This is a genomic window from Geodermatophilus sp. SYSU D00758 (assembly GCF_054049955.1).
Genome location: NZ_JBJGYK010000018.1, coordinates 55,840 through 112,838, shown reverse-complemented (window position 1 = coordinate 112,838; position 56,999 = coordinate 55,840). Strand labels below are relative to the sequence as shown.

The 56,999-nt window shown below is 75.4% G+C and carries 50 protein-coding genes (1 of these 50 running past the window's edge); 23 read left to right on the top strand and 27 right to left on the bottom strand.

What is annotated here, in order from left to right:
• From ACI8AC_RS15125 to ACI8AC_RS15105, 5 genes are all read right to left on the bottom strand, one after another.
• Positions 1-1,275, bottom strand: partial view of a glycoside hydrolase family 15 protein gene (locus ACI8AC_RS15125; RefSeq protein WP_456898618.1) — the 5' portion only. 687 nt of this gene lie to the left of the window's left edge; the window shows 1,275 of its 1,962 coding nt (coding positions 1-1,275); it begins with the start codon at positions 1,273-1,275; the stop codon falls past the left edge of the window.
• A 122-nt stretch (positions 1,276-1,397) separates the two neighbouring features.
• Positions 1,398-1,973: a potassium channel family protein gene (locus ACI8AC_RS15120; RefSeq protein WP_456898617.1), complete on the bottom strand. Its 576-nt coding sequence runs from the start codon at positions 1,971-1,973 to the stop codon at positions 1,398-1,400.
• Positions 1,974-2,032: 59 nt separating this feature from the next.
• The gene (locus ACI8AC_RS15115) at positions 2,033-2,524 is read right to left on the bottom strand and encodes a hypothetical protein (RefSeq protein WP_456898616.1); all 492 of its coding nucleotides are present in this window, start codon (positions 2,522-2,524) and stop codon (positions 2,033-2,035) included.
• Between the two features lie 10 nt (positions 2,525-2,534).
• A complete protein-coding gene (locus ACI8AC_RS15110) occupies positions 2,535-3,929 on the bottom strand; it encodes a DUF2252 domain-containing protein (RefSeq protein ID WP_456898615.1) in 1,395 nt (464 codons plus the stop codon).
• The gene (locus ACI8AC_RS15105; protein WP_456898614.1) at positions 3,923-4,420 is read right to left on the bottom strand and encodes a hypothetical protein; all 498 of its coding nucleotides are present in this window, start codon (positions 4,418-4,420) and stop codon (positions 3,923-3,925) included. The genes ACI8AC_RS15110 and ACI8AC_RS15105 overlap by 7 nt, the downstream gene beginning before the upstream one ends.
• A 116-nt stretch (positions 4,421-4,536) precedes the next feature.
• Here ACI8AC_RS15105 and ACI8AC_RS15100 point away from each other — a divergent pair, with 116 nt between their 5' ends.
• The 5 genes from ACI8AC_RS15100 to ACI8AC_RS15080 are packed head-to-tail and all read left to right on the top strand — an operon-like array spanning position 4,537 to position 8,039.
• Positions 4,537-5,109: an HdeD family acid-resistance protein gene (locus tag ACI8AC_RS15100; protein WP_456898613.1), complete on the top strand. Its 573-nt coding sequence runs from the start codon at positions 4,537-4,539 to the stop codon at positions 5,107-5,109.
• Positions 5,110-5,121: 12 nt separating this feature from the next.
• On the top strand, positions 5,122-6,690 hold the full coding sequence (locus ACI8AC_RS15095) for an MFS transporter (protein ID WP_456898612.1): 1,569 nt from the start codon (positions 5,122-5,124) through the stop codon (positions 6,688-6,690).
• Positions 6,687-7,148: a DUF6325 family protein gene (locus tag ACI8AC_RS15090; RefSeq protein WP_456898611.1), complete on the top strand. Its 462-nt coding sequence runs from the start codon at positions 6,687-6,689 to the stop codon at positions 7,146-7,148. The genes ACI8AC_RS15095 and ACI8AC_RS15090 overlap by 4 nt, the downstream gene beginning before the upstream one ends.
• Before the next feature lie 44 nt (positions 7,149-7,192).
• Positions 7,193-7,516 carry an SHOCT domain-containing protein gene (locus tag ACI8AC_RS15085; protein WP_456898610.1) on the top strand — a complete coding sequence of 108 codons (324 nt, stop codon included), beginning with the start codon at positions 7,193-7,195 and terminating at the stop codon, positions 7,514-7,516.
• Positions 7,517-7,556: 40 nt separating this feature from the next.
• Positions 7,557-8,039 carry a DUF1269 domain-containing protein gene (locus tag ACI8AC_RS15080; protein WP_456898609.1) on the top strand — a complete coding sequence of 161 codons (483 nt, stop codon included), beginning with the start codon at positions 7,557-7,559 and terminating at the stop codon, positions 8,037-8,039.
• 77 nt (positions 8,040-8,116) lie between these two features.
• On the opposite strand, the gene ACI8AC_RS15075 is transcribed toward ACI8AC_RS15080, so the two are convergent.
• The 6 genes from ACI8AC_RS15075 to ACI8AC_RS15050 form a co-directional block, all read right to left on the bottom strand.
• Positions 8,117-8,401, bottom strand: coding sequence for an STAS/SEC14 domain-containing protein (locus ACI8AC_RS15075; RefSeq protein ID WP_456898620.1), 285 nt, complete (start codon positions 8,399-8,401; stop codon positions 8,117-8,119).
• 197 nt (positions 8,402-8,598) lie between these two features.
• The gene (locus tag ACI8AC_RS15070) at positions 8,599-8,910 is read right to left on the bottom strand and encodes a three-helix bundle dimerization domain-containing protein (protein WP_456898608.1); all 312 of its coding nucleotides are present in this window, start codon (positions 8,908-8,910) and stop codon (positions 8,599-8,601) included.
• Between the two features lie 108 nt (positions 8,911-9,018).
• On the bottom strand, positions 9,019-10,212 hold the full coding sequence (fahA, locus tag ACI8AC_RS15065) for a fumarylacetoacetase (RefSeq protein ID WP_456898607.1): 1,194 nt from the start codon (positions 10,210-10,212) through the stop codon (positions 9,019-9,021).
• Between the two features lie 55 nt (positions 10,213-10,267).
• Positions 10,268-11,473 (bottom strand): cupin domain-containing protein, encoded by a 1,206-nt coding sequence (locus ACI8AC_RS15060; protein WP_456898606.1) that lies wholly within the window; start codon positions 11,471-11,473, stop codon positions 10,268-10,270.
• Positions 11,474-11,553: 80 nt separating this feature from the next.
• Entirely contained in the window at positions 11,554-13,149 is a 1,596-nt protein-coding gene (locus ACI8AC_RS15055; protein WP_456898605.1) for an FAD-dependent monooxygenase, read from the bottom strand.
• Between the two features lie 3 nt (positions 13,150-13,152).
• Entirely contained in the window at positions 13,153-14,115 is a 963-nt protein-coding gene (locus tag ACI8AC_RS15050) for an MBL fold metallo-hydrolase (protein WP_456898604.1), read from the bottom strand.
• Between the two features lie 691 nt (positions 14,116-14,806).
• Here ACI8AC_RS15050 and ACI8AC_RS15045 point away from each other — a divergent pair.
• The gene (locus ACI8AC_RS15045) at positions 14,807-16,243 is read left to right on the top strand and encodes an aldehyde dehydrogenase family protein (RefSeq protein WP_456898603.1); all 1,437 of its coding nucleotides are present in this window, start codon (positions 14,807-14,809) and stop codon (positions 16,241-16,243) included.
• Between the two features lie 155 nt (positions 16,244-16,398).
• On the opposite strand, the gene ACI8AC_RS15040 is transcribed toward ACI8AC_RS15045, so the two are convergent.
• The 4 genes from ACI8AC_RS15040 to ACI8AC_RS15025 are packed head-to-tail and all read right to left on the bottom strand — an operon-like array spanning position 16,399 to position 21,376.
• On the bottom strand, positions 16,399-17,844 hold the full coding sequence (locus ACI8AC_RS15040; protein ID WP_456898602.1) for a gamma-aminobutyraldehyde dehydrogenase: 1,446 nt from the start codon (positions 17,842-17,844) through the stop codon (positions 16,399-16,401).
• A 40-nt stretch (positions 17,845-17,884) separates the two neighbouring features.
• Positions 17,885-18,259 (bottom strand): hypothetical protein, encoded by a 375-nt coding sequence (locus tag ACI8AC_RS15035; RefSeq protein WP_456898601.1) that lies wholly within the window; start codon positions 18,257-18,259, stop codon positions 17,885-17,887.
• Positions 18,246-19,841: an FAD-binding oxidoreductase gene (locus tag ACI8AC_RS15030; protein WP_456898600.1), complete on the bottom strand. Its 1,596-nt coding sequence runs from the start codon at positions 19,839-19,841 to the stop codon at positions 18,246-18,248. Before ACI8AC_RS15030 ends, ACI8AC_RS15035 begins: the two co-directional genes overlap by 14 nt.
• Positions 19,842-19,843: 2 nt before the next feature.
• Positions 19,844-21,376, bottom strand: coding sequence for a (Fe-S)-binding protein (locus ACI8AC_RS15025; RefSeq protein ID WP_456898599.1), 1,533 nt, complete (start codon positions 21,374-21,376; stop codon positions 19,844-19,846).
• Positions 21,377-21,477: 101 nt separating this feature from the next.
• Here ACI8AC_RS15025 and ACI8AC_RS15020 point away from each other — a divergent pair, with 101 nt between their 5' ends.
• From ACI8AC_RS15020 to ACI8AC_RS15005, 4 genes are all read left to right on the top strand, one after another.
• A complete protein-coding gene (locus tag ACI8AC_RS15020; protein WP_456898598.1) occupies positions 21,478-22,284 on the top strand; it encodes a FadR/GntR family transcriptional regulator in 807 nt (268 codons plus the stop codon).
• Entirely contained in the window at positions 22,281-23,000 is a 720-nt protein-coding gene (locus ACI8AC_RS15015) for a cache domain-containing protein (protein ID WP_456898597.1), read from the top strand. Before ACI8AC_RS15020 ends, ACI8AC_RS15015 begins: the two co-directional genes overlap by 4 nt.
• 158 nt (positions 23,001-23,158) lie before the next feature.
• Complete coding sequence (locus ACI8AC_RS15010; protein WP_456898596.1) at positions 23,159-24,694, top strand: APC family permease; 1,536 nt, start codon at positions 23,159-23,161, stop codon at positions 24,692-24,694.
• On the top strand, positions 24,691-25,734 hold the full coding sequence (locus tag ACI8AC_RS15005; protein WP_456898595.1) for an LLM class flavin-dependent oxidoreductase: 1,044 nt from the start codon (positions 24,691-24,693) through the stop codon (positions 25,732-25,734). Before ACI8AC_RS15010 ends, ACI8AC_RS15005 begins: the two co-directional genes overlap by 4 nt.
• Positions 25,735-25,886: 152 nt before the next feature.
• Here the strand turns inward: ACI8AC_RS15005 and ACI8AC_RS15000 are convergent, their stop codons facing one another.
• Complete coding sequence (locus tag ACI8AC_RS15000) at positions 25,887-27,464, bottom strand: PucR family transcriptional regulator (RefSeq protein ID WP_456898594.1); 1,578 nt, start codon at positions 27,462-27,464, stop codon at positions 25,887-25,889.
• Positions 27,465-27,605: 141 nt separating this feature from the next.
• Between ACI8AC_RS15000 and gabT the strand changes: the two genes are divergently transcribed.
• Complete coding sequence (gene gabT / locus ACI8AC_RS14995) at positions 27,606-28,964, top strand: 4-aminobutyrate--2-oxoglutarate transaminase (RefSeq protein WP_456898593.1); 1,359 nt, start codon at positions 27,606-27,608, stop codon at positions 28,962-28,964.
• Between the two features lie 48 nt (positions 28,965-29,012).
• Here the strand turns inward: gabT and ACI8AC_RS14990 are convergent, their stop codons facing one another.
• Positions 29,013-30,221, bottom strand: coding sequence for a saccharopine dehydrogenase family protein (locus ACI8AC_RS14990; protein ID WP_456898592.1), 1,209 nt, complete (start codon positions 30,219-30,221; stop codon positions 29,013-29,015).
• 108 nt (positions 30,222-30,329) lie between these two features.
• Between ACI8AC_RS14990 and ACI8AC_RS14985 the strand changes: the two genes are divergently transcribed.
• Positions 30,330-31,859: an APC family permease gene (locus ACI8AC_RS14985; RefSeq protein WP_456898591.1), complete on the top strand. Its 1,530-nt coding sequence runs from the start codon at positions 30,330-30,332 to the stop codon at positions 31,857-31,859.
• A 61-nt stretch (positions 31,860-31,920) separates the two neighbouring features.
• On the top strand, positions 31,921-32,340 hold the full coding sequence (locus ACI8AC_RS14980; protein ID WP_456898590.1) for a universal stress protein: 420 nt from the start codon (positions 31,921-31,923) through the stop codon (positions 32,338-32,340).
• 58 nt (positions 32,341-32,398) lie between these two features.
• Here the strand turns inward: ACI8AC_RS14980 and ACI8AC_RS14975 are convergent, their stop codons facing one another.
• The 3 genes from ACI8AC_RS14975 to ACI8AC_RS14965 form a co-directional block, all read right to left on the bottom strand.
• Positions 32,399-33,607 carry an NAD(P)/FAD-dependent oxidoreductase gene (locus ACI8AC_RS14975; protein ID WP_456898589.1) on the bottom strand — a complete coding sequence of 403 codons (1,209 nt, stop codon included), beginning with the start codon at positions 33,605-33,607 and terminating at the stop codon, positions 32,399-32,401.
• 72 nt (positions 33,608-33,679) lie between these two features.
• Complete coding sequence (locus ACI8AC_RS14970) at positions 33,680-35,332, bottom strand: LuxR C-terminal-related transcriptional regulator (protein ID WP_456898588.1); 1,653 nt, start codon at positions 35,330-35,332, stop codon at positions 33,680-33,682.
• Between the two features lie 169 nt (positions 35,333-35,501).
• Positions 35,502-36,893, bottom strand: coding sequence for an aspartate aminotransferase family protein (locus tag ACI8AC_RS14965; RefSeq protein WP_456898587.1), 1,392 nt, complete (start codon positions 36,891-36,893; stop codon positions 35,502-35,504).
• A gap of 105 nt (positions 36,894-36,998) precedes the next feature.
• On the opposite strand from ACI8AC_RS14965, the gene ACI8AC_RS14960 reads away from it, so the two are divergent.
• Entirely contained in the window at positions 36,999-37,490 is a 492-nt protein-coding gene (locus tag ACI8AC_RS14960) for an Lrp/AsnC family transcriptional regulator (protein WP_456898586.1), read from the top strand.
• A 197-nt stretch (positions 37,491-37,687) separates the two neighbouring features.
• On the opposite strand, the gene ACI8AC_RS14955 is transcribed toward ACI8AC_RS14960, so the two are convergent.
• The 4 genes from ACI8AC_RS14955 to ACI8AC_RS14940 form a co-directional block, all read right to left on the bottom strand.
• On the bottom strand, positions 37,688-39,568 hold the full coding sequence (locus ACI8AC_RS14955; protein ID WP_456898585.1) for a primary-amine oxidase: 1,881 nt from the start codon (positions 39,566-39,568) through the stop codon (positions 37,688-37,690).
• On the bottom strand, positions 39,565-40,599 hold the full coding sequence (gene speB, locus ACI8AC_RS14950; RefSeq protein ID WP_456898584.1) for an agmatinase: 1,035 nt from the start codon (positions 40,597-40,599) through the stop codon (positions 39,565-39,567). The genes ACI8AC_RS14955 and speB overlap by 4 nt, the downstream gene beginning before the upstream one ends.
• Positions 40,600-40,835: 236 nt before the next feature.
• Positions 40,836-42,437 carry an acyl-CoA synthetase gene (locus ACI8AC_RS14945; protein WP_456898583.1) on the bottom strand — a complete coding sequence of 534 codons (1,602 nt, stop codon included), beginning with the start codon at positions 42,435-42,437 and terminating at the stop codon, positions 40,836-40,838.
• A 60-nt stretch (positions 42,438-42,497) separates the two neighbouring features.
• Positions 42,498-44,162 carry a SpoIIE family protein phosphatase gene (locus tag ACI8AC_RS14940; RefSeq protein WP_456898582.1) on the bottom strand — a complete coding sequence of 555 codons (1,665 nt, stop codon included), beginning with the start codon at positions 44,160-44,162 and terminating at the stop codon, positions 42,498-42,500.
• 264 nt (positions 44,163-44,426) lie between these two features.
• On the opposite strand from ACI8AC_RS14940, the gene ACI8AC_RS14935 reads away from it, so the two are divergent.
• Positions 44,427-47,801 carry a pyruvate carboxylase gene (locus tag ACI8AC_RS14935; protein ID WP_456898581.1) on the top strand — a complete coding sequence of 1,125 codons (3,375 nt, stop codon included), beginning with the start codon at positions 44,427-44,429 and terminating at the stop codon, positions 47,799-47,801.
• Positions 47,802-47,897: 96 nt separating this feature from the next.
• Here ACI8AC_RS14935 and ACI8AC_RS14930 read toward each other — a convergent pair whose 3' ends face one another.
• Together ACI8AC_RS14930 and ACI8AC_RS14925 are read right to left on the bottom strand one after the other, a co-directional pair.
• Positions 47,898-49,295 carry a hypothetical protein gene (locus ACI8AC_RS14930; protein ID WP_456898580.1) on the bottom strand — a complete coding sequence of 466 codons (1,398 nt, stop codon included), beginning with the start codon at positions 49,293-49,295 and terminating at the stop codon, positions 47,898-47,900.
• A gap of 100 nt (positions 49,296-49,395) precedes the next feature.
• On the bottom strand, positions 49,396-50,217 hold the full coding sequence (locus tag ACI8AC_RS14925; RefSeq protein WP_456898579.1) for a PaaX family transcriptional regulator: 822 nt from the start codon (positions 50,215-50,217) through the stop codon (positions 49,396-49,398).
• Between the two features lie 156 nt (positions 50,218-50,373).
• Here ACI8AC_RS14925 and ACI8AC_RS14920 point away from each other — a divergent pair, with 156 nt between their 5' ends.
• From ACI8AC_RS14920 to ACI8AC_RS14885, 8 genes are all read left to right on the top strand, one after another.
• Positions 50,374-50,751 carry a YidH family protein gene (locus tag ACI8AC_RS14920; protein WP_456898578.1) on the top strand — a complete coding sequence of 126 codons (378 nt, stop codon included), beginning with the start codon at positions 50,374-50,376 and terminating at the stop codon, positions 50,749-50,751.
• Positions 50,748-51,092 (top strand): DUF202 domain-containing protein, encoded by a 345-nt coding sequence (locus ACI8AC_RS14915; protein ID WP_456898577.1) that lies wholly within the window; start codon positions 50,748-50,750, stop codon positions 51,090-51,092. Before ACI8AC_RS14920 ends, ACI8AC_RS14915 begins: the two co-directional genes overlap by 4 nt.
• A 117-nt stretch (positions 51,093-51,209) precedes the next feature.
• The gene (locus tag ACI8AC_RS14910; RefSeq protein ID WP_456898576.1) at positions 51,210-52,229 is read left to right on the top strand and encodes an amidohydrolase family protein; all 1,020 of its coding nucleotides are present in this window, start codon (positions 51,210-51,212) and stop codon (positions 52,227-52,229) included.
• A 5-nt stretch (positions 52,230-52,234) separates the two neighbouring features.
• Complete coding sequence (locus ACI8AC_RS14905; RefSeq protein ID WP_456898575.1) at positions 52,235-52,951, top strand: GntR family transcriptional regulator; 717 nt, start codon at positions 52,235-52,237, stop codon at positions 52,949-52,951.
• Positions 52,948-53,652: a 4-carboxy-4-hydroxy-2-oxoadipate aldolase/oxaloacetate decarboxylase gene (locus tag ACI8AC_RS14900; protein WP_456898574.1), complete on the top strand. Its 705-nt coding sequence runs from the start codon at positions 52,948-52,950 to the stop codon at positions 53,650-53,652. The genes ACI8AC_RS14905 and ACI8AC_RS14900 overlap by 4 nt, the downstream gene beginning before the upstream one ends.
• Positions 53,649-54,740, top strand: coding sequence for a 4-oxalomesaconate tautomerase (locus ACI8AC_RS14895; protein WP_456898573.1), 1,092 nt, complete (start codon positions 53,649-53,651; stop codon positions 54,738-54,740). The genes ACI8AC_RS14900 and ACI8AC_RS14895 overlap by 4 nt, the downstream gene beginning before the upstream one ends.
• 51 nt (positions 54,741-54,791) lie before the next feature.
• Complete coding sequence (locus ACI8AC_RS14890) at positions 54,792-55,739, top strand: VOC family protein (protein ID WP_456898572.1); 948 nt, start codon at positions 54,792-54,794, stop codon at positions 55,737-55,739.
• Between the two features lie 14 nt (positions 55,740-55,753).
• Positions 55,754-56,551, top strand: coding sequence for a DUF1932 domain-containing protein (locus ACI8AC_RS14885; RefSeq protein ID WP_456898571.1), 798 nt, complete (start codon positions 55,754-55,756; stop codon positions 56,549-56,551).
• Positions 56,552-56,608: 57 nt separating this feature from the next.
• On the opposite strand, the gene ACI8AC_RS14880 is transcribed toward ACI8AC_RS14885, so the two are convergent.
• Entirely contained in the window at positions 56,609-56,851 is a 243-nt protein-coding gene (locus ACI8AC_RS14880; protein WP_456898570.1) for a hypothetical protein, read from the bottom strand.
• Between the last annotated feature and the right edge of the window lie 148 nt (positions 56,852-56,999).

Here is a 56,999-nt window from a genome sequence, read left to right as displayed (position 1 = left end):
GAACGGCTGCCGGCCGCCGCGGGTCTCCCAGATGCCCTCCTCGGGCTGGTCCCAGTGGTCGGCCACCCAGTCGAGCACCTCGCACATCGCCGTCCAGCCCTGGTGCGGCACCTCCACCCCGGTCCGGCTCAGCGCGTAGAGGCTGTCCGCCGCCTCGCCGTAGATGTCGAGCTGCAGCTGCTCGGCCGCCCCGTTGCCGATCCGGACCGGCGCCGACCCTCGGTAGCCCGACCAGTGCCCGAGCACGCCCTCCTCGAGGTCGGCGGAGCCGTCGATCCGGTACATGATGTCGAGCGGGCCGCCCTCGCCCCCGGCGTGCTCGCGGACCCGGTCGCCCAGCCACCGGCCGAACTGCGCCGCCTCGGCGCGCATCCCGAGCTTGAGCAGCGCGTGGACCGAGAAGGACGCATCCCGCACCCAGGTGTAGCGGTAGTCCCAGTTGCGCTCGCCCCCGACCTGCTCGGGCAGGGCCGCGGTGGGGGCCGCGACGAGCCCCCCGGTCGGCGCGTAGGTCATCAGCTTGAGGGTGATCGCCGAGCGCTCGACCGTCTCCCGCCACCGGCCGCGGTAGGTCGACCCGGCCAGCCAGGTCCGCCAGTAGTCCTCGGTGCCGTCGAGCAGCTCCTGGATCTCGGCGCGGCGCATCTCGCGCGGCGGGCCGTCGGCGGCCGACTCGAGCACCACGCCGCGGACCTGACCGGCCACCAGGCCCACGGTGACGTGGAGGTCGCCGTCCTCGACGCGCAGCCGGGCCACCCGCTCGTCGTCCGGCTCGCGCACCACGTGCAGGGTGAGCGCCAGGTCGTCGGTCCGGAAGACCGCTCCGCCGGGGCCGATCTCGGTCTCGTGCCGGCGCCGGCCGTAGTCGAAGCGCGGCGCGACCTCCGCCTCGAACGTCATGCGGCCGCGGATGCACTGCAGGAGGCGCACCACCCGGTGGCGGGCGGTCGCCGCGCCGTCGACCGGGGGCATGAAGTCCACCACCTGGCCCAGCCCGTCGGCGGTGAAGTACCGGGTCACCAGGACGGCGGTGTCGGGGAGGTACATCTGCTTGCTGGTCCAGTCGGTGCCCACCGGGCGGATCCGGAACCGCCCGCCGCGGGCGTCGTCGAGCAGGGCCCCGAAGACGCTCGGCGAGTCGAAACGGGGCAGGCACAACCAGTCCACCGACCCGTCGGTGGTCACCAGCGCGGCGGTCTGCAGGTCCCCGATGATCCCGTGGTCGGCGATCGCGGTCTCGGGCATGGCGGTCTCGGGAATGGCGGTCTCGGGCATGGCGTCCTCCGGTGTCCGCAGGTGGCCCGACGGGGCGCGGGCCGGCCCCGCCACCGTGCCCGCGGCCGGGGCGGGGGTGCCTCATCCCCCAGGGGTGAGGGACCCCGCCGGCGTCGCGACCCTCAGGCGGCCGGGCCGTGCCGCCGCGCCCCGAGGCTGCGCTGCACGGCGTCGACCAGCACCTTCACCACGAACCCGAGGACGACGAGGTCGGCGACCATCTGCACGGTCACCAGCACCCGGGCGACCTGGCTCACCGGCGTGATGTCGCCGAACCCGACCGTGGCGAACACGGTCACCGCGAAGTACAGCGCGTCGGTGCGGGTCAGCGGCTCGCTGAAGGCGTCGGGCCGGGACCCGGACAGGACGACGTAGACCGCGGCGAAGAGGACGAGGAACAGGGGCACGGTGAGCGCCAGCGCCTCCAGCCCGCGCAGCGTCGGGAAGGGGGCGCGCAGGATCGCGCGGACCTGCCAGACCACCAGGGGCCCCACCAGCACCAGCCCGACGAGCAGCGCGAGGACGGTGCCCGCCCCGAACCCGCTGGCCAGCGGCAGCAGGAAGTAGCCGGCCGTGACCGCGGTGGCGGTGCCCGCGGTGCGGACCGCGGCCCGGACGAGGGCGCGCCGGTGGGCCCGCAGCGCGGCGGGGGCCGGCCGCGGCGCCTGCCCGGTGCCCGGGACCGGCTCGCCGTCCACCCGCCGGACGCTAGCCCGCGGCCCGTCCGGCCGGGGTCGTCCCGCGCGGGCGAACACGGTCAGTGCACCAGAGCCTTGACCCCGATGACGAGGGCACCGACGAGCGCGACGAGGGTCGCCTGCAGCAGGGCCCGCGGCACGGGGGCGCCGGCGAACCGGGCGGCCCAGTAGCCGTAGAAGCCGATCAGCCCCAGGCCGGTCCACGTGGCGAGGTCGAAGGCGGTGCCAAGGTCGAGCAGCCCGAGCGCAGCGAGGACGAAGAGCACCGCGGGGAACCCGGCGCCGAAGGCCACCGCACCGGCATCGCCGGCCATGTCCCGCAGCTGGGCCCGGGTGACGCGGTGCCGCTGGCTGGTCTCCACGCCCACGACCTCGCTGTAGACCTCGGCCAGCCCCACGGCCACGCCGGAGGCGATGAGCCACGCCGCCATGGCCCCGGCGGCCGGCGGGTGGGCCTCGCCGGCGACGACGAGGGCGAGGCCGATGATGGCCCCGTACACCACCCGGGCGACCCGGCGGGAACCGAGGTGGGCCTCGACGGCGGCGCGCACGGCCGCGGCCTCACACGCCGGTGGTGGCCGTGATGCGCCCGGCGGCCACCGCGTCGGCCAGCGCCCGGTGGTCGCGCTCGGCGGTGTCGGCGTAGGTCTCGGCGTAGGCGAGCAACGCCCGGTCGAACGCCTCCGAGGACCCGAGGTAGCCGGCGATGGCGATGCGGTCCCCGGAGCGGGCGTGCGCCCGGGCCAGGCACCAGGCGCACAGCTCGGCGTAGACCTGCATGCCCTGCGGTCGCAGGTCCTCGGTCGTCACCGACCCCTTCCAGTCCCACAGCTGGCGGACGTAGAAGTCGCGGTGCACCCCGTCGATCCCCTGGGTGCGCCGCCAGCCGAGGAAGAGGTCGCTGGACTGCTGCATGAGGCGCTGGCCGGTCACCACCCGCTGGCCCTCGTTGCTGTACCGGTCGGACCGGAGGAACTCGGCGTGCACCGAGGGCTCGGCCTCCTTGATCTGGAGCAGCAGCGGGTCGGACTCGTCCCGGCCGACGAGGAGCAGCACCCAGCACCGGGTGCCGACGCTGCCGACCCCGACCACCTTGCGGGCCATGTCGACGACGGTGTAGCGGCCCAGCAGCACCCGCCGGTCGGACTGCAGGGTCTCGGCGTACCCGTCGACCAGGTCCCGCAGGCGGCCGGTGAGGTCCCCGCTCTGCTCCGGGGGCATCAGGTCCTCCAGCGGCACCACCAGCGGGGGCTGCGGGCGGATCCGCAGCCGCCCGTCGGCGACGGTGGTCAGCCGGCCGAAGGCCCGCAGGTGGTCGCGGCCGCGGGCCCGCTCCAGCCCCCGTTCCAGCCGGCGGCGGCGTTTGGCGTCCAGCCGCGGGGCCACCTGCGCGCGGAGGAACTCGGTGTCGACGTGGCTGTACCAGACGTCGAGGTCGCGCATCCCGGCGAAGCGGGCCATCGCCGTCCGATAGCGGGTCGCTGCCGCGGCCACGACGGCCTCCCGCTGCTTGCGGGAGAAGCCGTTCTCCCGGCCGGCGATCTCCAGGCTGGCCGCGAACCGCTTGACGTCGTACTCGAAGGGCCCCGGCAGGGTCTCGTCGAAGTCGTTGGCGTCGAACACCAGCCGCCGCTCCGGCGAGGCGAACAGCCCGAAGTTGGCCAGGTGGGCGTCCCCGCAGATCTGGGCGGTCAGGCCCGTGTCCGGCCCGGCGGCGAGGTCGGCCGCCATGACCCGGGCCGCTCCGCGGAAGAACGCGAACGGCGAGGTCACCATCCGGCCGTAGCGGATCGGGACGAGCTCGGGCACCCGCGTCCGTCCCTGCTCCTCGAGCAGCACGAGCGGGTCGGGGCCCTTGCGCAGGACCTCGGCGTGGGCCTCGAGCGGCACGCTGCGCCGGATCGCCCGGCCGCGCGCGCGGCGGGTCGCGGGGTCCCCCGCGGGGCCGCTCAGCACGTCGACCCCATCTCGTCCGCGAGGGCGCCGACGTCGGCGGCCAGCGTGCGCAGCGCCGTACCGACGTCGCCGAGCGTCGCGGCCGAGGGGGCGGACCGGGCGTCGTCGACCGCCGTCCGCAGGGCGTCGAGGTCGGTCTCGAGGCGGTCGGTGTCGTCGTCGTACTGCGAGCGGCCGTCCGCCGCCACGGCTCGTACGTCGGCCTGGATCTGACCGAGCTGGTCCTGCACGGCGTCGAGACCACCGGACTGCAGGTCCACGTCGCGCAGCGCGGAGACCGAGCCCTGCAGGTCCTCGACGGAGCCGCACACGGCCGCCTCGCCGCTCGCCCCACCGCTCGTCGCGGTGCTCGATCCCTCCGTCGCGGTGCTCGGCTCGTCCGTCGCCGTGGAGCCGCCGCCGTCCGAGGAGCCGCAACCGGTGAGCAGGGCACCGGGGATCAGGGCGCCGGCGAGCAGCAGGACGGGGACGGTCCGGGGCCATCGGGTCATGGGACGACGATGGCCCGGCCCGCGCGCCCGGGGATCCTCCGCCGCGGATGAGGCGGGCACCGGGACGTGGCGCGACCGTCGGGTCCGCACTCCTGCCCGCGCACCCGGAGGTAGCCATGTCCGCGCCCGTCTCCGACCGCACCGGCGGGGCCCCACCCGGACGCACGACCCGTGCCGGCCGGACCGCACTGGTGGTGTGCGGGATCGCCGCCGTCGCCGTCGGCGTCGTCCTGCTGTTCAACCCGACCGCCGCCGCCCGGACCCTCGCGCTGCTGGTGGGGCTCGCCCTGGTGCTCGGCGGGCTCCTCGAGGTCTCGGCCGCCCTCGCCGGCGGGCGCAGCGGGTGGGGCGTCCTGCTCGGGCTGGTGCTGGTCGTCGGCGGGGTGATCGCCGCGGTGTGGCCCGGGATCACCCTCTGGTCGCTCGCGGTCATCACCGGCATCGCGCTGCTCGTGCACGGCGTCGCGCGGCTCGCGCTCGCCGTCGCCGTCCGCCGGGAGACGCCCGGCTGGGGGTGGCTGGCGGTCGCGGGCCTGCTCAACGCCGTGGTCGGCGTCCTCGCGCTGGCCTGGCCGGAGGCCACGGTGCTCGTGCTCTCGGTGCTGTTCGGCGCGCAGGTGCTGGTCTTCGGCGGGCTCCTGCTCGTCACCGCGGCCCTGCTGCCCCGCCCGGTGCCGGCCGGTCGCTGAGGAGCGCCCGTCATGACCCCACCCGGGACCCCGGGCCGGACGGCGGCCGCGGCGCGGGGCGCGCTGCTGCCGCTGGCGCTGGCGCAGTTCATCTGCAGCTTCGCCGGCTCGAACATGAACGTGATGATCAACGACATCAGCGCCGACCTGGACACCACCGTCCAGGGCGTGCAGGTGGCGATCACGCTGTTCCTGCTGGTCATGGCCGCCCTCATGATCCCGGGCGGGAAGCTCACCGACCGCTACGGCCGCAAGCGCTGCTTCAACGCCGGCCTCGTCGTCTACGCGGTCGGCGCGCTGCTCAGCGCGGCGGCGCCGGGCCTGGGCGTGCTCATCCTCGGCAACTCGATCCTCGAGGGGATCGGCACGGCGCTGCTCATCCCGCCCGTCTACATCCTCACGACCCTGCTGTTCACCGACGTGGCCTCGCGCGCCAAGGCGTTCGGGGCGATCAGCGCGGCCGGCGGGGTGGGCGCCGCGACCGGTCCGCTCATCGGCGGGCTGATCACCACGGCCATCAGCTGGCGGGCCTCGTTCGTGTTCCAGGCGCTGGTCATCGGCGGCATCGTGTGGCTGGGCCGGCGCATCCAGGACCCGCTGCCGGCCGACCCGGGCCGCCACTTCGACGTCCGGGGGTCGATCCTCTCGGCGGCCGGCCTGGTCCTCCTCGTCGGGGGCGTCATGGCCGCCGACGACAACGCCTGGCTGACGGTCACCCTGCTGGGCGCCGGGGCGCTGTTCCTCGTCGGCTTCTTCGCCTCCATCCGGGCCGACGAGCGGGCCGGCCGCGAGCCGCTGCTGTCGACGTCCCTGTTCCGCAACCGCACGGCCAACCTCGGCATGGTCACCCAGAACGTGCAGTGGCAGGTGCTGCTGGGGACGTCGTTCGTCGTGGCCGCCTACCTGCAGGTCGTCCGCGGGTACAACGCGATCGAGACCGGAGTCATCTTCACCGCGGCCACCGTCGGCCTGCTCCTGTCGTCGCTGGGGGCGGAGCGGTTCGCCAAGCGCCGGGCCCAGCGGACGCTGATCTCGGCGGGCTTCGCGGTCACCCTCGCCGGCGTCGGGGTGCTGCTGGGCCTGGTCGCGTGGACGCCGAGCGTCTGGGCCTTCGCCCCCGGGCTGTTCCTCATCGGGTTCGGGGTCGGCGCGATGCTGACCCCCTCGGTCAACGTCGTGCAGTCGAGCTTCCCGGAGGAGAAGCAGGGCGAGATCTCCGGCCTGTCCCGCAGCGTCTCGAACCTCGGCTCGTCCATCGGCACGGCGGTGGCCGGCACCGTGCTCGTCGCCGGGATCGCGGCCACGCCCGGTCGGTCGTACGCGCTGGCGGTGGTCGTCCTGGCCGGGGTCGGGCTGCTCGGCCTGGTGGCCGCGCTGTTCCTGCCGCGGGACGCCGGCGTGGTCCGGTCCGGGCCGGCGGAGGTCCCGACCCCGCGGCCGGGGGAGCGGGCGGGCCCCGGACCCGCGGCGCACTCGTCCGTGCGGGATGACGCGGGACGCGCGGGCCCGGCCGACGCTGGGCCGCGCAGGAGGCCGCCGGGTTCGCGGACGGCCACGGACCCGCAGGGAGACCACCGATGACCGCTGACCTCGACGCCGCCGCCGTCCTCGACGAGATGGGACCGGTCGACTACCTGGTCGTGGAGTTCCCCGTCGAGGGGTTGCGGGGCGAGATCTTCCCGCTCCTGGTCGATCTCGTCGACCGCGGCACCATCCGCGTCCTCGACCTCGCGTTCGTCCGCAAGGACGAGGACGGGACGGTCAGCACGGTGAGCGTCGTGGACGTCGACGGCATGGCCGCGCTGGATGCCGGCCTCCTCGATGGCGTCCGGTCGGGGCTGCTGGGCCCCGACGACCTCCAGGAGGCGGCCGCGGCCATGGAGCCGGGCCGGGCGGCCGGTGTCCTGCTCTACGAGAACACCTGGGCCGCCCCGTTCGCCTCCGCCTGCCGCCGCGCCGGGGCGCAGCTGGTGGCCAGCGGACGGATCCCGGTCCAGTCGCTGCTCGCGGCGCTGGAGGAGACCGAACGGGCCGGCTGAGCCCGGCCACCCATCACCCGTCCACCGATCGACGAGGAGGTCCCATGCCAGGTCTGCTCAGGGGGGTCGCGCGCACGGCCGTGGTCGCCGGCACCGCGACCGCCGTGTCCAACCGGGTGTCCCGCCGCCAGGCCGGCCGCTGGGCGGCCCGGGACGCCGCCCGGCAGCCGGCCGCCCCACCGCCGGCCTATGCGGAACCGGCCTACCAGCAACCGGCCTACCAGCAGTCGGCGCCCCCGCCCCCGCCCGCGGGGACAGGCACCGACGCCCGGCTCGCCCAGCTCCGCGAGCTGGGGCAGCTGCACGAGGCCGGCGTCCTGACCGACGAGGAGTTCGCCCAGCAGAAGAGCCGGATCCTCGGCTCCTGACCCGCACCGCACCCGCACACCGACACCCCGAGGAGAACCGATGGCGACGATGACCGTGTGGAAGTTCCCGACCGCCGATGGCGCCGAGATGGCCGAGGAGACGCTGAAGGACCTGCAGAAGCAGGGGCTGATCACCGTCCACGACGCCGCCGTCGTCAGCTACCCCGAGGGCGCGAGGAAGCCCAAGACGCGCCAGCTCAACAGCGTGGCCGCCGCCGGGGCCCTGGGCGGGGCCTTCTGGGGGATGCTGTTCGGGCTCATCTTCTTCGTGCCGCTGCTCGGCATGGCCGTCGGCGCGGCGTCGGGGGCGCTCGCCGGCAGCCTCACCGACGTCGGCATCGACGACGAGTTCATCAAGCGCGCCCGCGCGGAGATCAAGCCGGGGACCTCGGCGCTGTTCGTCCTGACCTCCGGCGCGGTGGTCGACCGGGTCCAGGAAGCCTTCGCCGGGCAGCACGTGGTGCTCATGGAGAGCAACCTGAGCCGCGAGCAGGAGGACAAGCTGCGCGAGGTCTTCGCCTGAGGCTCCCGCGTCCCCGCGAGGACGCCAGCGGTGCCCACGCCCCGGCCCGCCGGGACGTGGGCACCGCTGCCGTGCGGTCAGCCCACCGGCGCCGCGCCGGCCGTGGCCTGCTCGTCCGCCGTCTCCTGGTCGGCGGCGATCCAGGCCTTGGCCCGGTCCAGCTCGCGGACGGGGAAGGCGCGCATCCGGCCTGGCAGCAGGACGGAGAGGACCCGCATCGCCGGGCGGAGCCACTCCTCGTCGCTGACCACCGCGACGCGCTCCCACGCGGTCGGGTGCCGCGCGGCGAAGCCGAGCTCGGCACCGGTCGCATCACCCTCGTGCTCGCGGACCTCGGGGCCGAGGACGTACAGCAGCCGGATCCTGCGACCTCGGCCACCTCGCGGCGCAGGACCGGGGCGACCACCGCGTCGAAGTCGTCGTCGTCGACCTCACCCCTGGCGGTGAAGCCGAGCGTGCCCGGTGGCATGTCGTGCAGTCTCCTGAGCATCGCGTCCTCCCGGGGCGCATCGTGTCCTGCCCTGCCCGCCGGCGACCTCCGCCGGGGCGGTCCGCCGGCTCACCGGCTCGCGACCAGCCGTGCGGGCTCCGTGCGGGGGTGCGGCACCGCGGGGGTCCCCGCGGGGGTCCCCGCGGGTGCCGGCGAGGTCTCGCGGGCACGCCGCCGGTAGGCCGCCCGCAGCTCCTTCTCGACCAGGACCGGCACGAAGGTCTGCACGCGGGCCCCGGCGAAGCGCTGCAGCAGCTCCGCGGTCCGGGCCTCGACCTCGGGCCGGGGGACGCCGTACGTCTCGCTGATCCGCTCCACCAGCGGCCCCACGAAGTCGGCCCCGGGTGTTCGGTCCGGATCGCGGGTCGGCCTGTCGCTCACGGTTCCCGCTCCCCTCGCCGGTCGGTCCCGGACGCAGGGTGCCCTGCTCCGGGTCCGCCGGGGATCACCCGCGCCGGATGACCGGCCGGTCTGATCCCCGGCCGTGGCTCACCGGGCCGGCTCGACCCGCCCGGTCACCTCGCCGAGGGCGATCCGGCCGCCGTCCCGGCCGGGTGCGGTGGCGGTGATGGTGACGACGTCGCCGTCCTCGAGGAAGGTGCGGGTGGAGCCGTCGGTGAGGGACAGCGGCTCCTCGCCGCCCCAGGACAGCTCGATGAGGGAGCCGCGCTGGTCGCGCCCGGGGCCGGAGACGGTGCCCGACGCGTAGAGGTCGCCGGTGCGCAGGCCGGCGCCGTTGACGGTCATGTGCGCCAGCTGCTGGGCCGGGGTCCAGTACATGCCGCCGAACGGCGGGCGGGAGACGACCTCCCCGTTGAGGCGCACCTCCAGGGTGAGGTCCAGGCCCCACGGCTCGGCGCCGCTGTCGTCGAGGTAGGGCTGCAGCGGCACGTCGCGGGCCGGCGGTGGCACCCGGGCGGCCTCCAGGGCGGCCAGCGGCACCACCCAGGGGGAGACCGAGGTGAGGAAGGACTTGCCGAGGAAGGGGCCCAGCGGCACGTACTCCCAGGCCTGCAGGTCGCGGGCCGACCAGTCGTTGACCAGGCACACGCCGAAGACGTGGTCGGGGAAGGCGCCGATCGGCACCGGGCTGCCGAGCTCCGAGCCGGTGCCGACGACGAACCCGACCTCGGCCTCGATGTCGAGGCGCTGCGAGGGCCCGACGGTGGGCGCCGCGTCGGCCGGCGCCTTGCGCTGCCCGGAGGGCCGGACGACGGGGGTGCCGGAGACGGCCACGGTGCCCGACCGGCCGTGGTAGCCGATCGGCAGGTGCTTCCAGTTCGGCGTCAGCGGCTCGGAGTCGGGGCGGAACATCCGGCCGAGGTTCTCCGCGTGGTGCTGGGAGGAGTAGAAGTCGACGTAGTCGGCGACCTCGACCGGCAGGTGCATCGTGACCCGGTCCCGGGGGAGCAGGTGCGGCTCGACGCGGGCCCGGTGCGCCTCGTCGGTGAGCCACCCGGTGACCCGGGCCCGCAGGTCGGCCCACGCCCGCGGCCCGCGGGCCAGGAAGGCGTTGAGCGAGCCCGTGCCGTGCAGCGGGTCGCCGGTGACCGCGGCGAGGTCGAGGACGGCGTCCCCGACCGCGACCCCGGTGCGCCGGCGGCCCGAGGCGTCGGAGAAGACGCCGTAGGGCAGGTTGTCGAGGCCGAAGCCGGTGCCGTCGGGCAGGTCGGGCCAGCTCATCTCGGGGCCCCCGCGGAGACGTGGAGCGTCAGCGGGGCGTCTTCGTGGGGTGTCCTCATGCGGCCGGCCCCCGGCCGGACCAGGTCCAGGCGTACCTGCCGTCGTCGGCGGCGGTGCCGGCCTCGCCGAGGTCCAGCGGGCGGAAGGTGTCGACCATGACCGCGGTCTCGTCGAAGTACTCGACGCCGAGGGCGTTCTCGACCGCGCCGGGCTGCGGGCCGTGGGAGTGGCCGCCGGGGTGCAGGCTGATCGAGCCCTTGCCGATCCCCGAGCCCTTGCGGGCCTCGTAGTCGCCGTCGACGTAGAACATGACCTCGTCGGAGTCGACGTTGGAGTGGTAGTAGGGCACCGGCACGGCGAGGGGGTGGTAGTCGACCTTGCGCGGCACGAAGTTGCAGATCACGAAGTTCTGCCCCTCGAAGACCTGGTGCACCGGCGGGGGCTGGTGCACCCGGCCGGTGATCGGCTCGAAGTCGGCGATGTTGAAGGCGTAGGGGTAGAGGTGCCCGTCCCAGCCGACGACGTCGAAGGGGTGCTCGGGGACGACGTGCACCGTGCCGGCCAGCCCGCCGGGCCCGCGGCCGCGGTGCTTCACGTAGACCTCGACGTCCGTCCCCTCCTGCAGCAGCGGCTCGGCGGGGGCGCGCAGGTCCCGCTCGCAGTAGGGGGAGTGCTCGAGGAACTGCCCGTAGCGGGACAGGTAGCGCTTGGGCGGGGCGATGTGGGAGTTGGCCTCGATCGCGTACGTGCGCAGCGGCTCGGTCCCGGTGGGGATCCAGCGGTGCGTGGTGGTGCGCGGCAGGATGACGTAGTCGCCCTGGGCGACCTCCAGCGCGCCGAAGACGGTCTCCACGGTGGCCGACCCGCGCTCGACGTAGACGCACTCGTCGCCGGTGGCGTTGCGGTAGTAGGGCGAGGGCAGGCTGGACACGGCGTAGGAGATGCGGACGTCGGCGTTGCCCAGCACCAGCCGCCGGCCGGTGACCGGGTCGACGGCCTTGTGCTCCTCGCCGGGGAACAGGTCGTGCAGCTTCAGGTGCCGCGGCACCAGTGGGGCGTTGGGGGTCAGCGACTGGTCGGGCAGCTCCCACGGGCGGGCGTCGACGATCGCCGACGGGACGCCCGCGTGGTAGAGCAGCGCGGAGTCCGAGGAGAAGCCCTCCTCGCCGACCAGCTCCTCGTAGTAGAGCCGGCCGTCGGGACGGCGGAACTGGGTGTGCCGCTTCGGCGGGACCTCGCCCACCTGTCGGTAGAACGCCATCGGGCATTACCTCCTTCGGCCCCCGTGCAGGGTCCCGCCGCGAGTTCGCGAGCGGCGGGGGGCACGGGGGTCCTCTTTCTCTAGGCCGGGACGGGGGAGGGGATCGGGCAGGCGAGGGACCGCGCCACCGCGCCGGCCACCGCGGCCGGGTCGGTGAGGACGGCGGCGACGTGGGCGTCGGGGCGCAGCACCCACACCTCGCCGGGGCGGGCGCCGAGCGCCTCGGCGAGCAGCCCGCTGCGGTCGAGGTCGCCGATGCGGTGCACCGCCACCGGTGCCCCGCCGGCGGGCGGCCCGGGCGGCACCGCGTCCGCCGGGACGTCGTCACCGAGCAGGACGGTGACGCCCTCGCGGGCCAGCCGGCGCAACCGGACGACGTCCGGCCGCCCGGCCACCGTCACCGGGCAGTCGGGCACCAGCACCCCGGGGGCGGGCGCCGGGACCTCGCCGCGGGCCGGGCGGCCGGGGAACGGGCGCTGCGGGTCGGGGGTGGTCAGGGGGGAGTCGACGTACCAGAACGGTTCGGCCAGCCGGCCGGAGTCGACCTGGGCCCGCGCGGCCGGGTCCGCCGCCGCCCGCTCGAGCACGTCGAGCCGGTGCGCCGCCTCCTCGGGCGTGCCCGGGACCAGGAAGCGCATGGTGGCCCCGGTGACGTCGAGGTTCTCCAGGGCCGCGGCGTGCCGCTCGGCGTGGTAGCTCTCCAGCAGCTCCTCCGGCGCCCAGCCGCGGCGCACGAAGGCGACCTTCCAGGCGGCGTTCTCGGCGTCCAGGACCCCGGAGTTCAGCCCCCGCGCGCCGAACGGGCTGACCAGGTGGGCGGCGTCGCCGGCGACCAGCACCCGCCCGACCCGCATCCGGTCGACCACCCGGGAGTGGAACCGGTAGACCGACTTCCACACGATCTCGTAGCCGCGGTCGCCGATGACCTGGCGGATCCGCCGGTCCAGCGCCCCGGAGGCCTCCTCGGCGGCCAGGTCGAACTCCGGCGGCACCTGCCAGTCGATCCGGAAGGTGGAGTCGGGGCAGGGGTGGATGAGCACCTGCCGGCCGGGGTTCCACTCCGGGTCGAAGTAGAACCGCCGCTCGGTCTCCCAGCCGGGCAGGTCGGTGCGGATGTCGCAGATGAGGAACTGGTCGCCGAAGGTCTGCCCGTCGAAGCCCAGGCCCAGCATCCGGCGGACGGCGTCCCCCCGGGCCCCGGCGCAGGCCAGCAGGTGGCTGCCGCGGACCTCCGCGCCGTCCGCGCAGGTCACGGTGACCCCGGTGCCGTCCTGCGCGATGCCGACGACCTCCGCGCCCCACCGCACCTCGATGCGGGGCTCGGCGGCGATCCGCTCGTCGAGCAGGTCCTCGGTCTCGCACTGGGAGATGTTGACGAACGGCGGGAAGGGGGAGCGGCCGCGGTCGGCGAAGGCGACGGAGAACAGCTCGCGGTCGCGGTGGAAGGTGCGCGCCGTCGTCCAGGTGACGCCGCGGCGGGCGACCTCGGCGCCGACGCCGACGGCGTCCCACACGTCGAGGACGTCGCGCTGCTGGCAGATCGCCTTGCTGCCGACCGGGTCCCGCTCGGCGCGGGCGTCGAGGACGACGACCGGCAGCCCCCAGCGCGCCAGCAGCAGCGCGGCGGTCTGCCCGACGGGGCCGCAGCCCAGCACGAGGACGGGGACGTCGTCCACGGCTCAGCCCTGCAGCTCGGCCCAGACGGCGCGGTCGCGCTCGGCGGTCCAGATGACGGGGCGCTCGACGCCTGCGAACTCGTCCCACAGCCGGGAGACGTCGAAGGGCAGGCAGTGCTCGAAGATCGGCCAGCTGCCGTACTGCGGGGCCAGCGCGGCGTGGGTGGCCTCGAACGCCTGCTTGAGCGTGCCTCCGGCGCGGTGCACGTCGCCGACGGTGCGCTGCATGGTGAGCAGGAAGTCGCGGGTCTGCTCGATGGCGGCGTCGACCTCGCCGCGGCCGCGGGCGATCTTCCCGCGGCCGCCGACCAGCTGCTCGGCCCCGAGGGCCTTGACCCGGTCGAGGGTGCCCGCGGCCCAGTCGAAGTGGAAGGCGTCGCCGGTGTAGAGCGCGGCCTGGGACTCCACCAGGTCGCCGGCGAAGACGATCTCCTGCCGCGGCAGCCAGGCGACGATGTCGCCCTCGGTGTGGCCGCGGCCGAGGTGCTCGAGCACCAGCTCGCCGCGGTCGCCGCCGAGGTCGATGGTGAGCTTGTCGCGGAAGGTCATCGTCGGCCAGGTCAGGCCGGGGATGGACTCGGGCTCCTCGAACAGCCGCGGCATCCGGCCGTACTCGCTCTCCCAGTCCTGCTGCCCGCGCTCGGCGATCAGCGCCTTCGTCTGCTCGGAGGCCACGATGACCTCGGCGTCGAAGGCGCTGGCGCCCAGCACGCGCACGGCGTGGTAGTGCGACAGCACCAGGTAGCGCACCGGCTTGTCGGTGTGCTCGCGCAGCCTGGCCAGCCAGCGGCGGGCGGCGACCGGGGTGGCCAGGGCCTCGAAGCAGACGAGGAAGTCCTCGCCCTCGATCGCGCCGAGGTTCGGGTCACCCTCGGCGGTCAGCGCGTACACGCCGTCGGCGAGCACCTCGAGGGTCTGCTCCTTGACGCCCAGGTCGGCGGAGGAGGCGAAGGGCTTGGCGGCCATGGGGGCATCTCCCGTGCGCGTTCGATATGCGAGCGATGTATCCGCTTTTCGCGACAACCGTACGTCGGTGTGGGCGCGGGCACAACACCCCCGATGCTGCTCCGCCGGGCCCGTCCGCGCGACGCCCGGGAGCGCCGGGGTCGGGACCGGCGGCGCCGGTCGATCGCCTCGAGGACGGTCGTGCGGCCCTTCCCGAGCTCGCGCTCGGCCCGCTCCGCGCGGTCGAGCTGGGCGTCGCGTCCATCCGCGCGATGCGCTCGCGGGCCTCGGGGGCGGTGAGGTCGAGCAGTCCGGCGGCCGCGCGGGCCTCCTCGGCCGCGTCGGTGTCCGGCACGTGCCGCCCGCCCCCGCCCTCCTTGGCCCGCTCGGTGGCCCGCCGCTCCTCCTCGTCGAGCAGCTGCCACGCCGCGTCGGGCAGGTAGCGCCGGGGCCGGCCGCCCTCGCGGGCCCGGTCGCCGGCCTCGATCCCCTCCTCGAGCCGCTCGCGCAGCTCCGGCTCGGTGTGGTCCCGCGCGCAGTCCTGGGCCGACCTCCCGCTCATGCGGGCGCAGCACCCCGGCGGGCCGCCGGTGACGCCGGGGTGCCGGGACGGCGCGTCGCCCGGTGGCCGGTGGCCGGTCCGGCGCTCCCCGCGGCGGGCCGGCGTCCGCAGACTCGGTCCACCACCCCGCACGTCCGTCGAGGAGGACGCATGACCACCCCGTACTGGGTCGCCGGCCGGCCGGCCACCGGCACCGAGGTCCTGGAGGTCCGGTCGCCGTGGGACGGCGCCGCGGCCGGCCGGACCACCCTGGCCACGCCCGCGGACGTCGAGGCCGCGGTCGCCGCCGCGGTCGCCGCCCGTCCCGCGTGCGCCGCCCTGCCGGCCTCCGCCCGGGCCGCCGCGCTGGACTCGGTCTCCCGGCAGCTGGCCGAGCGGGCCGAGGAGGTCGCCGCGCTCATCACGGCGGAGTCGGGCAAGCCGCGCAAGTGGTCCCGGCTGGAGGTCGCCCGCGCGGTGTCCACCTTCCGCTGGGGTGCCGAGGAGGCCCGCCGCTGGTCGGGCACCCTGCAGCGGCTGGACACCGACCCGGCCGCCACCGGGCGCCTGGCGCTGGTCCGCCGCGCGCCCCGCGGGCCGGTCCTGGGCATCGCACCGTTCAACTTCCCGCTCAACCTGGTCGCCCACAAGGTCGCCCCCGCGATCGCCGCCGGCGCACCGATCGTGCTCAAGCCGGCACCGGCGACCCCGCTGTCGGCGCTGCTGCTGGGCGAGCTGCTGGCCGGGACCGACCTGCCGGCCGGCGCCTGGTCGGTGCTGCCGACGACCAACGAGGTCGCCGCCGAGCTCGTCCGCGACCCGCGGCTGCCGGTCGTCTCCTTCACCGGGTCGGTGCCGGTCGGCTGGTCGATCCGCGAGTCGGCGCCGCGCAAGCACGTCACCCTCGAGCTCGGCGGCAACGCCGCGGTCGTCGTGGGGCCGGACCAGGGCGACGAGAAGTCGCTCGACTGGGCGGCCTCCCGCATCGCGACCTTCGCGATGTACCAGGGCGGGCAGTCCTGCATCTCCGTGCAGCGGGTCTACGCCCACCGCGACGTGGCCGGGGCGCTCACCGAGCGGGTCGTCGCCGCGGTGCGGGTGCTCGGCACCGGCGACCCGGCCGACCCGGCGACCGACGTCGGACCGCTGGTCGACGAGCAGGCCGCCCGCCGGGTGGAGAGCTGGGTGGACGAGGCGGTGGCCGCGGGTGCGACCGTGCTCACCGGCGGCACCCGGGACGGCGCCACCTACGCACCGACCGTGCTCACCGGCGTCCCCGCCGACGTCAGGGTGTCCTGCGAGGAGGTGTTCGGCCCGGTCGTCGTCCTCGACGCGGTCGACTCGCTCGACGAGGCCTTCGAGCGGGTCAACGACAGCCGCTTCGGGCTGCAGGCCGGCGTCTTCACCCGCGACCTGCAGGTGGCCTTCCGGGCCGCGCAGGTGCTCGAGGTGGGCGGCGTGGTGATCGGCGACGTGCCCAGCTTCCGCGCCGACCAGATGCCCTACGGCGGGGTGAAGGACTCCGGCACCGGCCGGGAGGGCGTGCGCGCGGCGATGGAGGACCTCACCGAGGAGCGGGTGCTCGTCCTCACCGGCATCGACCTGTAGCCCCCTCCCTCCGGGCCCCTCCCTCCGTGCCCCCTCTTCCGTGATCATGGGCTTCTTGCAGGCGACACGCTGCGGCACGCCGGGCAGGCCTGCAAGAAGCCCGTGATCGACCCGGGGAGGGGCCGGGGAGGGGTCGGGAGGGGACCCGGGGCGGATCAGCTCTCGATGTTGGCCATCACGTGCTTGACGCGGGTGTAGTCCTCGAACCCGTACATCGAGAGGTCCTTGCCGTAGCCGGAGTGCTTGAACCCGCCGTGCGGCATCTCGGCGACCAGCGGGATGTGGGTGTTGATCCACACGCAGCCGAAGTCCAGCGCCTTGCTCATCCGCATGGCCCGGCCGAAGTCCTTCGTCCAGACGCTGGAGGCCAGCCCGTACTCGACGCCGTTGGCCCAGGCCAGGGCCTGCTCCTCGTCGCTGAACCGCTGCACGGTGATGACCGGGCCGAAGATTTCCCGCTGCACCATCTCGTCGTCCTGGCGCAGGCCGGCGACGACGGTCGGCTCGACGAAGAAGCCGCGGTCACCCTGCCGCCGCCCACCGGTGGTGACCTCGGCGTGGTCCGGCGCCCGGTCGAGGAACCCGGTGACGTGCGCCAGCTGGTTGGCGTTGTTCACCGGCGGGACCAGCGCGTCCTCGTCCCCGGCGCCCCCGTCGAAGGTGGTCTTCGTGCCGCGGGCCTGCTCGGTGAGCGCGGCGACGAAGTCGTCGTGGATCCCCGGCCCGGCCAGCACCCGGGTGGCGGCGGTGCAGTCCTGGCCGGCGTTGAAGTAGCCGGCCACCGCGATGGCCTCCGCCGCGGCCTCGAGGTCGGCGTCGTCGAACACCACGACCGGTGCCTTGCCGCCGAGCTCGAGGTGCACCCGCTTGACGTCGCGGGCCGCGGTCTCGGCCACTTGCATCCCGGCCCGGACCGACCCGGTGATCGAGACCATCTGCGGGGTCCGGTGCTCGACCAGCGCCCGGCCGGTGTCCCGGTCGCCGCAGACCACGTTGAACACGCCCGGGGGCAGGAACTCCGCGGCCAGCTCGGCCATCCGCAGCGTGGTCGCCGGGGTGGTGTCGCTGGGCTTGAGGACGACGGCGTTCCCGGCGGCGATCGCCGGCGCGAACTTCCAGACCGCCATCATCATCGGGTAGTTCCACGGCGTGACCTGGCCGATGACGCCGACCGGCTCGCGGCGGATGAACGAGGTGTGCCCCGCCATGTACTCCGCGGCGGCCTTGCCCTCCAGGTTGCGGGCCGCGCCGGCGAAGAACCGGATCTGGTCGACCATCGGCGGGATCTCCTCCGACGCGGTCAGCCCCAGCGGCTTGCCGGTGTTGCGGCTCTCCAGCGCCACCAGCTCCTCGCCGTGCGCCTCGATGGCGTCGGCGAGGCGGAACAGCGCCAGCGACCGCTCCGAGGGCGTGGCGTCCCGCCACGTCTCGAAGGCGCCCGCGGCCGCCCGGTACGCGCGGTCGACGTCCTCGGGCGAGGACACCGGCGCGGAGGCGAAGACCTCACCGCTCGAGGGGTCCACCAGGTCCGTCCGGCGGCCGTCGGCGCTGTCCACGTGCTCGCCGCCGACGAAGTTGCGCAGTTCGAGCTTCTCGCTCACCGAAGATCCCTCTCGTCCGACTCCACGACTGATCCGGTCGTCATGATCCTGCGGGGCCACCGATCGGTCCAGCCGCGGGGCCCCCGGCCTGCGGATCCGTGGCCCCGACCCCGGCGGACGGCTCCGCCTCGACCTCCGCCAGCAGCTCCGAGCCGGTGACCACCCGGTCGGCGAAGTGCCGGTGCATCCACTCCAGGTGGTCGTGCCGGCTGCGCATGATCCGCAGCGTGTCCCAGTTGGGGAACACCTGCTGCAGCACGTGGGTCTGCATCAGCCGCGGGTCGACCTCGTAGACGTGCTCGAAGGTCGTCTGCGCCACCTCGCTGACCCGCACCGGCGCCGGCGGCGTGTGCTGCTCGGCGAACCGGTAGGGGGCCGTCGGCCCCGGGCCGGGAGGCTGCTCATCGGTTCTCATCGGTGGTGTCCCTCCCGTAGGCCCGGTCGAGCAGGTACTTGCCCGGGTTCATGATGTTGTTCGGGTCCAGCGCGCGCTTGACCTCGAGCATCACGTCGAAGCCCTTGCCGAGCTCCTGCGGCAGGAGGTCGACCTCGCCCTCGCGGCACGAGCCGTGGCAGGCGCTCATCGAGCCGCCGTGCGCGATCGCGACCGCGGCGATGTCGCGCTTGGCCTTGACCCAGGCGTCCCAGGCCGCGTCGTCCAGGCGCTGCTCCCAGATGCCCACGTCGATCTCGGTGAGGTAGTCGACCCCGGTGGCGGCCGAGGTGTAGGCGAACATGCCCCAGTCGTCGAAGACGTCGGTCTTCCGCCGCAGGTCGGCGATGATCTCGTGCCACGCGCGGCTGACCGCGGGGACGGCGGAGTAGTTCACCGCGGCGTCCTCGCAGTGCCAGGACATCGGGATGACCTGGCCGTCCTTGGTCCGCCCGTGCAGCGGGGTGGCGTACCGGTCGTGCCGGGCCGCCCAGTCGCCCTCGCTGATCTCGTCGCCGAGGTAGCGGGCGCGGTGTTCCTTGGCGATGCGGAACAGCCGCCGCCCGCCGGCCCGGACCTCGTCCTCGTACCCGTACATGACCGCGCAGACCAGCGCGCGGACGTCGGTCGGCTGCGGGATGTAGGCCTCGTCGTCCCGGCGCAGGTAGGCGACCTTGTGCTCGTCGAAGAGCACCGCACCGGCGAAGGTGGCCACGCCGGCCCGGGCGAGCGCGCCCACGCAGGCGTGGGCGTCGTCGTAGCTGTCGAACGCCCAGAACGGCGAGAGCTCGGCCTCGGGCTTGGGGAACAGCTTGAGCGTCGCCTTCGTGGCGATGCCGAGCGTGCCCTGGTGGCCCATGAACAGGTGCTTGAGCTGGTACCCGCTCGAGCTCTTGCTGATCTTGCCGCCGATGCCGTCCCCGACGTGCAGGACCTCGCCCGTGGGCAGCACGTGGTCGAAGCTGAGCACCAGGTCGCGGGTGTGCCCGTAGCGCGACCCGATGAGCGACCAGCCGCTGGTGCCGATCCGGCCGCCGACCAGCGAGCACGGGTAGGACGCCGGGTCGTCGGGGTAGAACAACCCGTGCCGGGCCAGGCGTTCGTTGAGCTTGAGCATGTTGATGCCGGTGCCGACGGTGACGGTCCGGTTGACCAGGTCCAGCTCGTGGACCTGGTTCATCCGCTTGACGTCGACGACGATGCCGCGGCGCATCGGCACCGCGCCGTCGGTCAGGCCGGTGCCGCCGTCCCGGGGGACCACCGGGATGCGCAGGTCGTTGGCGATCTTCACGACCTCGGCCACCTGCTCGGTGGAGGTGGGCAGCACGACCGCGTCGGGGACCCGCTCCGACCAGCGGTGCACCGGGAACGGCGCGGGCACCCGGGCGCGGTTGTAGCGGTCGGTCTTGGCCAGCAGGACCTGGTCGTCGGCGAGCACCCGGCGCAGCGCGGTGACCAGGGTGGTCAGCGTCGCGTCGTCCAGCGGCTCCCGGGTGAACGGGGCGGTTCCGATGGGCTGGGTGCCGATCGGCTGGGTGCCCAGGGTCGGTTCGGTCGTCGTCATGGTCAGTGCCCTCCGCACCCGCAGCCGCCGGAACCGTTGCCGCAGCCACCGCCGCAGCCGCCACCGCCGCAGCCGCCGTGCGAGCCGCGGGTCCGCCGCGCCCGCCCGGGGACGCCGGTGCGCTCCTGGGCCAGCCGGCGGTCGCCGACGTCGCCGCGGGAGCCGCCGACGGTGATGCCGAGCGACTGGGCGAACAGCTCGTGCAGGTCCACCACGTCGATGTCCTCGGCGTCGCCGGCCTCCGACAGGGGCCGCTCCGACCACGGGCAGGCGCTGACGAGGGTGTCCACGTCGAGCTCGGCGGCCCGCTCGAGCCGCATCGCGCTGATCTTCCGCGTCAGCTCGGGCTTCTCGATGGGCAGCCCACCGCCGCCGCCGGAGCAGTAGGACCACTGGGTGACCCGGTCGACGTCCTCGAACCGGAGCCCGGGGATGGCGCGCAGCAGCTCGCGGGGCTCGGCCCAGATGCCCTTGCGCTTGTTGAGCCGGCACGGGTCGTGGTAGGTGATCGCGCGGTCCACCGGGACGGTCGGGGTCAGCCGGCCCTCGCGCAGCAGCTGGGCCAGGACCTCGACGACGAGCACGACCTCGATGTCGAACTCCTCGCCGAAGTACTTCGGGTAGTCCTCGGTGAAGCTGATGTAGTCGTGCGGGTCGAGCACGAGGACCCGCTTGGTGCCGGTGGCGCGCCAGTTGTCCAGGTTGTGGCGGGCGAAGCGCTGCGCCTGCTCGGCGTAGCCCATCTCCGCGGCCGGGCCGCCGCAGCACCACTGCTCGCCCATGAGGCCGAACTCGTAGCCGGCCATCTGCAGCATCTGGGCCACCGCGCGGGGCACCGACGTCCGGTAGAAGGCCGCCTCGCAGTCGACGAACAGGACCGTCTCGCCGCCGACCGGGATGTCCAGACCCTCGGCCCAGTCGCGGACCGACTCCTGGCCGACCGGGGTCTCGCCGAGGACCGGCTCGTGGGTGCGCAGGTCGGTGCGCTCGTTCCACGACTTCCAGCCCGGCTGGTGCACGCCGCTCTCGACGGCGAGCGACCGCACCGCCTTGACGACGTCGACCGTGCGCGTGCGGAACCGGTAGAAGTCGCCGGTGAACAGGGTGTTGGGGCAGCGCAGCTCGCAGGCGCCGCACTGCGTGCAGTTGACGTAGTCGGCGGCGATGTCGGCGATGTCGAGCTCGCCGCGCTCCATCGCGATGACGTTGGCGTGGAAGGCGGTCGGCGTCCAGGACTCGTTGCGCTCGACCTGGGTGACCGGGCAGACCTCGCGGCAGAACTTGTGGCCCGACGAGAAGCAGTTGTACGACGTGTTGCGCCACTGCTCGACGAACGCGGCCGTCCGCGGGTCCTGCCGCGGCGGGGGGACGGGGCCGGCGAGCGTCTCCGGGTAGTCCGCCAGCTCCGGCCGGTTGGACGGGGCGCCCGGCGTGAACGGCTCGGACAGGGCGTCGATCTGCGGCGGCGGGGCGCCGTCGCCGGAGGCGGTGTCGGGGGTGGCCCCGGGCGCCCGGTCGGGCTGGACCTGTGTCACTGCGTGCTCCTCGTCACAGGGGGGCTGGGGTGTGCGCCACGCTAACGGGCATAACCTATGGAATCAACGGTTAAGCTGCGGTTGCCGGGGTGTCACACTTCGTGGCAGACCCCTTCCGGGAGGCGACCGTGCAGCTGCTCAGCGGTGACGCCCGGCGCGCCGTCTTCGCCCCGCTGGACGACGGCGCGCTGCGCAGCGAGGCGGTGGTGCGCCGCGTCGGCAGCGCGATCGCGCTCGGGCTGCTGGCCGACGGCGAGCAGCTGCCCACCGAGACCGACCTCGCCACCATGCTGAAGGTCTCCACGGTGACCCTGCGGGAGGCGCTGGCCGAGCTGCGCAAGCTCGGCCTGGTGGAGACCCGCCGCGGGCGCGGCGGCGGCAGCTTCGTGCGGGCGCGCGACGACGTCCTGGCCGAGCTCGCCGAGACGCGCCTGGTCGAGCTGGGCACCACCGACCTGCGCGAGCTCGGTGACGTGCACGCCGCGGTGGCCGCGGCGGCCGCCCGGCTGGCGGCGGTGCGCGCCTCCCGGACCGAGATCGCCCGGCTGCGCGACATCGTCGACCGGCTGGCGTCGGCCGGGTCGGTCACCGGCCAGCGGCGCACCGACGGCCGGTACTACATCGAGCTGGCGGCCTGCGCCCAGTCGGTGCGGCTCACCATGCAGGAGATGGACCTGCACCTGGAGCTGGGCCAGCTGCCCTGGCCGCCGGCGCACTCGCCCGGCCTGCTCGACGTCATCGTCGCCGGCCACCGGGCCGTCATCGACGCGATCGAGCACCGGGACGCCGCCTCGGCGCGGGCCCTCACCGAGGCGCACATCGAGACCCGCACCCTCTGGTCGGTCGAGCTGCGGCTGCAGCGCCTGGGTGGCACCCCCGCCGCGGGCGCCCGCCGGGAGGTCTCGTGACCTCCGGGCGGGCGGGGGAGACCGAGCGGGTGGCGGCCGCGGTCTCCGACCTCGTCGAGCAGGTCTTCGCCACCGTCGGCCGGGTGCACGAGGCGGTGCTGCGCTCGGTCGAGCACTCCGGGCTGCGGGCCGCGCGCTGGGTGCTGCCCGAGGGCGTGCAGCAGCTGCTGCGGGCGCCCGGCCAGCTCGCCGTCGGGCTGGGGCTGGTGGTCGCGCCCCGGGCCGAGGAGGGGCTGCCGCTGCGCCTGGAGTGGTGGCAGGCCGACCCGGACGGCGGCGAGGTGCGCACCCTCGAGCCGGACCTGCGACCCAGCAGCCTGGGCTACTACGACTACACGACCGCCCCGTGGTTCGACGTCCCGCGCCGGACCGGGCGGCGGTACGTCTTCGGCCCCCACGTCGACGTCCACGGGACCGGCCGCTACGTGCTGACGCTGACCGAGCCCGTGGAGGCCGGCTGCGGGTTCGTGGGCGTGGCCGGTGCCGACGTCCCGGTGCGCCGGTTCGAGACCTCCGTGCTGCAGCGGCTCGGTGGGGCGGTGGCGCCGTTCCTGCTGCTCAACGAGGAGGACCGCGTCGTCCTCTCGACCTCGCCGGGGTGGCTGGTCGGGGACCTGCTCGCGCCGGGCACCTTCCCCGGGGGGCCGGTGGCCGGGATCGCCGGCACCCCGTGGCGGCTGGTCCCCGTCGACGAGCGGAGCCGGCTCGACGCCTGACCGCGTCCCGGGCCGCCGGCAACGGCGGGGCAACACGAAGGCAACCGCAGGTGTCTTGTCCTCTGAACTCTGGCTCTATAGGTTTTCCCGGACCGTGTGGCCCGAGGCACACCGGCAACCGTCGGCGGCGCCCGGCCACCCACCTGCGAGGAGAGCCCGTGACCCCACCCGGAGCACACGCCGGCCCGAGCGACGACGACGCCCAGCTCGCCGCCCTCGGGTACTCCGGCGAGTTCCAGCGCAGCATGGGCCTGTGGGCCAACATGGCCCTGGGGTTCACCTACCTGTCACCGCTGGTCGGCGTGTACTCGCTGTTCGCCTACAGCCTCTCCATCGGCGGCCCCCCGGCGATCTGGTGGATCGTCATCGTCGGGGTCGGCCAGCTGCTGGTCTCGCTGGTCTTCGGTGAGGTCGTCTCGCAGTACCCCCTGGCCGGGGGCATCTACCCGTGGACCCGGCGGCTGTGGAACCGCCGCTACGCCTGGATCGTCTCGTGGATCTACATCTGGGCGATCATCGTGACGGTCACCGCCGTCGCGGAGTTCGGCGGTGGCTTCGTGGCCGCGCTCTTCGACATGGAGGCGACGCCGGCCGTCGTCCTCGGCACCGCGGTCGGCCTGCTCCTGGTGGCCTTCGCCGTCAACTACAGCGGCACCCGGACGCTGGCCCGGATCGCCCAGCTGGGCCTGGCCGCCGAGCTCGTCGGCGTCATCGCCCTGGGCCTGTTCCTCCTGCTCTTCCGCCGCGAGCAGCCGTTCTCGGTCTTCTTCGACACCCTCGGCGCCGGCGGCGGGGACGCCTACCTCGGGGTCTTCCTGGCCGCGTCGCTGTCCGGGCTGTTCCTCTTCTACGGCTTCGAGGCCTGCGGCGACGTCGCCGAGGAGGTCGCCGACCCCACCCGCCAGATCCCGCGCGCCATGATCCTGACCATCCTGGTCGGCGGGGTCTCCGGCTTCCTGTCCTACGCCGGCTACGTGCTGGCCGCGCCCGACCTGCAGGCCATCGTGGCCGGGGAGGACGCCGACCCGATCCCGTCGATCCTCGTGAGCTCCCTGGGCACCGCCGGGTCGAAGGTCTTCCTGGTCGTCATCGTGATCGCGTTCCTGTCCTGCGTGCTCTCCCTGCAGGCCGCCGGCAGCCGGCTGCTCTACGCCTTCGCCCGCGACCGCATGCTGCCGGCCAGCGGCTGGCTGGCCCGCGTCTCGCCGCGGCACGCCGTCCCCACCAACGCCCTGCTCGTGGTGTGCGTCGTCCCCGTGCTGATCGCGGTGTTCGTCTACTTCCAGGAGGGCATCCTCGCCCGCGTCACCGCCTTCGCGGTCCTCGGCATCTACGTGTCGTTCCAGGCCGTGGTGCTGGCCGCGCTGCGCCAGCGGCTCCTGGGTTGGCGCCCCGCCGGGCTGTGGAACCTGGGCACGGCGGGCCTGGTCGTCAACGTGCTGGCGCTGGCCTACGGGATCTTCGCGATCATCCTGCTCGTCAAGCCGGCCCCCGGCACCGAGACCTTCCTCGACCGCTGGATCGTGGCGATCGGCCTGGCCGTCGTCGCGGGCAGCGGGCTGCTCTACCTGTTCCTGGCCCGCCCCGACCGGCAGTCCTCGCACGTCCCCGAGGGCGATGCCCGCGAGGTGGCGGCGCGACTCCGGCAGATCCGGCGCGACGGCCGCGCCGTGGTGAGTGAGGAGATCCGATGAGGTTCAGCTACGCCATGCTGCCCGACTACCCCCTCGAGGAGTCGCTCCGGGCGATCACCCTGGCCGACGAGCTCGGCTTCCACGCGGTCTACGCCGCCGACGAGACCTGGCACAAGGACCTGTGGCTGCTGTTCGCGGCGGCCGCCCGGCAGACGTCGCGGGTGCGGATGGGGCCCAGCGTCTCGGCGGTCACCCTGCGCGAGCCGACGCTCATCGCGCAGGCGGCCGCCACGCTCGACGAGCTCTCCGGGGGCCGCGCCGAGGTGGTCCTCTCCAGCGGCAACTTCGGCCTGCTCGCGCAGTACAAGACCGACTGGACGAAGACCAAGCCGCTGTCGCGCGTCGTCGAGGGCGTGCGGGTGATGCGCACCTTCCTCGACGAGGGCGCGATCACCTTCGACGGCGAGTTCTTCTCCTACGACGGGTTGTTCACCTTCGCCCGCCCGGTGCAGGACCACCTGCCGGTCAAGATGGGCGCCATGCGCGGGCCGCGCTCGTTCCAGGCGGCGGCCGAGCACTCCGACGGCTGCCACCACGCCCTCAGCTACACCCGCGAGGCCTACGAGTACGCCGCGGAGAACCTGCGGATCGGCGCCGAGCGGGCCGGCAAGGACTGGACGACGCTGGACTTCGGCGCCTGGGTGGTCGTCTCGGTCGGGCGGGACTCCGCCGCGGCCAAGGACGCCGCCCGCAGCATGGTCGGCATCTACGCCTCCTCGATGCCGGCCGAGCAGCTCGAGCGCAACGGTGTCGACCCGGACAGCCTCAAGCCGATCATCGACGCCATCGCCGGCGGGGACCTCGCCCGCGGCATCGAGCTGACCACCCCGGAGATCGCCGAGAAGCTCTCCTTCTCCGGCACCCCGGAGGAGGTCACCGCGAAGATCAAGGAGATCCAGCCGACCGGGGTCAACCACCTCATCGCGGCCATCACCGACGCCTCGCTGGTCAAGGCCTTCACCGGCCGGGAGCTGGCCGGGGTCGCCACGGTGGAGGAGCAGCTGCGGCTCATCCACGACGAGGTGATGCCCGCCTTCTAGAAGGACCCTCCTGCCCCCCACCCCTCGCCGACGCTCGGGGCGGGCCCCTGCAGGAGGGCCGCTCCTGCCCCCCACCCCTCGCCGACGCTCGGGGCGGGCCCCTGCAGGAGGGCCGCTCCGTCGCGCTCGCGGGATGGGAAGCCATGCCTGCGTCAGGGGTTCTCCGACGGGGGCATGGCTTCCTCTTCCGCGCCTCTGGCTGCGACTGCTCGGTCCGGTGACCCCGGCGGGTGCAGGGCCAGCCACAGCTCGGCCCGGACGCCGGGGGAGTCCAGGTCCCGGGCGGGCCGCTGCTCGGCCCGCCGGATCCGCTTGCGCAGGGTGTGCCGGTGCACCCCGAGGGTGGCCGCGGCCGGCTCCCACTGGCCGTGGGCGGCCAGCCAGGCCCGCAGCGACCCCACCAGGTCGCCGGGGCCGGCGCGGTCGGCGGCCACCAGCGGGGCGAGCACGGCCCCGGCGAAGGCGGCGGTCGCGTCGGGGTCCAGCAGCGCGGCGAGCCCGCGACCGGCCAGGTCGGCGAAGGCGGTCACCGGCCGGCCGGTCGCCCGGCCGTGCTCGGCGGCCTGCCGCGCCTGCCGCACCGCCTCGGCCAGCCCGGCCCACGGTGCCGGTGGCGCGGTCCCGAGGACGGCGCCGGGCACCCTGCCGGGGAGGCCGGACAGCCACCCGGCGGGGTCCGCGCCGGGGCCGGTCAGGAGGACGAGCGCGCCGTCGCACTCGGCGGCGAACACCGGGGCGCCCGCGTGCGCCGCCGCGTCGGCCGCGACGTCGACGGCGGCCGCCCGCTGCTCGGCGCCGCCCAGGACGACGTGCGCGCGCACCGGCGCGGCGGGCAACCGCTCCCCGAGCGCGGCGAGCACCGGGACCACGTCGTCGTGCCCGCCGGCCAGCAGCAGGCGCAGCAGCGCGGCCCGCAGCGCCGCGGTCGCCCCCTCCAGCGCCCGCGACTGCTCCAGCCGGAGGGTGAGCAGCAGCGCGGCGGCGTCCACGACGTGCCGGTCGGCCGCGGGGAAGCGGTCGGGGCGGCCGACGGCGAGGAAGCCCCGGCTGCGCGGCCCGGTGCCCAGCGACTGCAGCAGCACCGTCTCGCCGGGGTCGGTCAGCGCGGCCCCGGCCGGGGGGCGCACCCCGCGCAGCCGCTCCACCGCGGGGGCGAGGTCGGCCGCTCTCCGGCGCGCCTCCCGGGGCGCGGCCTCCAGCGGCGTCCCGGTGGCGTCGACCAGCAGCACCCAGGCGCCCAGGTGCCGGGCGAGCCGCTCGACGACCGCCCGGGCCGCGCCGGCCGTCGCCGCCGCGCGGGTGAGCTCCTGCTGCACCGCCGAGGCCCGGGCCACCGCCGCGTACTCCTCGGCGGCCAGCGCCGCCGACACGGCCCGGGAGATCGCGATGAACGGCGTCCGCCGCGGGACCTCGAGGACGGCGACGCCGCGGGCGTCGGCCGCCGCCACGAGCTCGGCGGGCACCTCCGGCAGGCCGAGCCCGGTGCCCAGGCCCAGCCCGACCACCCCTGCGTCGGCCAGCCGGCCCACGTAGGCCGCCGGGTCCTCCCCCCCGCGGGCCAGCGGCAGCCCGGTGGTGAGCAGCAGCTCGCCGCCCTCCAGGAACGGCGCCGGGTCGGCCAGCTCGCTGACGTGCACCCAGGACACCGGCCGGTCCACCGGGGCGGAGCGCGTGTGCAGGACCAGCCCCAGGGACCGGGTGTCCCGGAGCGAGGCCACGGTGACCGGCACCCGCCCCCCTCTCGACGATGTGGACACCCGGACGTCCACGGCGCGCCGGAGTGGACGGTACCGGGGAACCGGGTAGGGGTCCCAGGCTGGAACCCGCCCCGTCCCCTGGGCGGGGGAACCCGTGCCCCGCGAGGAGAAGCGATGACCGACCTGCTCACCGGCCCCGACACGCTGCCGCAGGAGCGACGCCTGGTGACCGAGGTGCCCGGCCCCCGGTCCCGCGAGCTGGCCGCGCGCCGCGCCGCGACCGTCTCCTCCGCGGTCGGCAGCACCCTGCCCGTCTACGTCGAGCGCGCCGGCGGTGGCGTGCTCGTCGACGTCGACGGCAACTCCTTCATCGACCTCGGCTCCGGCATCGCGGTGACCAACGTCGGCAACGCCGCGCCGGCGGTCGTGGCCGCGGTGCAGGAGCAGGTCGCCGCCTTCACCCACACCTGCTTCATGGTCGGCCCCTACGAGGGCTACGTCGCCGTCTGCGAGGAGCTCGCCCGCCTCACCCCCGGCGACCACGAGAAGCGGTCCGCGCTGTTCAACTCCGGCGCCGAGGCGGTCGAGAACGCGGTGAAGGTGGCCCGGCACGCCACCGGGCGCCAGGCGGTCGTCGTCTTCGACCACGCCTACCACGGCCGGACCAACCTCACGATGGCCCTCACCGCGAAGAACATGCCCTACAAGCACGGTTTCGGGCCCTTCGCCGGGGAGGTGTACCGCGTCCCGATGTCCTACCCCTTCCGCGACCCGGAGGGGATGACCGGCGAGCAGGCCGCGGCCCGCGCGCTGGCCCTGGTCGAGACCCAGGTCGGGGCGGAGAACGTCGCCGCGGTGCTCATCGAGCCGGTCCAGGGCGAGGGCGGCTTCGTCGTCCCGGCCCCGGGCTTCCTGCCGGCGCTCGCCGACTGGTGCCGGCGCTCGGGGGCGGTGTTCGTCGCCGACGAGATCCAGACCGGGTTCTGCCGCACCGGCGACTGGTTCGCCTGCGAGCACGAGCAGGTCGTGCCCGACCTGGTCACCACCGCCAAGGGCATCGCCGGCGGGCTGCCGCTGGCCGGCCTCACCGGTCGGGCCGAGCTCATGGACGCCTGCCACACCGGCGGCCTGGGCGGCACCTACGGCGGCAACCCGGTCGCCTGCGCCGCCGCGCTGGCGACCATCCGGACCATGCGCGAGCAGGAGCTCGCCGGGGCGGCGCGGGCCATCGAGGCCACCATGCTGCCGCGGCTGCGCGCGCTGCAGGAGCGGACCGGTGCCGTCGGCGACGTGCGCGGTCGGGGCGCGATGCTCGCCGTCGAGCTGGTCCGGCCCGGCACGTCGCAGCCCGACGCCGAGCTGACCGCCCGCATCTCGAAGGCCTGCCACGCGCAGGGCGTGGTGACGCTCACCGCCGGCACCTTCGGCAACGTGCTGCGGTTCCTGCCGCCGCTGGTCATCGGCCAGGAGCTGCTCGGCGAGGCGCTCGACGTCCTCGACGCCGCCTTCGACGAGCACGCCCCCGCCCGGTGACGTGGCCGGCCGGCCGGGGCCCCGCGCCCCGGCCGACCGGCGCGGGCGTCAGCCGCCCTCGCGCATCCCCCAGGGGGAGCCGTAGGCGGTCAGCAGGTCGAGGAAGGGCACCGCGTCGAAGGCCTCCGGGCCCAGCACGCCCGACCCGGACCACCGGCCGGTGGCCAGCAGCTCGAGGGCCACGACCGGGTTGACGGCGGTCTGCCAGACCACCGCCTGGGCCCCGTACTCCGCCATCGACCAGGCGTTGTCGACCACGTGGTACAGGTACACCTGCCGGCGGGCGCCGTCCGTGCCGGTGCCGCTGACCCACAGCCCGGCGCAGGTCTTCCCCGTCATCAGCTCGCCGAGCCCGGCCGGGTCGGGCAGCACGGCGGCGACGACGTCGCGCGGGGAGACCTCGAAGCCGCCGACGCGCACCGGCTCGGTGCGGTCCAGCCCGAGCTTGTGCAGCGTCTTGAGGACGTCGATGAACTCCGTGCCGAGGCCGTACTTGAAGGTGACCCGCCGCGCGTCCACCCAGCGCGGCATGAGGAGCACCTCCTCGTGCTCCACGTTCACGCACTCGACCGGCCCGATCCCCTCCGGGAAGTCGAAGACCTCCGGCTCGCTGAACGGCGGGGTGGTGAACCAGCCCCGGTCGCGCTCCCACACCACCGGCGGGTTGAGGCACTCCTCGATGGTCGTCCAGATGCTGAAGGACGGCGCGAAGTCGTGGCCGCGGACGGTGAGGTCCGCCCCGTCCCGGACGCCGAGCTCGTCGATCTCGGTGAACAGGTGGTCGGCGGCGTAGCGGGCGAACACGTCCGACAGCCCGGGTTCCACGCCGATGCCGACCAGCGCCAGCCGGCCGGCGGCCTCCCACTCGCCGGCCAGGGCGAACTGCTCGTCGCCGAGCTTCACCCCGGTCTGCTCGTAGGGCCGCTCCGGGTGCGGCCGCGACAGCGACATCGCCATGTCCAGGTAGTCGACGCCCGCGGCCAGCGCGGCCCGGAACAGCGGCATGACGAAGCGCGGGTCGGTCGCGTTGAGCAGCACCTCGCAGGAGTGCTCGGCCAGCAGCGCGCGCACGCCGGCCTCGTCGGAGGCGTCGACGCGGGCGGCCACCAGCCGGGGGTCGCCGGTCGCCGCCACCGCCTTCTCCGCGCGGGCGGGGTCGAAGTCGGCCACCACGAGGCGGTCGACGAAGGGTCGGCGGGCCGCGATGGCGGCGACCGCACTGCCGACGCCACCGGCGCCGACGAGCAGGATGCGCATGTCCACCTCCACAGGTGACCGGCAGCCTAGCGACGACTTCCGTCGTATCAACAGGTTCGTGACCACCAAACCCTTGCCGAAAGCGGCTCCGGCTGCGATAACCGTCGGATGAGCCACCAGCAGCCGCCGGCGGAGGCGCCCGCCGAGCTCCGGCACAACGCCATCGGGTTCCTCGACGCCCTCGTCATCGGCCTCGCCTCGACGTCGCCGGCCTACTCGATGGCGGCCGTCATCGGCCCCGTCGTCGCCCTGGTCGGCGTCTACGCGCCGGGCGTGTTCCTGGCGTCCTTCGTGCCGATGCTGCTCATCGCCTCGGCCTTCTACTACCTGAACCGGGCCGACCAGGACTGCGGCACCACCTTCTCCTGGGTCACCCGGGCGATGGGCCCCTGGGTGGGCTGGCTGGGGGGGTGGGCCATCGCCATGACCGGCGTCCTGGTGATCGGCTCGCTGGCCGACGTCGCCGTCCGGTTCGGCCTGCTGGCCCTGCAGCTGGACGGCCTGGCCGAGAACACGGTGGTGATCCGGGTGCTCACCGTGCTGGTCATCCTGCTGATGACCGCCGTCTGCGTGCTCGGCACCGAGCTGTCCGCCCGGCTGCAGGACGTGCTCATCATCGCCCAGGTCGCGGCGCTGCTGGTGTTCGCCGTGGTGGCGATCGTGCGCGGTCTCGGCGGGGACGCCGTCGAGGGCGGCGGGCTGACGCCCGAGTGGTCGTGGCTCAACCCGTTCGGCGCCGGCGGGGCGGCCCTCACCGGCGGCCTGCTGCTGGGCGTCTTCATCTACTGGGGCTGGGAGTCGGCGGTCAACCTCACCGAGGAGACCAAGGACTCCGCCTCCGCGCCCGGCCGGGCCGCGATCGTCTCGACCGTGCTGCTGCTGGTGACCTACCTGGCGGTGGCCTACGCCGTCCTCGTCTTCTCCGGGACCGGCTACCTCGAGGCCAACGCCGGCGAGGAGGAGTTCATCTTCGCCCTGCTGGCCGGTGACGTCCTCGGCGGGTGGGACTGGGTGCTCCTGCTGTCGGTGGCGACCGCCGCCCTGGCCTCCACCCAGACGACGATCCTCCCGGCGTCCCGGACCGGGCTGTCGATGGCGCGCCGGCACGCGTTGCCGCACGGCCTGGCCCGCATCCACCCGCGGTACCGCACCCCCGACGTCTCGACGTGGTGGGTCGCCGGGATCGCCATCGCCTGGTACCTGCTGGTCAGCGCCATCAGCGAGAACGCCCTGTTCGACTCGCTCACCGCGCTCTCGCTGCTCATCGCCTTCTACTACGCCCTCACCGGCATCGCCTGCGCGGTGTTCTACCGGCGGCGGCTGACCCGCAGCGTCAAGGACCTGCTGCTGATCGGCGTCGGCCCGGTGGTCGGCGCGCTGCTGCTGCTGTGGCTGCTGGTGGAGTCGCTGGTCGACCTGGCCGACCCGGCCAACTCCTACAGCGGCCAGGCGTGGCTCGGCGTGGGCCCGCCGCTGGTGATCGGGGTCGGGATCTTCGTGCTCGGCCTGGTCGTCATGGCCGTCTGGCGGGTGCGCGACGGCCGGTTCTGGCAGGAGCGCACCACCACCGCCGAGCGGCTCGAGAGCGACATCGCCGCCGGCCGCAGCGCGGCGGCCGTCGAGGACCCCGCGCCGTGACGGGCGACCCGGTGCACCGAGGACCCGCTGACCGGCCGGGAGGCCGACGAGAGGAAGAGGCATGAGCATCGTCCTGGGCTACGACGAGTCCCCGGGAGCCCGCCGGGCGCTGGACCTGGCGATCGACCTGGCCGGCCGGCTCGGCGAGCCGCTGGTGCTGGTCTTCGGGGCCGCGCCCCCCGGCACCGTCGGCGAGGAGGCCGGCGAGCACTACCAGGCCATCGCCGAGCTGGGCCGGGCCGCGACCGCGCACGCCGTCGAGGCCGCCCGGGCCGCCGGTGTGGCGACGGTGGTCGAGGTGCTGCCCGACAAGCCGGTCGATGCGCTGCTCGACGCCGCCGAGCGGCACGACGCCCGGGTCGTCGTCGTCGGCTCGTACGGGGAGACCCCGCTGCGCGGGGCGATCCTGGGCTCGGTGCCGCACAAGCTGCTGCACCTCTCCCACCGGCCGGTGCTCTGCGTCCCCGCCGCGGAGGGCTGACCACCCAGCCGGGGCCCGGGCGCGGCGGCGGGGAACCCGTCGCGCCCGGGCCCGCCGGTCACGCCGCCCGACCGCGCAGGATCCTCGCCGCGTTACCGGGGGCGAAGAAGTCCCCGGGCGGCACGGTGCCGGCCACGACACCGGCGAACGCGTCCATCGCCTCCGGGTCGAGGGCGACCGCGGCGAGCAGCCGCTGCACCTCCTCGGACGGCGGCGCCAGCGTGGCCAGCTCGGTGGTGAAGCCGTACATCGGGAGCAGGCGGGCATCCCGCTCGCGGTGGTGCGCGCCCATCGCGTCGTCGGAGGACCGTCGACCGCGCAGGACGTCGTCCAGCGCCGCGGCGCAGGACTCGGCGTCGAGGAAGGCGTCCGACATGCCCTGGGCGGTGATCGGGTCCATGGTGCAGCCGGCGTCCCCGACCAGCACCCAGCCGGGCCCGGAGGGGACGCGCAGGACGTTGCGCACCGAGCCCCCGGAGAACGGCGCCACCCGGGTGGCCGCCCGGACCCGGGCGCCCCACTCGGGCACGAGGTCGAGGGTGCGCAGGTAGCTGCCCTCGACATCGGCCTTGTAGGCGGCCACCTCGGCGGTGGGCCAGCCGACGACGACGAGGGTCAGCCCGTCGTTGGTCGGGATCGCCGCCCACCCCCGGCCGGGGCGGGCCACGCTCGCGAAGGTCTCCTGCGGCAGGTCGCGCCAGTAGGTGTAGTAGCCCCACTGCAGCTTCGGCCGGGTCAGGTACTCCCGGGCCCCGGCCAGCCGGGCGACGCGGGACGCGCGGCCGTCGGCGCCCACGACGACGCGCGCCCGCTCCGCCACCGGGCGCCCGCCGGGGCCGTGCCCGGTCACGCCGACGACCGTGCCGCCCGCCCGGAGGAGGCCGTCCACCGTGGTGCGCTCGCGCAGTTCCGCGCCCGCTGCCACCGCAGCGCGGACGAGGATCGCGTCCAGCAGGTGGCGCCGCGGGGCGTAGGCGGTCCCGCTGCCGTCGACGGCGGGCGGGCAGCCGGTGATGGTGACGGGCCCGAAGTCGAAGGAGTAGCGCTCGATCGGCGGGCAGCCGGTCGCCGTCACCGCCTCCAGCAGGCCCCAGCGCCGCAGGGCCGCGACGCCGGGGGCGTGGACGACGTGGGTGGAGAGGGTGTCGCTGGGGAAGGTGGCGCGGTCCACCAGGAGCACCCGGTGGCCGCGCCGGGCCAGCAGCATGGCGGTGGCGGCGCCGGCGCACCGGGCGCCCACCACGATCGCGTCGTATCGGGGGTTCACGACCGTCCTCCTCGGGGGCTGGGTGCCGGTCACGCTGCCCTCGTCGCGCCCCGGGGGGATCGGTGAGCTCGCCTATCCGCGTCCCCCGACCTGCCGGGTGGCGTAGGCGGCGGCCTCCGCGCGGCTGCGCAACCCCAGCTTGGCCAGCACGCTGGCCACGTGGTGCTCCACGGTGCGGCGGCTGAGGAACAGCCGGGTCGCGATCTCGGGGTTGGACAGCCCGTGACCCAGCAGGTCCAGCACCTCGGCCTCCCGCCGGGTGAGCGGCCCGCCGGCGCGGGGCGGTGGCGGTGGGCGGACGCCGAGGGTCCGCAGCAGCGCGGTGGCGGCGTCGGCGTCCCGGGTGGCGTTCAGCCGGCGGAACTCCTCCAGCGCCGCCCGCGCCTCGGCCCGCGCCACGGCGGGCCGGTCGGCCGCGACCGCCCGGGCGAGGGCCAGCCGGCAGCGCGCCGCCTCCACGGGGGTCTGCGCCCGGGTGAAGCCGGCGAGCGCCTCCCGCAGGCACGCGCACGGGTCGCTGCCGCCGGCCAGGCACACCTGGGCGCGGGCCAGCGCCGCCGTCGCCAGCGGGTACGCGCCGCCGGAGCGCCGGGCGCCGCGCTCCGCGCACGCGGCCGCGGCACCGGCCTCGTCCAGCCGCCCTGCCGCCAGGTGCACGTCCACCAACCCGGCCCACAGCGGGACGGCCTCCGAGCCCCCGGGGTCGAGCGCGGCCAGCGCCCGTTCCAGGGTGTCGCCGGCGCGTTCGGTCTCGCCGCGGGCCAGCAGGACCGCCGCGCGGGTGCGGGCGACCACGCCGACGTCCTCCTCGTCGACGTCCTCCAGGAGCTGCTCGGCCTCCTCGAAGCGGCCCTGCCGGGCACGCAGGTCGGCCAGCCGGACCAGCGCCCCGGCCCGCAGGCCCGACCGGCGGCTGAGGCCCCAGAGGCGCACCGCGGCGGTCAGCGCCTCCTCGGCCTCCGGCCACCGGCCCGCCGTGGTGAGGACGCCGCCGTAGTGGGTGCGGCAGAACGCCGACACGGCCGGCAGCCGCCGGCGCCGGGCGACGGCCTCGCCGACCCGGATCCACTCGTCGGCCCGGCGGACGTCGCGGGCGTGCTCGCAGGCGGCGAAGAGCTGGCAGAAGATCTCCTCGAGGACGATGACGTCGCCCACGTCCCCGCCGGCGACCGCGGCCAAGGCCTCGTCGAGCATGGCCATGCCCTCGTCGACGCGGTCCCGGTGCACGAGGGAGGCGCCGAGGTAGGCGAGCGTGGCCATCTCCAGGTCGGTGTCGCCGACGTCCCGGGCGACGGCGAGGGCCCGCGCGTAGCACTGCTCCTTCCGGACCCGGTCAAGCTCGAACATGCCGAGGTCGAGCGCCACCCAGCCGGCCTCCCGGGACCCCTCCGCGGCGCCGGAGAGGGAGCGGGCACGGGCCAGCCAGCCGCCGGCCACGGCGCGGTCGCCGAACACGACCAGGTGGATGCAGGCCACCGACCGCGCCACCCGGACGGCGCCCAGCCGGTCGCCGGCGCGGCGGTGCGCCGCGTAGGCGCGCTCCCACTGCTCGGCGGCGGCGGCGAAGTCGAGCTCGAGGTAGGCGGCGTGCGCCAGTGCCTCGAGCTCCTCGCCCGAGGCCTCCGCGGGGTCGACGTGCGCGAGCAGCCGGCGCGCGGTGGCCGCGTCGCCGGTGCGCAACGCCACCCGGCTCTCGGCGAGCGGGTCCCCTCGGGGGACGCCCACGCCGCCATTGTGGCCCGCACCGGCCACCCGATCACCGGGTGCGCGCGCCGGGCCTCGCCGGGGCAGCCTCCCCGGCGGTGATCACGGGCATCCCGCCGGGACGGCCGGCGTGTCGGGCCTGTGGCCTGCCGGGACCCCGTGATCCCCGGAGGGAGGAGGGGTGGGTCTCCTACAGCCGGGTCCAGGCCTCGGTGAGGACACCGCGCAGCACCTGCTCCATGAGGTCGAACTCGGCCTGGCCGCAGACCAGCGGCGGGGCGAGCTGGACGACCGGGTCGCCGCGGTCGTCGGCGCGGCAGTACAGGCCGGCCTCGAACAGGGCGCCGGAGAGGAAGCCGCGCAGCAGCCGCTCGGACTCCGCGTCGTCGAAGGTCTCCTTGGTGGCCTTGTCCTTGACCAGCTCGATCCCGTAGAAGAACCCGTCGCCGCGGACGTCCCCGACGATCGGCAGGTCCAGCAGCCGCTCCAGGGTGGCCCGGAACGCCCCCTCGGTGGCCAGCACGTGGGCGCCCAGGCCCTCCTCCTCGAAGATGTCGAGGTTGGCCATCGCCACCGCCGCGCTGACCGGGTGGCCGCCGAAGGTGTAGCCGTGCGGGAAGGACGTCGTCCCCCGCAGGAAGGGCTCCACGACCCGGTCGGAGGCGATCATGGCGCCGATGGGGGAGTAGCCCGAGGTCATGCCCTTGGCGCAGGTGATCATGTCGGGGACGTAGCCGAACTTGTCGCAGGCGAACGTCGTGCCCAGCCGGCCGAAGGCGCAGATGACCTCGTCGCTGACCAGCAGGACGTCGTGGCGGTCGCAGATCTCCCGGACCCGCGCGAAGTACCCGGGCGGCGGCGGGAAGCAGCCGCCGGCGTTCTGCACCGGCTCCAGGAACACCGCGGCCACCGTCTCCGGGCCCTCGAACAGGATCTGCTGCTCGATCTGGTCGGCGGCCCACCGGCCGAAGGCCTCGGGGTCGTCGCCGAAGACCGGCGCCCGGTACAGGTTGGTGTTGGGCACCCGGAACGTGCCCGGCACCAGCGGCTCGAAGTCGGCCTTGAGCGCGGGCAGCCCGGTGATGGACAGGGCGCCCTGGGTGGTGCCGTGGTAGGCCACGGCGCGGCTGATGACCTTGGTCTTGCCCGGCTTGCCGGTCAGCTTGAAGTACTGCTTGGCGGCCTTCCACGCGGTCTCGACGGCCTCGCCACCACCGGTCGTGAAGAATACCCGGTTGAGGTCGCCGGGGGCCGCGGCGGCCAGCCGCTGGGAGAGCTCGACGGCCGCCGGGTGGGCGTAGGACCACAGCGGGAAGAACGCCAGCGTCTCGGCCTGGCGGGCCGCGGCCTCGGCCAGCACCCGGCGCCCGTGCCCGGCCTGCACGACGAACAGCCCGGCCAGCCCGTCGAGGTAGCGCCGGCCGCGGTCGTCGTAGATCCACGGCCCCTCGCCGCGCACGATGACCGGAGGCGGGGTGTCCCGGTAGGCGCCCATGCGTGAGAAGTGCAGCCAGAGGTTGGCCGTGGCCTCGGGGCCGATCGGCCCGGCCGGGGCTGCGACGTCCTGCTCGGTGGTGGTCATGACCACGGATCCCGTCGTCGTCGGAGGGTGATTGTGGGGTGAATCGTAGCCGTCGGGGCTCTGGACCGACGACACCGTCCGTGCGGCGGCCGATAGGATCACGCGATGACGATGCGGGGTCAGTTCGTGCTGGACGACGTCTCGCGCGCGATCATCGAGCAGCTCCAGGAGGACGGCCGGCGGCCCTACGCCCGCATCGCCGCCGCGGTCGGGCTGTCGGAGGCGGCGGTGCGCCAGCGGGTGCAGCGGCTGCTGGACGCCGGGGTGATGCAGATCGTGGCGGTGACCGACCCCCTGCAGGTCGGCTTCTCGCGGCAGGCGATGGTGGCGATCCGCACGAAGGGGGACCTGCGGGCGGTCGCCGACCGGGTCGCCGAGTTCCCCGAGGTCGACTACGTCGTGGTCACCGCGGGGTCGGTCGACCTGCTCGTCGAGGTGGTCTGCGAGGACGACGACCAGCTGCTGGAGATGATCGCCCGGCTGCGCGCCGTCGAGGGCGTGGAGTCCACCGAGACCCACCTCTACCTGGGCCTGCGCAAGCAGACCTACGCCTGGGGCACCCGCCGCCCGCAGCTCCCGCCGGCCGCCGAGGACTGAACCGGAGCCCCTGTCCCGGGGCTCGCCGCGAGCCTGGTGTGGTGCTGGAGCGGCCTCCTGCAGGGGTCCGCCGCGAGCCTGGTGTGGTGCTGGAGCGGCCTCCTGCAGGGGTCCGCCGCGAGCCTGGTGTGGTGCTGGAGCGGCCTCCTGCAGGGGCCCGCCGCGAGCTCGCGAGCGGTGGGGGGCAGGGGGTCCTTCTAGTGGCAGCGCGACGGGTCGGGCGGCACGTCGAGGGCGGGGTTGCGGTCGAAGAAGCCGACCGGCCGCAGCTGGAAGGACACGACGTCCACGGGCATGACCGGCCAGTCCTCGGGCCGGGTGATGTGGTGGATGCCGAACACGTGCCACAGCACGATGTCGGTGTCGGCGATGGGCCGGTCCGCCCGCGTCCAGGCGGGCAGGCCGTCGTCCTCGCGGCTCTGGTTGCAGAACTCGCCGGCGGGCCAGCGCTCGTCCTCCGCGTACGGGGTGACCCACAGGGCGTGGTCGACGACCCGGGCGCGCTGCCGGAACGGCGCGGCGGGGTCGGCGATGACCGGGAAGGCCGACGAGGGGACGAGCTTGTAGGCCGGCGGCGTCCCCAGCCGGGTGCGGCGCCCGCGGTTGACCACCTTCCAGCTGCGCTGGGTGGCGTAGTCCGGGTCCTGCCGGCCCTCGGACTCGGTGCCGAGGGCCCGGCTGCGCTGCACCAGCGCCAGGCCGTGGGGGTTGCCCTCCGAGACCGGCAGCGCCTCGCTCTCGGAGACCACGACGGTGTTCTCCGGGCCGTCGACCTCCATGTCGAGGCGGGCGACGATGAAGTGCTGGTGGTGCGGGGCGTAGGTGCGCTCGTCGACCACGGTCCCGTACGGCGGGGCGTCGCCGTCGAAGGCGCTGGTCACCATGATCCCGGTGGCCCGCACCTCGCACTGGATCGTGCCGTCCTGGTAGAAGCGCCAGTAGACGAGGTACTCGTAGTTGGCCACGGTGGCGTGGAAGGAGACGACCATCCGCCGGGAGCGGCGCACCTCGGCGCCGGCCTGCTCGTCGACGTGCTTCCACAGCACGCCGTCGTCCTCCTCGTGCAGGCAGATCGCGTTGCGGATCGGGTAGGGCTCGCCGCGGCTGTCGTGCAGGACGGCGTCGACGTAGGTGATCTCGCCGAGGCAGTCGCAGCCGAGCTCCAGCGAGGTGGTCATGAAGCCCAGGCCCCACTCGCCGATGTCGAAGGCGGTCCGCCGGTGGTGGTCCGGGCTGGGGTCGCGGTAGGGGACGACCATCTCCGCGAAGGACATGCGGTGCGCGATCGGGCGCCCGTCGTAGGCGACCCGGTGCAGCACCAGGCCCTCGCGGTGGTTGAAGCCCAGCCGCAGCGTCCAGTTCTGCCAGCGCAGCTCGTTGCCGTCGAGGGTGAAGGAGACGCCCTCGGGCTGGGTGATCTCCAGGGGCCGCACGTCGGTGCGCTGGGTCAGCCCCGGCACCAGCGAGGGCACGTACTCGCCCATGACCGCGGGGCGGGCCGGCGGGGGGGTGTCCTCGATGCGCAGCAGCTCCATCGTGTTGAGGTCCACGACCAGGTGCAGGCCCATGACCGGGTTGGCGTAGGGGTTGGCGCCGGGAGCCGAGCGCTGCCAGACGTCGGTCCACCCGACCCGGCGGTCCTGCAGCCCCTCGGGGATCAGCGAGTGCCCGTAGGCCCAGGTGTCGATGAGGACCAGGTCGAGGTCGGTGATGCCGCGCCGGGCGAGGGCGGCGACGACGTCAGGGTGCGCGATGAGCGTCTCGTGCGCCTCGTGCCACTCGTCGAGGGTCATGTTCGCCTGCCGGCCCGGCTGCGCCTCCCAGGAGAGGACGGCGTCGTCGGTGAGCGAGACCAGCGCCTTGTACGGCGTCCCCTCGTCGCGGCTCCAGCAGGTCACCCGGGCCTCGCGGCGGATCGGGTCGCCGGGGCGGAAGGCGCGGACGACGTCCTTGGCCGGCTCGCGCAGCTCGATGGAGGCGAACCGCCAGCGCTCGTCCACGCCCCTGTCCCGGCGCAGGATGCCGGCCGCGGCCCGGAACTCGTCGGCGGTGAGCGGGTCGAGCGGGTGGGCGGTCACGGGGTGTCCTCTCGGGGGCGGCGGTCGGCGAGCAGGGGGAGGGCGGGGTCCCACCGGGTGCCGTCGCGGGCGTCCCGGCGGCGCCGGGCGATCGCCGACAGGGCCTCGAGGACGACGCGGTTGGCCAGGGCGGCGGTGACGTCGGCGGGGTCGTAGGGCGGGCTGACCTCGACCACGTCGATCCCGACGACCGGCAGCTCGAGGCAGAGCCGGCGGACGGCGTCCAGCAGCTGGCGGGCGGTGAGCCCGCCGGGCTCGGGGGTGCCGGTGCCGGGCGCGTGCCCGGGGTCGCAGACGTCGATGTCGACCGAGAGGAACACGCCGTCGCAGTCGTCGGTGGCGATCGCCGAGGCCTCGGTGAGGCACGCGTCGAGCCCGCGGTGCCCGATCTCGGTCATCTCGTAGGAGCGCATCCGCTGCGCGGCCATCCAGTCCAGCGTCTCCGGCCCCGGCCAGTAGCCGCGCAGGCCGATCTGCAGGAACCGGTCCCCGCGCAGCGCGCCGGACTCGATGAGCCGGCGCATCGGCTGGCCGTGACCCCACAGCGAGCCGAACTCGATGTCACCGGTGTCGGCGTGCGCGTCGAAGTGGACCATCGACACCCGCCCGTGGCCGAGCACGTCGGCGACCCCGCCGGCGTCGGCGAAGGCGATGGAGTGGTCCCCGCCGAGGACGACGGGGATCGCGCCCGCGCGGACGACCGCGGCGACGGCCTCCCGGAGGGCGGGCAGGGCGGTCTCGATGTCCCCGGAGTACATCTCCACGTCCCCGGCGTCGAGCACGCGCAGGTCGCGCAGCCCGTCGGTGCGCAGCGCCAGGCTCGGCCGGGAGCCGTCGTGCGGCAGGTAGTCGGTCATCCGGATCGCCTGGGGGCCGAAGCGGGTGCCGGGCCGGTGCGAGGTCCCGCCGTCGAAGGGGGCCCCGACGACGACGACGTCCGCGCCGGCGAGGGACGCCGGGTCCCCGAGGTCGCAGCGGTCGACCCCGAGGAAGGTGATGTCCGGGCCGAACTGGGCCCCGTAGCGCGGCATGACCTCTCCCTCCGCGGGGACCGTTCGCCCCGCCCCGGTGCGCCCTCGACCGTGGAAACCGTGGTGACATCGTCGATCGGCCACGGTATCCGTCGCGAGAGGCCGAGTGTAGCGGCGGGTGGGGGGGCGGGAGGGAGGTGGCCGAGCCGTCGACGACCACCGTCCCGGGCCGGGCACGGCAGGCGCGCCGGCGTCCGGTCGGGGGCGGTGATCGCGGCAGGACCGGCAGGCCGTGCTCAGCCCTCGTCGGCGAGGCCGGCGTGCTGCTGGCGCAGCTCGCGCTTGAGGATCTTGCCGCTGGGGTTCTTGGGCAGCGCGTCGGCGAGGACGACGTACTTCGGCCGCTTGTAGCCGGCCAGCCGCTCCCGCGTGTGGGCGTGCACGTCCTCGGCGGTCAGGGTGGCCCCGGGCCTGGGGACGACGACCGCCGTGACCGCCTCGATCCAGTGCGGGTGGCTGATCCCGAACACCGCCACCTCGGCGACCCCGTCGAGCTCGTACACCGCCTCCTCGACCTCCCGGCTGGCCACGTTCTCCCCGCCGGTCTTGATCATGTCCTTCTTGCGGTCGACGACGGTCAGGTAGCCGTCCTCGGTCATGGTCCCGAGGTCGCCGGAGTGGAACCAGCCGCCGGCGAACGCCTCGGCGGTCTTCTCCTCGTTCGCGTGGTAGCCCAGCGTCGCGTGCGGGCTGCGGTGCACGATCTCGCCCACCTCGCCCGGCGGCACCGGCCGGCCGGCGTCGTCCACCACCCGGGTCTCCACGTTGAGCGCCGCCCGGCCCGCCGAGCCGGCCCGCTCGAGCTGCTCGTGCGGCCGCAGGATGGTGGCCAGCGGCGCCATCTCCGTCTGGCCGTAGAAGTTCCACAGCTGCACGTCCGGCAGCCGCCGGGCCAGCTCCCGGAGCACCTCCACCGGCATCGCCGAGGCGCCGTAGTAGCCCTTGCGCAGGCTGGAGAGGTCGGTGCTGTCGAAGTCGGGGTGCCGCAGCAGGGAGATCCAGACCGTCGGCGGGCAGAACAGCTTGGTCGCCCGCTCGCGCTCGACCGCGGCCAGGATCGCCGCCGGGTCCGGTGCGGGGAGGATGACGCTGGTCGCGCCCAGGTACACGTCGGGGGAGAAGAAGCAGTCCAGCTGGGCGCAGTGGTACATCGGCAGGGAGTGCACCTCGACGTCGTCCGCGGTCATGCCCCCGTCGACGATGCAGCTGACGTACTGCGCGACCAGCGCCCGGCTGGAGAGCAGCACGCCCTTGGGCCGGGACTCCGTCCCCGAGGTGTACATCATCCGGATGGGGTCGTCGTCGGCGACGAGGACGTCGGGCGGGGTGTCGTCCCCGGTCCGCCACCAGTCGTCGACGTCCTCCCAGCCGCTGGAGGGAGCGGCGCCCGACAGCCCGATCCAGCCGCGCACCCCGCCGTCGATCCCGGCCCCGGCCAGGGCCTTCTCGGCGGTGGGCGCGAGGGCGTCCTCGGCGACGATGCCGGCGGCGCCGGAGTGCTCGAGCACGTAGGCCACCTCGTCCGGGCCGAGCATGAAGTTCACCGGGACGAGGACCACGCCCATCCGTGCGGTGGCGAAGGCGACGACGGCGAACTGCCAGCAGTTGTGCGACAGCAGCGCCAGCCGGTCGCCCTTGGCCAGGCCGCGGTCGGCCAGGGCGTGCGCGGTCCGGTTGACCGCGGCGTCGAACTCCGCGTAGGTGACCCGCAGGTCGCCGGCCACGACGGCGGTCCGCTCCGGGTACCGGGCCGCGGTGCGGTGCAGCAGGTCGCCGACCGCGTGCTGCCGGGCGCGGGCGATCGCGGCGGTGGTCTCGGGGGTGTACGTCGTGGTCATCAGGGGGACCTCTCCGGGGCCGGCGGGACGGTCAGAGACTGCCACCGGGCCCGCCCCGGGTCACGCCCCGTCGACCTCGACGGCCCTGTCGGCCCCGTCGACCTCCACGGCGAGGACGGCGACGTCGTCGCGGGCCCGCCCGGTGAGGACGCCGTCCACCAGGCGGTCGCACAGCTCCTCGAGCGGGCGCCCGGAGAGACCGGCCAGCACCGCGGCCAGCCGGTCGGTGCCCTCGTCGATCGACGTGCCGCCGTGCTCCAGCAGGCCGTCGGTGTAGAGGACCAGCACGTCCCCGGACCGCAGCGCCGCCCGGTGGTCGGTCCGGAGCGTCGCCGGCGGGCCGACCCCGAGCAGCCGCTCGGGCGTCGTGTGGAGCACCCGCACCCCGCCGTCGGCCCGGAGCACCAGCGGCGGCGGGTGCCCGGCCGAGGACCACCGCAGCGTGTGCTCCCCGGTCGCCCGCTGGGCGTCGTCCTGCTCCAGCCGGGCCACCAGCGCGGTGGCCAGCGTGCCCGGGCCGAGGCCGCCGAGGACCCGGTCGACGCGGGCGAGCGTGCCGGCCGGGGTGTCGCCGCGGTCGTAGGCCAGCGCGCGGACGGTGCTGGCGAGCCGGCCCATGGCCGCGGCCGCCTCGAGGTTGTGGCCGGCGACGTCCCCGATGACCGCGACCAGCGCCCCGTCGGCGGTGCGGAACGCGTCGTGGAAGTCCCCGCCGACCAGCGCCCGGCTGCTGGCCGGGCGGTAGCGCACCGCCACCCGGAGCGCGTCCGCGGGCGGCGGCGGGGGGAGCAGGCTGCGCTGCAGCGTCTCGGCGACCTGCACCTGGCGGCGGTAGAGGCGGGCGTTGTCGAAGGCCAGCGCGGCGCGGCGGGCGACGTCCACCGCGACGGCGATCTCCGCGGCCGAGTGCGGCGGGCGGTCGCCGGCGTTGACCAGCGAGAGCACGCCGAAGGTCTCACCGCGGGAGCGGACCGGCACGAACACGCAGCTCCGGGCGTCCAGCCGGCGCCAGGCCTCGCGGACCTCGTCCGTCGGCGTCGTCGCGGAGACCAGCGTCTGGTCGATGCTGGTGACCTGGACAGGGGCGCCCGAGACCAGCGCGGCGGTCACCGCGTCCTGGGTCCGGGCCCCGTGCAGCCGCCCGGACAGGTAGGTGTCCAGCGCGTCGAGCAGGGTCGGGTCCCGGTGGGCGCGGGCGGTCTGCTCGGGGCCGCCCTCGTCGGCGATCACCGTGACCGTCGCCCAGTCGGCCAGCCGCGGCACCAGCAGGGCGGCCAGCCGGTCGGCCGGGACGCCGGTGTCGAGCGTGGTGATCATCGCCTCGCTGACCTCGGCGAGGTAGAGCAGCCGGTCACCGTCCCCCGGGCCGGCCGGCGGCGGGGGGACCGCGCGGAAGGAGACGTGCAGCAGCCCGCCGGCCGCCTCGGCGACGGCCGACAGCCAGCGGCCGGTGCCCGGGTGGTAGCCCTGCCAGCTGACCGGCTCGGCGGAGCGGCGGGCGTGCCGCAGGAAGGCCTCGAAGGGCGTGTCGGCGAGCCCGGGCAGCGCCTCGCGCAGGTCCCGCCCGAGCAGCTCGTCGCGGGGCAGGTCCAGCAGCCGGGCGCCGGCCGGGTTGACGTAGCGCACGGTCCAGCCGCGGTCCAGGACGCCCACGCCGTCGGGCAGGTGCTCCAGGACGGCGGCCGCCAGCGCCGGCTCGACCTCACCCCCGGCGGACCCGTGCACCCCGCCTCCGTCCCCCGGGCCGCTGCTCTCGCGACCAGGTGCCTCGAGACCAGGCCCCTCGGGACCGGGGGCCAGGCAGGCACAGTACTGGCGCTGCGGCGGCTGGTGGTGACAGGAGGGACCGGTGCCGCACCCCGGGGGTGACGCCCGTGGGGCCGGGCGCTGCGCGGCCCGGCTTCCCGTGCCGGACGGCGTCCGGTTGGATCGACGGGCACGGACGGTTCCGGGCCCGGGACCCACGACGAGCACCGCGGGAGGACCCCTGTGTTCACGAAGGTGCTGGTGGCCAACCGCGGGGAGATCGCGGTGCGGGCGTTCCGGGCGGCCTACGAGCTCGGCGCCGGGACGGTGGCGGTCTTCCCGTGGGAGGACCGCAACTCGGTGCACCGGCTCAAGGCCGACGAGAGCTACCCGATCGGCGAGGTGGGGCACCCGGTGCGGGCCTACCTGTCCGTGGCGGAGGTCGTGGCGGCCGCGCGCCGGGCCGGGGCGGACGCGGTCTACCCCGGCTACGGCTTCCTCTCGGAGAACCCGGACCTGGCCGACGCGTGCGCCAGGGCGGGGATCACCTTCGTCGGACCGCCGGCGGAGGTGCTGGAGCTCACCGGCAACAAGGCCCGGGCGATCGCCGCGGCCCGGGCGGCGGGGCTGCCGGTGCTGGCCTCCACCGAGCCCACCGACGACCTGGACGCGCTGGTGGCCTCGGCCGAGGCGCTGCCGTTCCCGGTGTTCGTCAAGGCCGTGGCCGGGGGTGGCGGGCGCGGGATGCGGCGGGTCGCCGACCCGGCCGAGCTGCGCCCGGCGGTGCAGGCGGCCATGCGGGAGGCCGAATCGGCCTTCGGCGACCCGACGGTGTTCTGCGAGCAGGCCGTGGTCGACCCCCGGCACATCGAGGTGCAGGTCCTGGCCGACGGCGCCGGGGACGTGGTGCACCTGTTCGAGCGCGACTGCTCGGTGCAGCGCCGGCACCAGAAGGTGGTGGAGCTGGCGCCCGCGCCCGGCCTGGACCCGGCCCTCCGGGAGCGGATCTGCGCCGACGCGGTCGCCTTCGCCCGCGCCATCGGCTACGTCAACGCCGGCACGGTGGAGTTCCTGCTCGACCCCGCCGGGCGGCACGTGTTCATCGAGATGAACCCCCGCATCCAGGTCGAGCACACGGTCACCGAGGAGGTGACCGACGTCGACCTGGTGCAGGCCCAGCTGCGGATCGCCGCGGGGGAGACCCTGGCCGACCTGGGCCTGGCCCAGGAGACGATCGTGCTCCGCGGGGCGGCGCTGCAGTGCCGGATCACCACCGAGGACCCGGCCAACGGCTTCCGCCCGGACACCGGCCGGATCACGACCTACCGGTCGCCGGGCGGTGCCGGGATCCGGCTCGACGGCGGCGCCTCGCTCGGCGCGGAGGTCGGCGCGCACTTCGACTCGATGCTGGTGAAGCTGACCTGCCGCGGGCGGGACTTCGGCATGGCCGTGGCCCGGGCCCGCCGGGCGGTGGCCGAGTTCCGCATCCGCGGCGTGGCCACCAACATCCCGTTCCTGCAGGCCCTGCTCGACGACCCCGACTTCGCCGCCGGCCGGGTCACCACCTCCTTCATCGAGCAGCGCCCGCAGCTGCTGACCGCGCGGGCGTCGGCCGACCGGGGCACCCGGCTGCTCACCTACCTGGCCGACGTCACGGTCAACGAGCCGCACGGCCGGCGCCCGCACCTGGTCGACCCGGCCACCAAGCTGCCCGCCGTCGACCTGCGGCAGGCCCCGGCGGAGGGGTCGCGGCAGCGGCTGCTCTCCCTCGGCCCGGAGGGCTTCGCCGCGGACCTGCGGGCCCGCACCGCGCTGGCGGTCACCGACACCACGTTCCGGGACGCGCACCAGTCGCTGCTGGCCACCCGGGTGCGCACCAAGGACCTCGTCGCCGTCGCCGGCCACGTCGCCCGGACCGTGCCGGAGCTGCTGTCGCTGGAGTGCTGGGGCGGGGCCACCTACGACGTCGCGCTGCGGTTCCTGCACGAGGACCCGTGGGAGCGGCTGGCCGCGCTGCGCGCGGCGGTGCCGAACCTCTGCCTGCAGATGCTGCTTCGGGGCCGCAACACCGTCGGCTACACGCCCTACCCGGAGCAGGTGACCGACGCCTTCGTCGCCGAGGCCGCGCGCACCGGCATCGACGTGTTCCGGGTCTTCGACGCGCTCAACGACGTGGCCCGGATGCGCCCGGCCATCGACGCGGTCCGCGCGGCCGGGACGGCGGTGGCCGAGGTCGCGCTCTGCTACACCGGGGACCTCTCCGACCCGGGTGAGGACCTCTACACCCTGGACTACTACCTGCGCCTGGCCGAGCGGATCGTCGACGCCGGTGCGCACGTCCTGGCGATCAAGGACATGGCCGGGCTGCTGCGCCCGCCCGCCGCCGCGACCCTGGTGCGGGCGCTGCGGGAGCGCTTCGACCTCCCGGTGCACCTGCACACCCACGACACCGCCGGCGGGCAGACCGCGACCCTGCTGGCCGCCTGGGAGGCCGGCGTGGACGCCGTCGACGGGGCGGTGGCCGCCATGGCCGGGACGACGTCCCAGCCGCCGCTGTCGGCGATCGTGGCCGCCACCGACACCACCGAGCGCGCCACCGGGCTGTCCCTTGCCGCGATCAACGACCTCGAGCCGTACTGGGAGGCGGTGCGGCGGGTCTACGCGCCGTTCGAGTCCGGGCTGCCCTCGCCCACCGGGCGGGTGTACACCCACGAGATCCCGGGCGGGCAGCTGTCCAACCTGCGCCAGCAGGCCATCGCCCTGGGCCTGGGGCAGCGGTTCGAGGAGGTCGAGGACGCCTACGCCGCCGCGGACCGGCTGCTGGGCCGGCTGGTCAAGGTCACCCCGAGCTCCAAGGTGGTCGGCGACCTGGCGCTGCAGCTGGTCGGGTCCGGGGTCTCGGTGGAGGAGTTCGCCGCCGACCCGGGGCGCTACGACCTGCCCGACTCGGTCATCGGGTTCCTGCGCGGCGAGCTCGGCGACCCGCCCGGCGGCTGGCCCGAGCCCTTCCGCACCCGGGCGCTGGAGGGCCGCCGTCCCGCCGAGCCGCCCGCGGAGCTGTCCGACGAGGACCGCGAGTGGCTGGCCAAGGACCCCCGCGGCACCCTCAACCGGCTGCTGTTCCCCGGCCCCACGCGGGAGTACCTCGCCCACGACGAGACCTACGGCGACGTGTCGGTGCTGCCGACCAAGGAGTTCCTGTACGGGCTGCGCCCCGGCGACGAGCACGCCGTCGACCTCGAGCCCGGCGTCACCCTGCTCATGGGCATCGAGGCCGTCTCCGACCCCGACGAGCGCGGCATGCGCACCGTCATGGGCACCCTCAACGGCCAGCTGCGCCCGGTCGCGGTGCGCGACCGGTCGGTCGAGGCCGCGGTCAAGGCCGCCGAGAAGGCCGACCGCACGCAGCCGGGCCATGTCGCGGCGCCGTTCGCCGGCGTGGTCACCCTCCAGGTCGCCGAGGGCGACGCCGTCGAGACCGGCCAGCCGGTCGCCAGCATCGAGGCCATGAAGATGGAGGCCGCCATCACCGCCCCCGTCGCCGGGACGGTGCAGCGGCTGGCCATCGGGGAGGTGCAGCAGGTGGAGGGCGGCGACCTGCTCGTCGTCCTCGGCTGACGGTCCTCGGCCGAGCGCCGGCCGGCCCGCCGCCGGCGGGGGCGCCGGGGCAGGGGCGCCGGGTCGGGTGCGGCGCCCCGGCCCGGTGCCCTGCCGTCAGGAGCGGGGTCCGCCGAGCGCGCCACCGCGGTCGCCCAGCCACTCGGCCGGCCGGTGGCGGTGCAGGATCTCCGACCCGCCCAGGCCGAGCCGCTCGGCCGCGGCGTCCAGTTGCCGTGGGTGGGCCGCCGGACCCCAGCGGCCGGTGTCGACCCGCTCGTCGAGGGCGAGCACGGAGGCGACCAGCTCGGCGGGGGTGAAGTCGCAGTGGCCCAGCCGGTGCACGAAGGCCTGCCGCAGCAGGCGGTCCTCCCCGGCCTGCCGCACGGTCTCCGCGTACTCCTCCTGGACCTGCACCGGTGCGAGGACGTCGTGCGTGGTGTGCAGGCTCAGCACCGGGACCTGCAGGTCACCGGTCAGCTCGGAGGTCGCGAGGGCGGCCTGCAGCGCGCCCTCGTCCGCGGTCACGTCCGCGGTCCGGGTGAGCTCGTCGAGGTCGGCGTCGAGGTCCAGGCCCGCCGCGCGGTAGAGCGACTCGACCTGCGCGCGCTCGTCGGCGTGCTGCAGCAGGGCCCGGTAGTCGACGCCGACGTTCCACGACGGGTTGCCCCCGACCGTGCTCTCGATGTCGACCCTGGCGGGGTAGGTGAAGTCCAGCGCGGTCAGGAACTGGGCGACCTGCGCGTCCACCTGCGCCTCGTGGTCGCGCGGGTCCGGCTCGGGCCGGCCCTCGGCCCAGCGGGGCAGGTGGTACAGGGCCGCGGCGAGCGCGATCCGCGCCCGACCCTCGGGGCTGTCCTGCGCGGCCTCGACCGCGGCGGTCATCGTGGCGGCCGCCGCGGTGACGGCGCCCAGGTCGCCGTCGTAGCCGGCCAGCCGCAGCTCGGTGCCCTCCGGGAGGAGCAGCTGGGCGATCGCGTGGGCGCCGTCGAGCTGGTAGTTGAGCAGGTCGACGCCGCCGTGCACGAGCCCGCAGGTCGGCAGTGCCCCGTGGAGAGGCGTGCCCGGCAGCTCGGCGAGCTGACCGGTCACCAGGCCACCCATCGAGGTGCCGACGCCGAGCACCCGCGACGGCTCGCCGACCTCGGTGCGGAACGCCTCCAGGGTCTGCAGCTGGTCCTCGGCGGCGGTGTCCAGCGTCCAGCCGCTGCGCTCGTAGGAGGACCCGGCCAGCGCGTACCCCCGGTCGAGCAGGGCCTGCCGGGTCGCGTCGTCCGGCGCGTTCGCCGCGTCCTGCGGGATGCCCGCGAAGCTGGGCCGGTAGCCGTGGCTGTACAGGAGCAGGGTGCCGTTCCAGTCCGCGGGGACGTCGGCGACCCAGGCGGTGGCACCGTCGTCGACCGTGCCCTCCACGTGCCGCGGGCCGGAGCCCTCCTGGGCGGCGGCGGGCGGAGCGGCGACGAACGTGACCGCGAGGGCGCAGGTCAGACCGGTGACGAGGGATCGAGGGGACATCGGCGTCCTCACATCGGGGGGCGGGGGATGCTCCGGACGCTAGGGATCTCAAGGACGCGCGTCAACGAAATGCCGACCTTTTCCGTGACGGCGGCCACTGTCAGCGGCGCGCCCGCGCGTCCCGCACCGCCGCGTCGAAGGCGGCCCGGGCCCGCGGGGCCAGGGCCCGGTGGGCCGCCCGGTGCGCGGCCGTGGACCGCCCGGCCGGCCAGTCCTCGGGCAGGTGGCGCTCGGGCAGGGCCGGGTCGAGCCGGAGCAGGCGGATCCAGTGCGCGCCGAGCCGGGTGAACAGCGCGACCGGGTCGCCGTCCCCGGGGAGCGGGCCCGACCAGCGGCGGGCGAACTCCTCGTGCTCCCGGCGGAGGTCCTCGAGGTCCCACGCCCGGCGGACGAAGCGGGCGACGTCCGTGCCCGGTGCCGGGGTGGCGAGGAAGCCGTCGAGCTGGAGGTCCGCGCCGTCCGCGTCGGGCACCACCCGGTCGAGGTCCACGTGCCCGGGCGCGATCCACAGCCCGTCGCGCAGGCAGCCGAAGCCGGCCCAGGCCAGCCGGGCGCGCAACCGGTGCCGGAGGTCCCGCCGGCTCTCCGGCAGCGAGAAGCTCAGCAGCGTCCACTCCTCGCCGGCCCGCCGGAACGGGTCGGGGGACTCCACGCGGTCGCGGCCCTCCCGCAGCAGTGCCCGGGCGGCCCCGGTCAGCGCGTAGCTGGCCACCCGGCCCTCCTGGTGCCGGACGAGCAGCCCGCGCTCGGTCAGCCGGGCCAGCGTCGACCGGGTGGCGTCCGCGCCGACCCCGAGGCCGGCGAGGACGTCGAGGAACACCCGGGTGGGGATCGGCTGGTCGTGCCGGTCGAGGACGAGTGCGCCGGCGAGGGCCAGCAGCAGGTCCTGCGGCTTGGTGCGTGGATCGGCGGAGTCCGCCACCCGACCTCCTCCCGCTCCCGGCTCGCCGTCCGGAACCGGCCTGCATGATGTCCCGGGACGGCCCGCCGCGCCAGGAGGACCCCGAGCGGGGCGGGCGGTCCGGCGACGGTCGCTCGTCAGGTCGTACGGCTCCGGGACGGGGAGGGGGTGGGCTGCGTGCCGAGCCCGCAGCGGCGCGACCGGCGCTTCCCCCGGCGGGTCTACGGCGTGGGGGAGGAGCCCGACCCGCGGTTCAGCCTCGCCAACGAGCGCACGTTCCTCGCCTGGATGCGGACCTCGCTGGCCTTCCTGGCCGCCGGTGTCGCGCTCGAGGCGCTCGACCTGCCCATCGCCGAGGGGCTCCGGCTGGCCTCCGCCCTGGTGTTCGTCGCCCTGGGGCTGCTGGTGCCGGTGCAGGCCTGGGCCGGCTGGGTGGCCACCGAGCGGGCCCTGCGCCTGGGCCGGCCGCTGCCCTCGCCGCCCCTCGGTGTGGTCACGGCCGTCGGGACGGCGGTCGCCGGGACCCTGGTCCTCGCCGGCCTGCTGCTGCGGTGAGCGGGCCGCCGGGGCCGGTGTTCGACGCCGGCCTGCAGGCGGAGCGGACCGCCCTGGCCTGGCGCCGCACCGCCCTGTCCGTGGCGGTGGCCGCGGTCGCCGCGGAGCGGTTGGCGGCGCCGGCCCTCGGTGCCCTCTCCCTGGTGGTCGCCGGCGCAGGCCTCGCCCAGGCGGTGGTCGTCGCGGAGATCTCCTGGCGGCGGTACCGCGTCGTCCACCGCTCGCTGACCCGGCGCGGCGACCTCACCGGCGTGCGGACGGCCGGCCTGCCCATGGCCGCGCTCGCCTGCTCGGGCCTGCTCGTCGGGGTCCTCGCCCTGGCCTTCGTGCTGGCCGGCTGACCGGGCCCCGCCGGGCGGCCGCGTCGACGGCGGCTGAGTGTCGACAGGATCGTTGACAATCCTGCCGGCAGCCTGCGAGGGTCGTGCGCGCCCGGCCCGCCGGATGGGAGGACGCGCGTGATCATCGACTGCCACGGCCACTACACGACCGCGCCGGCGGCCCACACCGCCTGGCGGCAGGAGCAGGTGGCCGCCTGGGAGGCCGGCAACGCGCCGCCGCCGTACCCGGGGATCGGCGACGACGAGATCCGGGAGACGATCGAGGCCAGCCAGCTGCGGCTGATGGACGAGCGGGGCATCGACGTCACGCTGTTCTCCCCGCGGGCCTCGGCGATGGCCCACCACGTCGGGGACGAGTCGGTGAGCCTGGAGTGGGCCCGCCGGTGCAACGACCTGGTGCACCGGGTGACCACGCTGTTCCCCGACCGCTTCGTCGGCGTCGCCCAGCTGCCGCAGTCGCCCGGTGCCGGCCCGGAGGGCTCCATCGCCGAGCTGCGCCGCTGCGTGACCGAGCTCGGCTTCGCCGGCTGCAACCTCAACCCCGACCCCAGCGGCGGGCACTGGACCGCACCGCCGCTGACCGACCGCTCCTGGTACCCGTTCTACGAGGCGCTGGTCGAGCTCGACGTGCCGGCCATGGTGCACGTGTCGGCCTCGACCGTCCCGGCGTTCCACGCGACCGGGGCGTACTACATCAACGCCGACACCACCGCGTTCATGCAGCTGGTGCAGGGCCGGCTGTTCACCGACCTGCCCGGCCTGCGGCTGGTCATCCCGCACGGCGGCGGTGCGGCGCCCTACCACTGGGGGCGCTACCGCGGGCTGGCCGACATGCTCTCCCAGCCGCCGGTCGAGACCAACGTGATGGGCAACGTCTTCTTCGACACCTGCGTCTACCACCAGCCCGGCATCGACCTGCTGCTCGACGTGGTCGACACCGGCAACGTGCTGTTCGGCTCGGAGGTGGTCGGGGCGGTCCGCGGCATCGACCCGCGCACCGGCCACCACTTCGACGACACCAAGCGCTACGTCGAGGCGGCCGGGCTGGACGACGCCGCCCGCGCCGCCGTCTACGAGGGCAACGCCCGCCGCGTCTACCCCCGCCTCGACGCGGCCCTGCGGCGGGCGGGCCGCTGATCGCCGTGCCGACCCAGCCGCCCCCAGGGTCGCGACCGGCGCAGGCGCCCTCCGCCGAGCCGCCGCCGAGCGGGCCGCCCGTCCGGTCGCGGGTCGAGCAGGCCCTGCGCCGGGCGATCGCGGAGGGCGAGTTCGCGCCCGGCTCCCGGCTGGTCGAGGCCGACCTGGTGGCGCGGTTCGACGCCGGCCGCAGCCACGTGCGGCTGGCCATCGACGCGCTGGCCGCCGAGGGCCTGGTGGAGCGCATCCCGAACCGCGGGGCGCGGGTGCGGGTGGTCTCCCCCGAGGAGGCCGTCGCCATCACCGAGTGCCGGATGGCCCTGGAGGCCCTCATCGCCCGCAAGGCGGCCGAGCGCGTCACCGAGGCCGAGGCCGGGCGGCTGCGCGCCCAGCTGGGCGCGATGCGCGAGGCGCTGGCGGCCGGCGACCTGCTCGGCTACTCCGCGCTCATCCAGGAGCTGCACGGCCTGCTCCACGCGGCCGCCCGGCAGCCGGTCGCCGCGGGCCTGGTGGACCGGCTGCAGGCGCAACTGGTCCGTCACCAGTTCCGGCTGTCGCTGCGCCCGGGCCGGCCGCAGGTCAGCCTCGCCGAGCTCACCGACCTCGTCGACGCCGTCACCGGCCGCGACCCCGGCCGGGCCGCGGCGGCCGCCACCGCCCACTTCGCCAGCGTCATCGACGCGCTGGCCGCGCCCACCGGCCCCCCAGGAGGAACCCCGTGAGAACCGTCGTCGTCACCGACCCGCCCCGCGCCGACGCCGGGGACGCCGAGCGCCTCGGCGGCTTCGGCGTGGCCACCGTGCACGAGGCCCTCGGCCGGGTCGGCTACCTCGGCCCGGCGTTCCGGCCGGCCTGGCCGGGCGCCCGCACCGGCGGCACCGCGGTCACCGTGCTGTGCTGGCCGGGGGACAACCTCATGATCCACGTGGCCGTGGAGCAGTGCCGCCCCGGCGACGTGCTCGTCGTCGCGACCAACTCGCCGTCCACCGACGGGCTGTTCGGCGAGCTGTTCGCCACCGCGCTGGCGCACCGCGGGGTGCGGGGCGTGGTGCTCGGCTGCGGCGTGCGCGACGTCGCCGAGCTGCGCGAGATGGGCTTCCCCGCCTGGTCGACCGCGGTGAGCGCGCAGGGCTCGGTCAAGGCCACGCCCGGCGCGGTGAACGTGCCCGTCGTCCTCGGCGGGCAGACCGTCGCCCCCGGCGACGTGGTCGTCGCCGACGACGACGGCGTCGTGGTGGTGCCGCGCGCCGACGTGCCGCGGGCGCTCACCGCGTCCCAGGCCCGGGTCGACAAGGAGGACGCCACCCGCGCGGCCTTCCGGCGGGGCGAGCTCGGCCTGGACCGCTACGGCCTGCGCGAGAAGCTGCCGGCCTTCGGCATCGAGCACGTCCCCTACGAGACGTGGGCGGAGCAGCGGGGGTGAGCTACGACGACACCGGGGTCCGCTGCACGATGCTGCGCGGCGGCACCTCCCGCGGGCTCTACCTCGAGGCCGCCGACCTGCCCGCCGACCCGGCCGCGCGCGACGACCTGCTGCTGCGGCTCGTGGGCACCCCCGACCCGCGGCAGGTCGACGGCCTGGGCGGCGCGACGACGCTGACCAGCAAGGTCGCCGTCGTCTCGCCCTCCGAGGCGCCCGACGTCGACGTCGACCACCTGTTCCTGCAGCTCGGCGTGGACGAGCCGACCGTCGGGGACCGGCAGAACTGCGGCAACATCCTCGCCGGCGTCGGGCCGTTCGCCGTCGAGCGCGGCCTGGTGCCCGCCGGTGCGGAGGAGACCAGCGTCCGCATCCGCATGGTGAACTCCGGCAGCGTCGCCGTCGCCACCTTCCCGACGCCGGGCGGCCGGGTCGAGTACCGCGGGGACGACCGGTGGGGCGACGTCGCGATCGCCGGCGTCCCCGGCACCGCCGCGCCCGTGGCGCTCACCTTCACCGACACCGCGGGTTCGGGCACCGGCCGGCTGCTGCCCACGGGGCGCGTCCGCGACACGGTGGAGGGCATCGAGGTCACCTGCGTCGACAACGGCATGGCCGTGGTCGTCGCGCGGGCTGCGGCCTTCGGCCTCTCCGGGTACGAGTCGCACGCGGAGCTGTCCGCCGACGCCGACCTGCTGGCCCGGGTCGACGCCGTCCGCACCGCGGCCGGGGAGCTCATGGGGCTCGGGGACGTCGCCGGCACCTCGGTGCCCAAGACCGCGCTGCTCGCCCCGCCCCGGGACGGCGGCCAGGTGTGCACCCGGTCGTTCATCCCGGTCCAGCCGCACAGCTCGATCGGGGTGTTCGCCGCGGTCAGCGTCGTGACCGGCATGCTGCTGCCCGGCGCCGTCGGCCACGAGCTCACCGCCGGCCGGCCGGCCGGCAGCTCGCGGGTGGACGTCGAGCACCCCACCGGTCACCTGCTCGTCGACGTCGAGGTCGACGCCTCGGCCGACCCGCCCCGCGTCGTCCGCGCCGGCGTCGTCCGGACCGCCCGCAAGCTCTTCGACGGCACCGCCTTCCCCCGCTGACACACCCGGTGGGAGGGGCCCCGTCCTCCTCGGACGAGCAACGGAGTACCGATGCCCCCGCTGCACGAGATCGCCCACCTCGGCCACGTCGAGCTGCGCACCCCCGTCCTCGAGGAGAGCGTGGAGTTCTTCACCCGCCACCTCGGCCTGACCCGGACCGGGGAGGCCGGCGACTCGGTGTTCCTGCGCGCCTGGGAGGACTACGAGACGACCACGATCACGCTCACCGCGCACGCCACCTCCGGCGTGGGCCGCACCCACCCGCGCGCCGCGAGCCCCGAGGCGCTGGCGCGCCGGGTGGCCGAGACCGAGGCGGCCGGCCGCGGCGTCGGCTGGGTCGACGGCGACCCCGGCTACGGGGCGACCTACCTCCGCACCGACCCCGACGGGCACGAGCTGGGGCTCTCCTACGAGAGCGAGTGGCACACCCCGCCGGCCGGGCAGCGGCCGGCGCCGGAGAACCAGGCGCAGGCCTACCCGAACCACGGCGTGGGCGTGCGGCGGCTCGACCACGTCACCTGGCTGGGCGTGGAGCCGGTGGCCGACCGGGACTTCTCCCGGGACACCCTCGGCGCCCTGGTCACCGAGCGAATCGTGCTCGACGACGGCACGGTCGCCGGCAGCTGGACCACCTTCACCAACAAGAGCTACGACGCGGTCTGGACCTGCGACCGGACCGGCACCCCCGGCCGGCTGCACCACATCGCCTTCGCCGTCGACACCCGCGACGGCATCCCGCGCGCCGCCGACCTGGCGCTGGAGCAAGGGGTGCACGTCGAGACCGGCCCGCACGAGCACGCCGTCCAGCAGACGTTCTTCCTCTACGTCCACGAGCCCGGCGACCGCATCGAGCTGTGCAACGCCGGCGCCCGCCTGGTCCTGGCCCCGGACCGGCAGCCGGTGGACTGGACCGAGGCCGAGCGCGCCGAGGGTCAGGCCCGGCGGCTGAAGACGATCGAGACCTTCCACACCCACGGCACCCCGCCGGTGCAGCCGTGACGACCGGTGCCGTCGTGAGGATCGCCGTCCTCGGGCTCGGCGAGGCCGGCTCCCTCATCGCCGCCGACCTGGCCGCCGCCGGCGCCGACGTCCGCGGCTACGACCCGAAGGGCATCGTCGTCGGCGGCGTGCTGCCGCGGGCCGGGGAGGCCGAGGCGGTCGCCGACGCCGGCCTGGTGCTCAGCGTCAACAGCTCCCACGACGCCATGACCGCGCTGGGGAACGCGCTGCCGGCGCTGCGGCCGGGCACGTTGTGGGCCGACCTCAACACCGCCAGCCCCGGCCTCAAGGTCGCCCTCGCCGAGCGGGCCGCGGCGCGGGAGGTGCCGGTGGCCGACGTGGCGCTGATGTCGCCGGTCCCGGGGAGGGGGCTGCGCACCCCCATGCTGGTCTCCGGCGACGCCGCCGGTCGCTACGCCGAGGTGCTCGGCGGGCTCGGCGCCGAGGTCACCGTGCAGCCGGGCCCGGCGGGGGAGGCGATCTCCCGCAAGCTGCTGCGCAGCGTGTTCTACAAGGGGCTGGCCGCCGCGGTCGTCGAGGCCCTCACCGCGGCCGAGGCCGCCGGGTGCGCCGAGTGGCTGCGCGGCGACATCAGCGCCGAGCTCGCCGGTTTCGACGAGCGGACCATCGACCGGCTGGTCGAGGGCTCCCGCACGCACGCCCGGCGGCGGGCCGACGAGATGGCGGCGGCCGCCGAGCAGCTGCAGGAGCTCGGCGTCCCGCCGCGGGTCGCCGCGGCCGCCCGGGACCTGCTGGTGCAGCTGCGGGACGCGCCACCGGCGCAGCCGGCCGGGGCAGCGCCTCCGGCGTAGCGGGCCGGGTCAGCGCCTCCGGCGGGACCGGCCCGGTCGCCGGTGCCCGGGGTGCCGTCACGGCCAGGCGGGCCCGGCTCCCTCGGGCGCGGCGCGGTGGATCTCGTAGCCGGGGAAGGCCGGGATGTCGTCGTCCACCACGACCGGCAGCGGCGGGTCGCTGCCCACGGCGGCCGTGCGCATCCGGCCGTGCAGCTCGGGGCGGACGTGGATGGCGACGGGCTCGGCCGCGCCCGGGCGGCGGGCCTCGGCCAGCAGCTGCTCCGACACATCCGTGTCGGACTGCGGGATGGCGGTCACGGCTGTGCCTCTCCGAGGGGGCGCCGGCGTCCCGGGTGGACCGGGAGCCGCGAGCCGGCGGTCCGGGAGGTGTGCGTTGTGCTCACGCCCCGATGACCTACCCGATGACCGGGCCGGGTGCGCGGAAGTCCCCGTCTCGCCACGAACT

Excerpts from the sequence above, each read along its gene's own strand:
- ACI8AC_RS15045 (WP_456898603.1), top strand. The coding sequence starts at position 14,807 with ATGACCACCCCGTACTGGGTCGCCGGCCGGCCGGCCACCGGCACCGAG.
- ACI8AC_RS15005 (WP_456898595.1), top strand. The coding sequence starts at position 24,691 with ATGAGGTTCAGCTACGCCATGCTGCCCGACTACCCCCTCGAGGAGTCG.
- ACI8AC_RS15100 (WP_456898613.1), top strand. The coding sequence starts at position 4,537 with ATGTCCGCGCCCGTCTCCGACCGCACCGGCGGGGCCCCACCCGGACGC.
- ACI8AC_RS14960 (WP_456898586.1), top strand. The coding sequence starts at position 36,999 with ATGACGATGCGGGGTCAGTTCGTGCTGGACGACGTCTCGCGCGCGATC.
- ACI8AC_RS14965 (WP_456898587.1), bottom strand. The coding sequence starts at position 36,893 with ATGACCACCACCGAGCAGGACGTCGCAGCCCCGGCCGGGCCGATCGGC.
- ACI8AC_RS14985 (WP_456898591.1), top strand. The coding sequence starts at position 30,330 with ATGAGCCACCAGCAGCCGCCGGCGGAGGCGCCCGCCGAGCTCCGGCAC.
- ACI8AC_RS15080 (WP_456898609.1), top strand. The coding sequence starts at position 7,557 with ATGGCGACGATGACCGTGTGGAAGTTCCCGACCGCCGATGGCGCCGAG.
- fahA (WP_456898607.1), bottom strand. The coding sequence starts at position 10,212 with ATGAGCTGGCCCGACCTGCCCGACGGCACCGGCTTCGGCCTCGACAAC.
- ACI8AC_RS15030 (WP_456898600.1), bottom strand. The coding sequence starts at position 19,841 with ATGACGACGACCGAACCGACCCTGGGCACCCAGCCGATCGGCACCCAG.
- gabT (WP_456898593.1), top strand. The coding sequence starts at position 27,606 with ATGACCGACCTGCTCACCGGCCCCGACACGCTGCCGCAGGAGCGACGC.
- ACI8AC_RS15035 (WP_456898601.1), bottom strand. The coding sequence starts at position 18,259 with ATGAGAACCGATGAGCAGCCTCCCGGCCCGGGGCCGACGGCCCCCTAC.
- ACI8AC_RS15090 (WP_456898611.1), top strand. The coding sequence starts at position 6,687 with ATGACCGCTGACCTCGACGCCGCCGCCGTCCTCGACGAGATGGGACCG.
- ACI8AC_RS15060 (WP_456898606.1), bottom strand. The coding sequence starts at position 11,473 with ATGGCGTTCTACCGACAGGTGGGCGAGGTCCCGCCGAAGCGGCACACC.
- ACI8AC_RS15105 (WP_456898614.1), bottom strand. The coding sequence starts at position 4,420 with ATGACCCGATGGCCCCGGACCGTCCCCGTCCTGCTGCTCGCCGGCGCC.
- ACI8AC_RS14945 (WP_456898583.1), bottom strand. The coding sequence starts at position 42,437 with ATGACCACGACGTACACCCCCGAGACCACCGCCGCGATCGCCCGCGCC.
- ACI8AC_RS14890 (WP_456898572.1), top strand. The coding sequence starts at position 54,792 with ATGCCCCCGCTGCACGAGATCGCCCACCTCGGCCACGTCGAGCTGCGC.
- speB (WP_456898584.1), bottom strand. The coding sequence starts at position 40,599 with ATGCCGCGCTACGGGGCCCAGTTCGGCCCGGACATCACCTTCCTCGGG.
- ACI8AC_RS14930 (WP_456898580.1), bottom strand. The coding sequence starts at position 49,295 with ATGTCCCCTCGATCCCTCGTCACCGGTCTGACCTGCGCCCTCGCGGTC.
- ACI8AC_RS14990 (WP_456898592.1), bottom strand. The coding sequence starts at position 30,221 with ATGCGCATCCTGCTCGTCGGCGCCGGTGGCGTCGGCAGTGCGGTCGCC.
- ACI8AC_RS15085 (WP_456898610.1), top strand. The coding sequence starts at position 7,193 with ATGCCAGGTCTGCTCAGGGGGGTCGCGCGCACGGCCGTGGTCGCCGGC.
- ACI8AC_RS15050 (WP_456898604.1), bottom strand. The coding sequence starts at position 14,115 with ATGGCCGCCAAGCCCTTCGCCTCCTCCGCCGACCTGGGCGTCAAGGAG.
- ACI8AC_RS15095 (WP_456898612.1), top strand. The coding sequence starts at position 5,122 with ATGACCCCACCCGGGACCCCGGGCCGGACGGCGGCCGCGGCGCGGGGC.
- ACI8AC_RS14980 (WP_456898590.1), top strand. The coding sequence starts at position 31,921 with ATGAGCATCGTCCTGGGCTACGACGAGTCCCCGGGAGCCCGCCGGGCG.